The sequence below is a fragment of the Streptosporangium sp. NPDC000509 genome (assembly GCF_042898365.1).
Taxonomy (GTDB): Bacteria; Actinomycetota; Actinomycetes; order Streptosporangiales; family Streptosporangiaceae; genus Streptosporangium.
In genome coordinates, this window is sequence record NZ_JBIAYX010000028.1 from 1 (window position 1) to 57671 (window position 57671).

44 protein-coding genes and 1 riboswitch are annotated in these 57671 nt (G+C 69.5%); of the genes, 22 read left to right on the forward strand and 22 right to left on the reverse strand.

The window, feature by feature from the left end; all coding sequences use genetic code 11:
- Positions 1–371 precede the first annotated feature (371 nt).
- Entirely contained in the window at positions 372–1160 is a 789-nt protein-coding gene (locus tag ACFY3D_RS36195) for a PhzF family phenazine biosynthesis protein (protein WP_389988457.1), read from the reverse strand.
- A 202-nt stretch (positions 1161–1362) separates the two neighbouring features.
- On the opposite strand from ACFY3D_RS36195, the gene ACFY3D_RS36200 reads away from it, so the two are divergent.
- Complete coding sequence (locus ACFY3D_RS36200) at positions 1363–1755, forward strand: cell division protein SepF (RefSeq protein WP_350950261.1); 393 nt, start codon at positions 1363–1365, stop codon at positions 1753–1755.
- A gap of 32 nt (positions 1756–1787) precedes the next feature.
- On the opposite strand, the gene ACFY3D_RS36205 is transcribed toward ACFY3D_RS36200, so the two are convergent.
- The 5 genes from ACFY3D_RS36205 to ACFY3D_RS36225 all read right to left on the reverse strand — a co-directional run bounded on the left by ACFY3D_RS36205 (position 1788) and on the right by ACFY3D_RS36225 (position 9511).
- Complete coding sequence (locus tag ACFY3D_RS36205; RefSeq protein WP_389988460.1) at positions 1788–3329, reverse strand: hypothetical protein; 1542 nt, start codon at positions 3327–3329, stop codon at positions 1788–1790.
- A gap of 143 nt (positions 3330–3472) precedes the next feature.
- A complete protein-coding gene (gene argS, locus ACFY3D_RS36210) occupies positions 3473–5227 on the reverse strand; it encodes an arginine--tRNA ligase (protein WP_389988463.1) in 1755 nt (584 codons plus the stop codon).
- Complete coding sequence (locus ACFY3D_RS36215) at positions 5224–7629, reverse strand: HAD-IC family P-type ATPase (protein ID WP_389988466.1); 2406 nt, start codon at positions 7627–7629, stop codon at positions 5224–5226. The genes argS and ACFY3D_RS36215 overlap by 4 nt, the downstream gene beginning before the upstream one ends.
- Before the next feature lie 133 nt (positions 7630–7762).
- Entirely contained in the window at positions 7763–8839 is a 1077-nt protein-coding gene (gene plsX, locus ACFY3D_RS36220; protein WP_389988674.1) for a phosphate acyltransferase PlsX, read from the reverse strand.
- A 99-nt stretch (positions 8840–8938) separates the two neighbouring features.
- Entirely contained in the window at positions 8939–9511 is a 573-nt protein-coding gene (locus ACFY3D_RS36225) for a DUF1707 domain-containing protein (RefSeq protein WP_350950265.1), read from the reverse strand.
- A 176-nt stretch (positions 9512–9687) separates the two neighbouring features.
- Between ACFY3D_RS36225 and ACFY3D_RS36230 the strand changes: the two genes are divergently transcribed.
- Positions 9688–11013, forward strand: coding sequence for a KamA family radical SAM protein (locus ACFY3D_RS36230; protein ID WP_389988470.1), 1326 nt, complete (start codon positions 9688–9690; stop codon positions 11011–11013).
- Between the two features lie 184 nt (positions 11014–11197).
- Here ACFY3D_RS36230 and ACFY3D_RS36235 read toward each other — a convergent pair whose 3' ends face one another.
- The 4 genes from ACFY3D_RS36235 to ACFY3D_RS36250 all read right to left on the reverse strand — a co-directional run bounded on the left by ACFY3D_RS36235 (position 11198) and on the right by ACFY3D_RS36250 (position 14017).
- Positions 11198–11377, reverse strand: a complete 180-nt coding sequence (locus ACFY3D_RS36235; protein ID WP_329086969.1) for a hypothetical protein — start codon at positions 11375–11377, stop codon at positions 11198–11200.
- A 102-nt stretch (positions 11378–11479) separates the two neighbouring features.
- Positions 11480–12001, reverse strand: a complete 522-nt coding sequence (locus ACFY3D_RS36240; protein WP_350950267.1) for a YbhB/YbcL family Raf kinase inhibitor-like protein — start codon at positions 11999–12001, stop codon at positions 11480–11482.
- 224 nt (positions 12002–12225) lie between these two features.
- Entirely contained in the window at positions 12226–13083 is an 858-nt protein-coding gene (locus tag ACFY3D_RS36245) for an ABC transporter ATP-binding protein (protein WP_389988473.1), read from the reverse strand.
- Complete coding sequence (locus ACFY3D_RS36250; protein WP_389988476.1) at positions 13076–14017, reverse strand: ABC transporter permease; 942 nt, start codon at positions 14015–14017, stop codon at positions 13076–13078. Before ACFY3D_RS36250 ends, ACFY3D_RS36245 begins: the two co-directional genes overlap by 8 nt.
- Before the next feature lie 503 nt (positions 14018–14520).
- Here ACFY3D_RS36250 and ACFY3D_RS36255 point away from each other — a divergent pair.
- From ACFY3D_RS36255 to ACFY3D_RS36275, 5 genes are all read left to right on the forward strand, one after another.
- Positions 14521–16152: an ABC transporter substrate-binding protein gene (locus ACFY3D_RS36255; RefSeq protein WP_389988479.1), complete on the forward strand. Its 1632-nt coding sequence runs from the start codon at positions 14521–14523 to the stop codon at positions 16150–16152.
- 116 nt (positions 16153–16268) lie between these two features.
- Positions 16269–17207 carry an ABC transporter permease gene (locus ACFY3D_RS36260; RefSeq protein WP_350950271.1) on the forward strand — a complete coding sequence of 313 codons (939 nt, stop codon included), beginning with the start codon at positions 16269–16271 and terminating at the stop codon, positions 17205–17207.
- Positions 17200–18144 carry an ABC transporter permease gene (locus ACFY3D_RS36265; RefSeq protein WP_350950272.1) on the forward strand — a complete coding sequence of 315 codons (945 nt, stop codon included), beginning with the start codon at positions 17200–17202 and terminating at the stop codon, positions 18142–18144. Before ACFY3D_RS36260 ends, ACFY3D_RS36265 begins: the two co-directional genes overlap by 8 nt.
- A 9-nt stretch (positions 18145–18153) precedes the next feature.
- On the forward strand, positions 18154–19191 hold the full coding sequence (locus ACFY3D_RS36270) for an ABC transporter ATP-binding protein (protein ID WP_389988482.1): 1038 nt from the start codon (positions 18154–18156) through the stop codon (positions 19189–19191).
- Complete coding sequence (locus ACFY3D_RS36275; protein WP_389988485.1) at positions 19175–20188, forward strand: ABC transporter ATP-binding protein; 1014 nt, start codon at positions 19175–19177, stop codon at positions 20186–20188. Before ACFY3D_RS36270 ends, ACFY3D_RS36275 begins: the two co-directional genes overlap by 17 nt.
- Positions 20189–20495: 307 nt before the next feature.
- On the opposite strand, the gene ACFY3D_RS36280 is transcribed toward ACFY3D_RS36275, so the two are convergent.
- Entirely contained in the window at positions 20496–21098 is a 603-nt protein-coding gene (locus tag ACFY3D_RS36280; RefSeq protein WP_389988488.1) for a hypothetical protein, read from the reverse strand.
- 498 nt (positions 21099–21596) lie between these two features.
- Positions 21597–22403 carry an S-adenosyl-l-methionine hydroxide adenosyltransferase family protein gene (locus ACFY3D_RS36285; RefSeq protein WP_389988491.1) on the reverse strand — a complete coding sequence of 269 codons (807 nt, stop codon included), beginning with the start codon at positions 22401–22403 and terminating at the stop codon, positions 21597–21599.
- A 119-nt stretch (positions 22404–22522) separates the two neighbouring features.
- Here ACFY3D_RS36285 and ACFY3D_RS36290 point away from each other — a divergent pair, with 119 nt between their 5' ends.
- The gene (locus ACFY3D_RS36290) at positions 22523–22825 is read left to right on the forward strand and encodes a DUF3263 domain-containing protein (protein ID WP_350950277.1); all 303 of its coding nucleotides are present in this window, start codon (positions 22523–22525) and stop codon (positions 22823–22825) included.
- Positions 22826–23086: 261 nt separating this feature from the next.
- The gene (otsB, locus tag ACFY3D_RS36295; protein ID WP_389988494.1) at positions 23087–23866 is read left to right on the forward strand and encodes a trehalose-phosphatase; all 780 of its coding nucleotides are present in this window, start codon (positions 23087–23089) and stop codon (positions 23864–23866) included.
- Between the two features lie 163 nt (positions 23867–24029).
- On the opposite strand, the gene ACFY3D_RS36300 is transcribed toward otsB, so the two are convergent.
- Together ACFY3D_RS36300 and ACFY3D_RS36305 are read right to left on the reverse strand one after the other, a co-directional pair.
- Complete coding sequence (locus ACFY3D_RS36300; protein WP_389988497.1) at positions 24030–25223, reverse strand: MFS transporter; 1194 nt, start codon at positions 25221–25223, stop codon at positions 24030–24032.
- Between the two features lie 83 nt (positions 25224–25306).
- On the reverse strand, positions 25307–26731 hold the full coding sequence (locus tag ACFY3D_RS36305) for a trehalose-6-phosphate synthase (protein WP_389779682.1): 1425 nt from the start codon (positions 26729–26731) through the stop codon (positions 25307–25309).
- 264 nt (positions 26732–26995) lie between these two features.
- On the opposite strand from ACFY3D_RS36305, the gene ACFY3D_RS36310 reads away from it, so the two are divergent.
- The 7 genes from ACFY3D_RS36310 (at position 26996) to ACFY3D_RS36340 (ending at position 35593) form a co-directional block, all read left to right on the forward strand.
- A complete protein-coding gene (locus tag ACFY3D_RS36310) occupies positions 26996–27553 on the forward strand; it encodes an RNA polymerase sigma factor (RefSeq protein WP_350950281.1) in 558 nt (185 codons plus the stop codon).
- A 360-nt stretch (positions 27554–27913) separates the two neighbouring features.
- Entirely contained in the window at positions 27914–29452 is a 1539-nt protein-coding gene (locus tag ACFY3D_RS36315; protein WP_389988500.1) for a S1 family peptidase, read from the forward strand.
- 243 nt (positions 29453–29695) lie between these two features.
- A riboswitch (SAM riboswitch) is annotated at positions 29696–29836 on the forward strand.
- A gap of 14 nt (positions 29837–29850) precedes the next feature.
- Positions 29851–31140: a threonine synthase gene (gene thrC, locus ACFY3D_RS36320; RefSeq protein ID WP_389988503.1), complete on the forward strand. Its 1290-nt coding sequence runs from the start codon at positions 29851–29853 to the stop codon at positions 31138–31140.
- Between the two features lie 22 nt (positions 31141–31162).
- Positions 31163–31438, forward strand: a complete 276-nt coding sequence (locus ACFY3D_RS36325; protein WP_389988506.1) for a MoaD/ThiS family protein — start codon at positions 31163–31165, stop codon at positions 31436–31438.
- Between the two features lie 358 nt (positions 31439–31796).
- Positions 31797–31997, forward strand: a complete 201-nt coding sequence (locus ACFY3D_RS36330) for a cold-shock protein (RefSeq protein ID WP_012895270.1) — start codon at positions 31797–31799, stop codon at positions 31995–31997.
- A gap of 470 nt (positions 31998–32467) precedes the next feature.
- Positions 32468–34093: a chaperonin GroEL gene (gene groL / locus ACFY3D_RS36335; RefSeq protein ID WP_350945793.1), complete on the forward strand. Its 1626-nt coding sequence runs from the start codon at positions 32468–32470 to the stop codon at positions 34091–34093.
- 387 nt (positions 34094–34480) lie between these two features.
- Complete coding sequence (locus tag ACFY3D_RS36340; protein ID WP_389988509.1) at positions 34481–35593, forward strand: cytochrome D1 domain-containing protein; 1113 nt, start codon at positions 34481–34483, stop codon at positions 35591–35593.
- Here ACFY3D_RS36340 and ACFY3D_RS36345 read toward each other — a convergent pair.
- The 4 genes from ACFY3D_RS36345 to ACFY3D_RS36360 all read right to left on the reverse strand — a co-directional run bounded on the left by ACFY3D_RS36345 (position 35543) and on the right by ACFY3D_RS36360 (position 43131).
- Positions 35543–37567 (reverse strand): HelD family protein, encoded by a 2025-nt coding sequence (locus tag ACFY3D_RS36345; RefSeq protein ID WP_389988512.1) that lies wholly within the window; start codon positions 37565–37567, stop codon positions 35543–35545. The genes ACFY3D_RS36340 and ACFY3D_RS36345 overlap by 51 nt on opposite strands.
- 473 nt (positions 37568–38040) lie before the next feature.
- The gene (locus tag ACFY3D_RS36350; protein WP_350945790.1) at positions 38041–39687 is read right to left on the reverse strand and encodes a DNA repair helicase XPB; all 1647 of its coding nucleotides are present in this window, start codon (positions 39685–39687) and stop codon (positions 38041–38043) included.
- 97 nt (positions 39688–39784) lie between these two features.
- Positions 39785–40390: a hypothetical protein gene (locus ACFY3D_RS36355; RefSeq protein ID WP_389988516.1), complete on the reverse strand. Its 606-nt coding sequence runs from the start codon at positions 40388–40390 to the stop codon at positions 39785–39787.
- Between the two features lie 326 nt (positions 40391–40716).
- The gene (locus ACFY3D_RS36360; protein ID WP_389988519.1) at positions 40717–43131 is read right to left on the reverse strand and encodes a helicase-associated domain-containing protein; all 2415 of its coding nucleotides are present in this window, start codon (positions 43129–43131) and stop codon (positions 40717–40719) included.
- Between the two features lie 1640 nt (positions 43132–44771).
- On the opposite strand from ACFY3D_RS36360, the gene ACFY3D_RS36365 reads away from it, so the two are divergent.
- From ACFY3D_RS36365 to ACFY3D_RS36375, 3 genes are all read left to right on the forward strand, one after another.
- Entirely contained in the window at positions 44772–45284 is a 513-nt protein-coding gene (locus ACFY3D_RS36365) for a hypothetical protein (protein WP_350945787.1), read from the forward strand.
- Positions 45285–45688: 404 nt separating this feature from the next.
- Positions 45689–46303, forward strand: coding sequence for an HAD family hydrolase (locus ACFY3D_RS36370; RefSeq protein WP_389988522.1), 615 nt, complete (start codon positions 45689–45691; stop codon positions 46301–46303).
- A 90-nt stretch (positions 46304–46393) separates the two neighbouring features.
- Entirely contained in the window at positions 46394–46792 is a 399-nt protein-coding gene (locus ACFY3D_RS36375; RefSeq protein WP_350945785.1) for a cold-shock protein, read from the forward strand.
- 28 nt (positions 46793–46820) lie between these two features.
- On the opposite strand, the gene ACFY3D_RS36380 is transcribed toward ACFY3D_RS36375, so the two are convergent.
- On the reverse strand, positions 46821–48431 hold the full coding sequence (locus ACFY3D_RS36380) for an MFS transporter (RefSeq protein WP_389988525.1): 1611 nt from the start codon (positions 48429–48431) through the stop codon (positions 46821–46823).
- A 435-nt stretch (positions 48432–48866) separates the two neighbouring features.
- Between ACFY3D_RS36380 and ACFY3D_RS36385 the strand changes: the two genes are divergently transcribed.
- Together ACFY3D_RS36385 and ACFY3D_RS36390 are read left to right on the forward strand one after the other, a co-directional pair.
- Entirely contained in the window at positions 48867–49682 is an 816-nt protein-coding gene (locus ACFY3D_RS36385; RefSeq protein WP_389779661.1) for a DUF3027 domain-containing protein, read from the forward strand.
- Between the two features lie 190 nt (positions 49683–49872).
- Entirely contained in the window at positions 49873–53154 is a 3282-nt protein-coding gene (locus ACFY3D_RS36390) for a sacsin N-terminal ATP-binding-like domain-containing protein (protein ID WP_389988528.1), read from the forward strand.
- Between the two features lie 70 nt (positions 53155–53224).
- Here the strand turns inward: ACFY3D_RS36390 and ACFY3D_RS36395 are convergent, their stop codons facing one another.
- Positions 53225–53485 carry a DUF2530 domain-containing protein gene (locus ACFY3D_RS36395; protein WP_389988531.1) on the reverse strand — a complete coding sequence of 87 codons (261 nt, stop codon included), beginning with the start codon at positions 53483–53485 and terminating at the stop codon, positions 53225–53227.
- A 131-nt stretch (positions 53486–53616) separates the two neighbouring features.
- Here ACFY3D_RS36395 and ACFY3D_RS36400 point away from each other — a divergent pair, with 131 nt between their 5' ends.
- Complete coding sequence (locus ACFY3D_RS36400; protein WP_389988534.1) at positions 53617–55086, forward strand: NCS2 family permease; 1470 nt, start codon at positions 53617–53619, stop codon at positions 55084–55086.
- Between the two features lie 152 nt (positions 55087–55238).
- On the opposite strand, the gene ACFY3D_RS36405 is transcribed toward ACFY3D_RS36400, so the two are convergent.
- Both ACFY3D_RS36405 and ACFY3D_RS36410 read right to left on the reverse strand, forming a co-directional pair.
- Entirely contained in the window at positions 55239–56549 is a 1311-nt protein-coding gene (locus tag ACFY3D_RS36405) for an ATP-binding protein (protein WP_389988537.1), read from the reverse strand.
- A gap of 397 nt (positions 56550–56946) precedes the next feature.
- Positions 56947–57585, reverse strand: a complete 639-nt coding sequence (locus ACFY3D_RS36410; protein WP_389988540.1) for a hypothetical protein — start codon at positions 57583–57585, stop codon at positions 56947–56949.
- Positions 57586–57671: the final 86 nt, after the last annotated feature.

A 57671-nucleotide genomic window follows, 5' to 3' on the forward strand; every position in this document is an offset into this window, starting at 1 on the left:
ACTGCACCGGGGACGGTGTGGGAGAGTAGGTCACCGCCGGACAATCTTTCATGAGAGGGCTCCCGCCGTTTGGTGGGGGCCCTTTCGTGCTTTCCGGGGCCTTTTTCAAGCGATGCCCAGCGGGGTCCCGAGGGCGGTCCAGCGGCGCTCAAGCGGTGTTCCGAACCTCCAGACGTCGAAGGCCGGGGCTCCCGAGCCTCCACGTTCCAGGCCGGCAGAGGCAAGGGCTCCGGGGGAGCTCCCGGGCCTCCGTGAACCATGGAGAAGCCGTTTTCGCTTCACGGACGTCATGTTCCCAACGTTCCCACGGCGCTCACGGGGGGATGGTCACCGGGCCGGCCTGGGCGCGGCGAAACCTTCGATGCACGTCCCTAGACGTGGAGTTCGCCGGAAAGAACGGTCACCGCGTTTCCCGCGAGTTCGACCCGGTCTCCTCGTACGGTCGTGCGGACCACACCTCCACGCTCTGACAACTGGGCCCCCACCAGACTGTCGGAACCGAGCTTGGCCGACCAGTACGGCGCGAGGGCGCAGTGGGCGGACCCCGTCACCGGGTCCTCGGGAACCCCGGCCCTGGGAGCGAAGAACCGGGACACGTAGTCGGCGCCCGGACGCGAGGCCCGAGCCGTCACGATGACTCCACGCGCGTCGACGGCCTCCAGGGCCCGGAAGTCAGGGGCGGTGGCGAGCACGGCCTCCTCGGACTCGACCTCGACGAGGTAATCCCAAACATTTTTTCCTGTCCAAACAGGTTTAAGTCCCAGCGCATCGATCAGTCCCTCTGGAGGAGGTGTCGCTTGGAGTACCTTTGCCGGGAAATCCATGTGGATTAAACCGGATTTATCCCTGGTCACGGACAGGATTCCGCTCTTCGTTGAGAATTCGAGGGTTTCTGGGACCGTTCCCGTGGAATACAGCACATGCGCCACGGCCAGGGTCGCATGCCCACACAGGGCGACCTCGGTCACCGGCGTGAACCACCGGAGCCGGTACGGTCCGCCGTCCTCGGCTCCAAGCAGGAAGGCTGTCTCGGAGTGTCTCATCTCCGCCGCTACGGACTGCATCCAGGCGTCAGGAACCGGATCGCTGAGTATGCAGACCCCCGCGGGGTTACCCTTGAAAAATTCATCGGTAAACGAATCGACCGTGTAGATGAGCATGACGCGATGCTAGCGGCGCTGGAGATATCGGTTGAAGTTGGGCCAGGAGATCGGGCAAAGTCGGAGATCAGACCAGTGCGGTAGTCGTACAAAATGGAAATAAGCACTGGGCGTGTCGCGTGGCGAACTTCATGTCGTCGGTTACCGTCCAAGGTGTAGGGACAGGCCGGACACGGCGTGGTCCTGGCGAAAGGACGAGCCGATGGGGGCAGTGCGCAAGGTGGCGAGCTACCTTGGCCTGAGCGGGGCCGAGCACTATGACGAGTCCTACGACTACGGGGACGAGATCGAGGGCGAAGAGGAAGACTGGCAGTCTGCCTCGGAGCGCGCGGCCAAACGCTGGCGTGCGATGAACGAGCCCTCGCGGATCGTGATGCTGACACCGATGAAGTACAACGACGCACCGGTCATCGGGCAGCACTTCCGCGAAGGTCAGACCGTCATCATGGACGTGAGCGGGATGAGCACCGCCGAGGCCACCCGCATGGTCGACTTCGTCGCCGGGCTGGCATACGGCTGCGAGGGGCGCATCGAGCGGATCGCGGAGAAGGTCTTCCTGCTGGCTCCCGCCGAGGTGGAGATCACCAACGGCTGACATCGAGGCTGCCGCCCGCATATCGCGGGCGGTCAGCCCGCTCGGGGTCCCCTGCGGAGCAGGCGGATGAGTTCGGCCAGGTCCGAGGTCGCCGTCTTGATCCGGCCCTCCGACTCGTGGGCGTACTCATGCAGTGCCCACACCGCGCCCTGGGCGAGTTCTCTGAGCTCGGAGAGCCGCGTGACGACGTATTCCGCGTCGGCTCGCTCACGCTGCCGCCTACGCCACAGCCTGTAGGCGCCTCCGGCGGCCGGCAGGAGTGCGAGCGGCGCGAGAGGGAGGACGGGGAGGACGAGCGCGACCACCAGGATCACCGGGGCGAGGGCGAGCAGCGCGTAGGCGGCCCAGGGGCGGCCGCGGGTCGGAGCGCCCTCGGTGGTGATCCGCTCCTCGGCGGCACCCAGCGACTCGGGATCCGGGCCCTCGGGCCTGAGCGTCACACGGTGGCCGAGGATCGGTATGGTGACCGACTCGGGGGCCTCGGCGCGGGTGGCCTCGGCGAGGCTCTCACCCGCCGCCCGCACGATGGGCGCGGCCACGTGCAGCGCGATCGCGGCCAGATAGGGGTGGGAGCCGGGGCGCAGGTCGCCGAGCAGATGGTCGGTGAGCGATTTCATCGGCCGTTCGGGGCCGCCCGCACCGGCCAGCCGGCGGAGCACGGTCAGCGGCTCGTCCTGGCTCCACACGACGGCCGCCTCGCCCGAACGGTCCGTCTGCGCGGCGGTGATGAACACGAGATCACCCAGGTCACGGTTCGCTCCCCCCGCCCGGCCGGATGCCTCGTCGGCGGTGTCACCATCAGGCCGGGCCGCGGAGCCGCTCGTGGGACCGCTCACGGAACTCGTCTTCTCGGCGACGACGCCGCCATCGCCTCCCCTGCTTTCGCGGGCCGAGGTGATCTCGGTGCAGCGGTCGAGCAGGTGGGTGAGCCGGGCGGCGGCGTGTACGGGGTCGGCCAGCTCGGGAAGCCTGGCGAGCTCCTCGAAATCGGCCAGAGCCGGTGACACGGCCGCGGAGGGCTCGTCGGGGATGAGCGCGCGCAGCCACCGGTCGGGCTCGGAAACGGGGGAGGCGGTCATCGCGTCGAGCTTGCGGAGCACGAAGATCTTGCCCGCCGGGCCGTACGCCCCCCGGGCGGCGGCGAGCCAGAGCGCCCGCTGGCCGTGGGTCACCGGGCGCTCCAGGGAGAGTTCCCCGAAGGCGGTGCCGAGCCATGAGGCGTGGATGCGGTCGCCCTGGCCGGCTACGGCGAGCGCGAGGCAGAGGAAAAGGGCGGTCCGCTGCTCGTCGCGTTGCGCGGCGCGGGCGAGGGGTTCGAGCGACTCCTCGCCACGCGTGATCAGCACGAGCGCTTCGACGGCCGGGGTGAGCCAGTGATCGGAGGCGGCGTCGAAGTCCACCGGCATCCCGATGGGCACGATGCCGGTGGCCAGATCGGTGAGGAGCGAGTCGATGCTTGAACCCGTTCTCAACCCGGTGCCGAGGGGCGCGGTGTCCGTGCTCAGGTCCGCGGTGAGGTCGCTGCCGGGGTTCGCGGTGTCCGTGCCCAGGTTCGCGGTCAGGTCCGTGCTCAAGGCAGAGAGCTCCTCGAAGTTGTGACCGATGACCGCGCCAGCGTATTGCGCTTCGGACATCCCCGCAGGGAGGCGCGCCGAACATGACTTTGCCAGATGATCGCCTTCACTTTCTCAATAAAGACGATCATCTGGTGGACAGGTTACATGCGCTCGGGCACCGGGACGCCAAGAAGGCTCAGGCCGGTCTCCAAGACCTTCAGGGTCAGCGCGCACAGGGCGAGCCGTGAGGTGCGGACGGCGGGCTCGACGTCGTCCTTCAGCACCGGGCAGTTCTCGAAGAACGTGGTGAAGGCGCTCGCGGTGTCGAAGAGGTAGGAGGCCATCTTGTGCGGTGCCGAGTTCTCCGCCATCTCCTCGACGACCGAACCGAACCCGAGGAGTTGCAGCGCCAGGGCGCGCTCGGCAGGGTGGCCGAGCACGATGGGGCCGGTCGTCTCGGCAGGGTCCACCCCACCCTTGCGGAAGATCGAGCGGATGCGGGCCTGGGCGTACTGCAGGTAGGGGCCGGTGTTGCCGGTGAGGGCGAGCATCCGGTCGAAGTCGAAGACGTACTCGCTGTCGTGGCTGACCGACAGGTCGGCGTACTTGACCGCGCCCATGCCGACGTCGTGCGCGATCCTCGTGCGCTCGGCGTCGGTGTAGTCGCTGTCCCTGAGCACCTCGGCGGCCCTGGTCTCGGCCTCGTCGAGCAGCTCCATGAGCTTGATGGACTTGCCGCTCCTGGTCTTGAACATCTTGCCGTCGGAGCCCAGCACGCTGCCGATCTGGATGTGCTCGGCCCTGACGTGGTCGGGCAGCCAGCCCGCCATCCTGGCCGAGTCGAACACCAGCGACATGTGCAGCGACTGGGTCGCGCCGATCACGTAGAGGATGCGGTCGGCCTTGAGGTCCTGGACCCGGTAGCGGATCGTGGCCATGTCGGTGGTGCCGTAGCCGTACCCGCCGTCGCTCTTGCGGATCATCAGGGGCAGCGGCTGGCCCTCGCGGCCGGTGTAACCGGGCGGGAAGACACAGAGCGCGCCGTCGCTGAGGACGGCGACGCCGCGCTCCTGCAACTCGTCGCAGACCTGGGCGAGCACGTGCTTGTACATGCTCTCGCCGGCGATGTCGTCGTCGGTCAGCGTCACCCCGAGCTGGACGTAGACCTTGTTGAAGTAACGGAGCGTGGCGTCCATGAAGATGCGCCACAGGCGCATCGTCTCGGGCTCCTCGGCCTGCAGGGTGACGACCCGCGCGCGGGCGCGCGCGTTGAACTCGGGGTCGGTGTCGAACTTCAGGCGGGCCGCCTGGTAGTAGGCGTTGCCCTCTCCGGCCTCCAGCTGGGCGACGGCGGCCTCCTCGCCGATGTCGAGGAGGTGCTCGATGAGCATGCCGAACGGCGTGCCCCAGTCGCCGAGGTGGTTCTGCCGGATGACCTTGTTGCCCAGGTGCTCGTGGACCCGGGCGAGCGCGTCACCCACGATCGTCGTGCGCAGGTGGCCGACGTGCATCTCCTTGGCCGCGTTGGGCGCGGAGTAGTCGATCACGATGGTCTGCGGAGAGCCGGACAGACCCACGCCGACGCGAGGGTCGGCGAGGATCTCCGAGGCCCGCGCCGCGATCCATTCGTCGGAGAGGGTGAGGTTGAGGAAGCCGGGGCCGCTCACCTCGACGCTGCCGGGGAACGGGTCGTCCTGGGCGTCTCCCGCCCGGCCGGTGAGGTGCTCGGCGATCTCCTGGGCGACCTCCCGCGGGGCCCTTCGCAGTCGCTTGCTCAGGCTCATCGCCACGTTCGCCTGGTAGTCGGCGAACTGCGAGGGGCGGATCAGCGGGTCTGCTTCGGAGTATTCCGCACCGAAGGCGGCGGCCAGTGCCTGCTGGACGCGCTCGGTCAGTGCGAGCTGCGGGTCGGTCATGTCCCAAGGGTATCGGCTGGCCGGTCCTGAACAGATTGGATATCACCCTGGATCGGCGCGCTTCGACGGGATCGCGTGATCATGAAGACGCCCGTCAGCACGGCCCCGGCGGCGACGCCGAGTCCGGCTGCGGTGAGACCGGCGGCGGGGCTCGCGACGGTGAGCGCGAAGAACTCGCGGACGAACGGGATGGCGAGGGCGAGGGCGAACATTCCGGCCATGGAGGCGACGAGCGCGACCCGCCACCACACGTACGGGCGGGCGACCAGGGCCAGCACCCACCAGGCGGCCACGAACAGCGTGATCACCGCCGAGGTGCGGCTCTCCTCCAGGGTGGAGGACCCGCTCTGGGCGATCCAGTACGACAGGTAGACGGCGGTGGCGCAGACGATCCCGGCGGGGACCGCCAGGCGCAGGACACGGGGTACGAAGCCGCTTCTGGCGCGCTCGTTGCTCGGTGCGAGCGCGAGGAAGAAGGCGGGGATGCCGATCGTCAGCGCGTTGATGAGCGTGGAGTGCCGGGGAGCGAACGGGAACGCGAGCCCGATGACCCCGGTGAGCAGGGAGAGCACGATCGCGTAGAAGGTCTTGGTCAGGAAGAGCCCGGAGACCCGCTCGATGTTGGCCAGTACCCGGCGGCCCTCGCCCACCACGGAGGGGAGACCGGCGAAGCCGTCGTCCATCAGCACGATCTGGGCGACCGCCCGGGTGGCGCCGCTGCCGGAGCCCATCGCCACGCCGAGGTCGGCGTCCTTGAGCGCGAGCACGTCGTTCACGCCGTCGCCGGTCATCGCGACCGTGTGCCCGCGCGACTGGAGCGCGCCGACGAACAGCCGCTTCTGGTGCGGGCTGACCCTGCCGAAGACGGTGTGGGTCTCCATGATCTCGGCGAGCTTCTCGGGGTCGTCGTCCGGCAGGGTGCGGGCGTCCACCGCGCGCTCCCCACCGGGAATGCCCAGAGAGGTGACGATCGCCGACACCGACTCGGGGTTGTCGCCGGAGATGACCTTGAGGGTGACGCGCTGTTCGGCGAAGTAGGCGAGGGTCTCGGCCGCGTCGGGGCGGATCCGCTGCTTGAGCACGACGACGGCCGCGGCCTCGACGGCGCCGAGGTCGTCGGGGTCGCGCAGCGAGGCGACCCGGCACAGGGCGAGCACCCGCAGGCCGGTGGCGGCGAGCGCCCCCGCCTCCTCGTACGCCGGGCTGCCGGGCGGCAGGAGGACGTCGGGAGCGCCCAGGACCCAGCCGCCGTGGCCGTCGAACTCGGCTCCGCTCCACTTGCGGGCCGAGGAGAAGGGGACCTTGGTGAGAACGGTCCAGCCGGGGGAGTCGGGGTATCGGGCCTGGACGGCGAGGGCGGTGGGGTTGGGGTGAGGATCGATGTTGGCCAGCGCGGCGAGTGCCTCGTGCACGGGCAGGTCGTCGCGGAGCGGGCGGATCTCGTCGAGTTCCATCCCGCCCGAGGTGAGGGTGCCGGTCTTGTCGAGGCAGAGCGTGTCGACCCGGGCCAGGATCTCGATCGCGGGCAGTTCCTGGACCAGGCAGCGGCGCCTGCCCAGCCGGATCACGCCGACGGCGAAGGCGATACTGGTCATCAGGACCAGACCCTCGGGGATCATGGTGACGATACCCGCGACCGTGCCGGTGACGGCCTCGCCGACACTCGTCTGCCTGCTGACCTGACTCCAGGTGAGCAGGGCGCCGATCGGGATGACGAGCCAGGTGACGTACTTGATGAATCGCGTCACGCCTTCGCGCAGCTCCGAGTGGGAGAGGCTGAACGCGCTGGCCTCCTCGGCGAGTCTGGCCGCGTAGGCGTCGCGGCCGACTCTGGTCGCGACGTAGGCGCCTCTCCCGGCGACCACGAAACTGCCGGAGAGGACCTCGTCGCCGGGGGCATCGGGGTCACCGGGGTCACCGGGACGCTTGTGCACCGGGTCGGCCTCGCCGGTCAGCAGTGACTCGTCGACCTCCAGCCCGTCGGCGTCCACCACCTCGCCGTCGACGAGCACCTGGTCGCCGGGGCGGAGCAGGACGAGGTCGCCGAGTACGACCCGCTGGGGCGGGATGTCGGTGTCGACGCCGTCCCTGCGGACCTTGACCGGGGACTCGTTGACGATGGCGAGCCGGTCGAGGGTGCGTTTGGCGCGGAGCTCCTGGATGATGCCGATGCCCGCGTTGGCCACGATCACCAGTCCGAAGAGGCCGTCCTGCCACTCTCCGAAGATCATGATCAGCACCCAGAGTGCCCCGATCACCCCGTTGAAAAGGGTGAGGACATTGGATCTGAGGATCGCCGAGACGGACCTGCTCGACCGGCGCCTGACGTCGTTGACCTGCCCCGCGGCCACCCGCTCGGCGACCTCGGCCGAGGTCAGTCCCCGCTCCGCCACCTGCTCCACGCAGTCCCCCCCGCCCGATCGACTGGGACTCAGGGTACGCGGGGCCGGAAAATTCGGTGGAAGGTGTGTGCAGATGTATCGGAAATATCACCCCAGGTAGGCGGCTCGTGCGCGGGTGTCACCGGAGGTGGTGTCATGTCTGGGGGTCACCGGAGACGGTGCCGTGGGTGGGGGTCACCGGAGACGGAATCACGCGTGGGTGTCCCCACAGGCGGTGCGGGCGGGGGGCCGAGGCGAGGCGCTCACCGATGCGGTTGACCACGCCCTCCTGGGCCAGCGTGGCCGCGAGCACGCAGGCCGCGCTCACTCCCTTCGCCTGCGAGGCGCCGTGCGCGATGACCACGGTGCCGTTCAAACCGAGAAGCACGGCCCCGCCGTGGACCTCGGGGTCGAGCCGCCGGTAGAGCTCCCTGATGCGCCTCCTCTGCAACAGGCCGCCCACCCTGGCCGTCCGGCTCTCGTTGATCGTCTCGCGGAGCTCCGAGAAGGCGTAGCGGACGCTGCCCTCCATGGTCTTGAGCGCCACGTTGCCGGTGAAGCCGTCGGTGACGATGACGTTCACGGTGCCGGTGAGCAGGTCGTGCCCCTCGATGTTGCCCGCGAAGTCGAGGCCGGGGGCCGCCGACAGCAGTTCGTGGGCTCGCTTGACGAGCTTGTTGCCCTTCTCCGGCTCGCTGCCGATGGTGAGCAGGCCGACCCTGGGGCTCTCGATGCCCAGGGCGGTTTCCGCGTAGGCGGCGCCGAGGTGGGCGAACTGCACCAGCATCTCCGGCTTGACCTCGGCGTTCGCCCCGGCGTCCAGCAGGACGGTCGGGGTGGGCCTGGTCGGCAGGGCGACGGCGATGGCGGGTCTGAGCACCCCCGGCTGGCCGCGTAGCCGGAGCTTTCCCGTCGCCACGATCCCGGCGGTGGAGCCCGCGGAGACCACGGCGCAGGCGTCGCCTCGCCGTACGAGGTGGCAGGCGACGGCGATGCTGGAGCGCGGGCGGCGCAGGCTGGCGAGGGCGCCCTCGTCCATGGCGAGGGCCTCCTCGGCCCGGACGATCGGGATCTCGGTGGTCGCGTCGTGCTGGGAGAGCGCCTCGGCGAGAGGGCGGGGAGCGCCGACGAGCACGATGGAGATCCCGTGCTCTCGTACCGCCCGCACGGCTCCCGCCACGATCTCGTCAGGGGCGTTGTCGCCGCCCATCGCGTCCAGGGCGATGGGCATGACGCCGGGAGCAGGGGTCTCAGGCAAGCGGTCACCTCGTGCGGGATGGTTTGTCCGCATCGTAGGCGGGCCCAGGACCTGATCGGTCCGTCGGGTCGATCAGGGAGTGCCGGGGAGATTCCAGTCGCTTCTCTCCCGCGAGACGATGATCTTGCCGAAGGCGGCCCGGCCGACGACCCTGATGACCGGTCCGTCTCCGTCGCCCGTGCCACCGGAGACGGCGCGTTTGGCGAACAGGGCGTCGACCTCGTCGATGACGTGGGCGTTGCGGGGGACCCTGACGATCAGCTTGCCGCAGTAGGAGTTGACCTCAAGGGTGATCTCCCTGCCGGGGAGAACCGCCTCGGACAGGTCGACGATCAGCGCGCCGAAGGTGGCGCTCAGCGCGGTGTGCCGCCCGGCGATCCAGCGTCCGCCGCGCACGACCTTGCTGAAGACGGCGGCGACCTCCTGCCGCTCGACGGTGGCCACGCGGGTGGGAGCGGCGGCGTCGGGCAGGTCGCGGGTGAGGGGGGCGAGGTCGTCCATCGTGACGGCGGCGTAGGTGGCTTCCAGGCGGTCGGCGTGTTCGACGCTGGTCAGGCGGCCGGCGGCGAATGCCTCGCTCAGCACCGCGGCCGCATGGTCGCGGTCGGCGTCCGAGGCGCGCAGAACGGGGTCGTAGGACGTCATGACTGCGAGTGTACGGCTATTCAAGATATATCGCGATATCCATCGTGGACAGAAGAAATTGCCGAGATATGGAACCGACCGTAGGTCGGTTTACGTCGTGTATGTAACGTGCCCATGACGCGCGAAAGGCTGGCAGGGTTTACAGCGACAGCGACAAAAATCTCGGCAAAGGACTGGTGATCTTGAACGAAGGTGCCAAGCGTGGGTTCCGTGCCTACACCGTGAAACATCTCGACGACCTGCTGCGCAGAGGCGGTCTGGGCGACGCCGAGCGGCTCCGGATCAGAGCGGTGGCCACGGTGCTGCCCTTCCGGACCAACGCCTACGTGGTGGATCAGCTCATCGACTGGTCCGCCATCCCCGAGGATCCCATCTATCGGCTGGTCTTCCCCCAGGAGGACATGCTGCCCGAGGCGGATGTCACCACGCTGGCGGGTCTCCTGGAGGCCGGGGCGGGGAACGCGGAGATCCAGGCGGCCGCGAACAGGGTGAGGGCGGGGCTCAACCCGCACCCCGCCGGACAGCTCGACCTCAACGTCCCGCGCGTCGCCGGGGAGGCGGTGCCCGGCATGCAGCACAAATACCCTGAGACGGTGCTCTTCTTCCCCAAGCAGGGGCAGACGTGCCACGCCTACTGCACCTACTGCTTCCGGTGGGCCCAGTTCATCGGGGAGCCCGACCTGAAGTTCGCCTCCGACGACGTCGACGCCCTCCTCCGCTATCTCAAGGACCACCCCGAGGTGACCAGCGTGCTGTTCACCGGCGGGGATCCCATGATCATGGGTGAGCCGGTGCTCCGCCGCTATCTGGAGCCGTTACTCGACGTCGAGCAGCTCGAATCCATCAGGATCGGGACCAAGTCACTGGCCTACTGGCCGCAGCGGTTCGTCTCCGACCCCGACAGCGACGACACGCTCCGCCTGTTCGCCTCCGTGGTCGAGGCGGGCAAGAACCTCGCCTTCATGGCGCACTTCTCGCACCCCAGGGAGCTGGAACTCCCGATCGTCGAGGCTGCCGTCGCGAGGATCACCGCCACCGGCGCGGTCGTCAGGACGCAGGCGCCGCTGATCCGGTCGATCAACGACACTCCCGAGACCTGGGCGTCCATGTGGCGCAGGCAGCTCACCATGGGCATGGTCCCGTACTACATGTTCGTCGAGCGCGACACCGGACCGCAGGACTACTTCGCGGTGCCGCTCGCGAGGGCTTACGAGATCTTCAGGGACGCCTACGCGAGCGTTTCCGGGCTGTGCCGCACCGTACGGGGCCCGTCGATGTCCGCCACGCCGGGCAAGGTCTGCCTGGACGGCGTCGCCGAGGTCGCCGGGCAGAAGGTCTTCGTGCTCCACCTCATCCAGGCGCGCGATCCCGAGCTGGTCGGGCGCCCCTTCTTCGCGAGGTACGACCCGAACGCGGTGTGGCTCACCGACCTGCGCCCGGCCTTCGCCGACCGCTTCCCCTTCGAGCTCGCCACCGCCACCCCCCAGCGGCTCTCGGCCTGACCCGCTCTCCGCGGGCCTTCCTCTCGGCGAACCGCCGTCCACCTGCCTCCTGGTGGGCTCCGTGGTGGCTTCGCGGGGCTTGGTCGGCATCGGCGAAGGGTCATGAGTCGAAGGCCCATGAGACGAAGGCCCATGAGACGACGGGGAGCCGGATCGGTGGGCACCGACCCGGCTCCCCGTCGCCTCAGCGTCCCGGGCCTCGCACGGAGGTGCGACGGGCGATCTCGGCCTGGAGTCTGGCCATCTGCCAGTGCAGCTCGATGAGCTGCTCGGTCAGCTGGAGACGCGGAATCTCTGATGGGTCCTCGACGGACAGGTGGTCGATCGCGGTGGACAGCTCTCGCATCGCGCGCCCCCACTCCATGACGGCTTCCTTGGATCGAAACAACGTTCGAATCATACCGGAACACCGAACACGCTGTCAGTTCATTGCCCCTCGTGTCCCGCCCGGGAGCGCGCCGTATCGCTAGTTCTGGTATTCGGGCGTCACGTATCCGCGGGCCAGGGTGTGGGCGGTGATGTTGAAACCGACCACGGCGGGCGGGGCGTCGGCGCCGACACCGAGCTTCTCCACGTCGAGGGCGTGCACCGCGAAGATGTAGCGGTGCGGGTCGCCGGGCGGCGGTGCGGCGCCGCCGTAGGCGTTGTGGCTGTAGTCGTTGCGCCCGTGCACGCCCACGCCGCCGTCACCGGCACCCGCGCCGGCGGGCAGCTCGGTCACGTCGGCCGGGATGTCGAACAGCAGCCAGTGCCAGAACCCGCTGCCGGTGGGCGCGTCGGGGTCGAAGCACGTCACGGCGTAGCTGAGGGTGCCCTCGGGAGCGCCGGACCAGCGCAGGTGAGGAGAGACGTTCTGGCCGGTGGAGCCCCAGTCGTTGAACACGTGGGTCTCCGCCATGCGCTCGCCGTCGCGGACGTCGTCGCTCTCGACGGTCAGCGCGGGGACCTGGGGCAGGAAGTCATATGGAATCGGTGGCCGCGTGGACACGATTCACCTCCGATGGAAGCGTCTTGTCGGTCGCTTCTCATCCTGCCCTGCCCGCGGACCGCGTAGCGATCAACGCCCCTGTGATCGAAGACCGCCTGATCGGAGACCGCGGTCGAAGGGCGCGTGATCGCCGATCGGACCGGTGGCATCGAAGGCCGCCGGTCGAGCTCGTGGCTCGGACTCGTCCGATCAGCCGCGTGATCGGTCTCCTGTCGCGGGTGTGATCAGACCTTGTTGTAGGCGGCGAGGACCGTCTTCGGGTCGCCGTCCATCTTGATCTTGCCCTTGTGCAGCCAGAGGACCCGGTTGCAGGTCTCCTCGATCACGTCGAGGTTGTGGGCGACGAGGAAGACGGTGCCGGCCTCGTCGCGCATCTTCTTGATGCGGTCCTGGCTCTTGCGCCGGAACTCGCGGTCACCGGTGGCGAGGGCCTCGTCGATGAGCAGCACGTCGTGGGACTTCGCCGAGGCGATGGCGAAGCGGAGCCTGGCGCCCATGCCCGAGGAGTAGGTCGACATGGGGAACTGCACGAACTCCCCGATGCCGGAGAAGTCGACGATGTCGTCATACTTCTCCTTGACCTGCTTGGGGTTCATGCCCATCGCGTAGCAGCCGAGCACGATGTTGCGCTCGCCGGTGAGCTCGCGCATCAGCGCGGCGTTGACGCCGAGCAGGGAGGGCTGGCCGTCGGTGTAGACGGCGCCGGAGTGCGGGGGCAGGAGCCCGGCGATGGCGCGCAGCAACGTGGACTTGCCGGAGCCGTTACGGCCGACGATGCCGATGGCGTCGCCGTGGCGGGCCACGAAGGAGACGCCGCGCACGGCGTGCACCTCCTTCATCTGCGGCCGTCCCTGGCGCTTGACGAGGCGCATGAGGGCGTTGACGGCGTTGCCCTTCTCCACGTCGCTCGCCGCGCCGTACACCCGGTAGATGATGTGCAGGTCGTCCACGATGACCGTGGGGGCGCCCTCGGGGGCAGGGGCGGGGGCGGGTTCCGGGTTGGGATGCACCCTGACGTCCGTGCTCGGCACGGCGGGCTCCTCGGCCTTCACTCGGGACAGCTCCTCGGTCAACTCAGCCACGGCCGTACTTCTCCTCGGCTCGCCAGAAGTACCAGAAGCCGCCGAGCAGAGCGAACACCGCCCAGAATACGCAGACCGCCCAGATGTAGGGACGGGGGTCGTGGGTCTGCATGAGCAGGTCCCGCATGAGCTCGATGTACGCGGCGGCGGGGTTGAAGTACATGACGTCGGCGACCCACTGGGGGAGGCCGGCGCCGTTGGGGCCCACGACCTTGTCCTCGATGGAGAAGAAGACCCCGGAGGCGTAGAGCCAGGTGCGCATGATGAAGGGGAGCAGCTGGTTCAGGTCGCGGGCGGTGGAGCCGACCCTGGCGAGCACCAGGCTCGCGCCGACGTTGAACATGGTCTGCAGGGCCAGGGCGACCGGGATGAGCAGCCACAGCAGGGTGATCTCCTCGCCGGTGATCAGCACCAGCCCGAACAGCACGCCCATGGAGATGAGCAGCTGCTGGAACTCCTGGATCGTGTAGGCGAGCGGGAGCGAGGCGCGCGGGAAGTGCAGGGCCCGGATCAGCGACAGGTTGCCGGAGATCGCCTTGGCGCCGCTGCTCACCGAGCGCTGGGTGTAGGTGAAGACGAACATCCCGGTGATGAGGAAGGCCGGGTAGTTCTCGATGCCCTTGCTCGCGCCGAGGATCAGGCCGAACATCAGGAAGTAGATGGCGGCGTTCAGCAACGGGGTGAGGACCTGCCACAGCTGACCCAGGGCCGAGTTGCTGTACTTCGAGACGTTGCGCGACGTGGCGTACGTCGTGATGAAGTGGCGTCGTTCCCACAGTTGGCGCAGGTATACGGGCAGACTCGGGCGTGCGATGGCACGCCGAAGACCGTGGCGCGCGGCGAGCTTGGCCAGCGGCTCCTGCCCCTGGGCGGAGGTGCCGTTACTCGGGCCGCCCGCCTGGGCGTCCGCGATCGCGGATTCCGGCTGGCTCATGGCAAGGACTCTATTGGATGCGAGTGGATGAAGTGCCTGCGGCGGGGGTTCGCCGCACACATTGGACGGGATCTCCGGGCAACAGGTTCCAGGGCAATTGTGCGGTTCTTCCGCGGGACACCAGGCCCTTCGCGGTCGGGTCAGCGCAGGCCCAGGTCAGGGTCATGGGAGGGCAACGGATGCGATCAGTGTCGGCGCGAGGGTATTTTGGCGTGACCGTTCACGTCCTACGTGTGCCTGGATGTCGTTTTCATGGACATCCGAGGTCTCGGTCTCGTTGAGTTGACAGACATATGACAGTGAGTCAGTCAATGCGTAACCGAACTGCAACATCACAGATATAAGTCGGTGTGGAGCGGTAGAGGATAGTCGCGAGCGATCGGTGTGGCGTCAGCACCCGGACAGCGGCAGCGGGAAGCAGGGACCACAAGATCCTCCTTCGCGGTGCTCGGGGTCACGGAATTCAGTGTCGACGCAAGCCTGCAAAGGGAGGATTTACCGCAATGCGTGTTACCAAGAGTGCCCGGTTCACCGCCGGCGCCGCGTTGCTCGCCCTCGCGCTGACCGCGTGTGGTGGTTCGACGTCCCCGGACGGTGGGGCGGCAGGGGCCGACCAGCCCGTGCGGATGGAGCTCGGTGAGCCGCAGAAGCTCTTCTATCCCGGTGACACCACCGAGTCCGAAGGTTCCGAGGTCCTCGCCGCCATCTTCGCCCCGCTGGTCGGCTACGACGAGAACAAGCAGGTCGTGGACGAGGTCGCCGAGTCGATCGAGTCGCCGGACAACACGGTGTGGACGATCAAGCTCAAGCCGGGCTACACCTGGCACAACGGCGAGAAGCTGATCGCGCAGAACTACGTCGACGCGTGGAACTACGCCGCCAACCAGGACAACGTCCAGGGCGCCAACGGCTTCTTCAGCCGGGTCGACGGCTGGGCCGACCTGAACCCCGGCGAGGGCCAGACCGTCTCCACCAAGGAGATGAAGGGCCTCAAGGTCGTCGACGAGAACACCTTCACCGTCACTCTCGGCAAGCCGTTCTCGCAGTTCAAGACGATGCTGGGCTACACGGCGTTCTACCCGCTGCCCAAGGCGGCCTTCGGCCCCGACGGTAAGATCACCGAGGAGTACGCCAGGAAGCCGATCGGCCAGGGCTACTTCCAGATCGACAAGCCCTACAACAAGGGCACCGACCAGACGATCGACCTCACCCGGTACGACGCCTTCGCCGGGACGAAGCCGAAGTTCGCCAAGCTCCAGTTCAAGCTCTACACGAGCCCGGAGACCGCGTTCAACGACCTGGCCGCGGGCAACCTCGACATCCACGACTCGCTGCCCCCGTCGGCGATCGCGAGGGCGAAGTCCGAGCTCGGCGAGCGCTACATGGACGAGGCGGACGCCGGCGTCGGCTACATCGGCTTCCCGATGCAGTACAACAAGACGTACGCGAACGTGAAGGTCCGCGAGGCCATCTCCATGGCCATCGACCGCAAGACCATCGCGGAGAAGGTCTTCTCCGGCACGCGCGCCCCGGCCGACGACTTCATCAACCCCCTCCTCGACGGCTATCGCGCCGGCGCCTGCGCGGCCTGCGGCTACGACCCCGACAAGGCCAAGGCGCAGTACGCGGAGAACAACGGTCCCAAGACGCTGGAGCTGGGCTACAACACCGACGGCCCGCACAAGGAGTGGATCGAGGCCGTCGCGAACAGCCTCCGCGCCAACCTGGGCATCGAGGTGACGGTGAAGCCCTTCGAGAAGTTCGCCTCGATCCTCGACGAGCTCGACAAGAAGACCTACGGCGGCATGTTCCGGATGGGCTGGGCGATCGACTACCCGTCGGCGGAGAACTACCTGACCCCGATCTTCTCCACCGTCGCGATCAAGACTGGCTCCAACTACGCCGGCTGGTCGAACAAGGAGTTCGACGAGCTTCTGTCCAAGGGTGACACCGCCTCGACGCAGGAGGAGGGCCTGAAGTTCTACCAGCAGGCCGACGACATCCTGATCAAGGAACTTCCCTACATTCCGGTGTACTTCTACCGGACCAACGCCGCGTTCTCCCAGCATGTCAAGGGCGTCAAGATCAACCTTCTCAACCAGATCGAGTGGGCCGAGGTCGAGAAGACCGGCTGACGAACGGCTGAGGGGCCGGGCGGGAGCCCGGCCCCACCGGCCGCCCGGAACGATCTCGCGGCACCGCGCGACCCGCCGGTCAGCGAGATCGTCCCGGGCACCTACGGGAGACACGAATGGGCCGTTACATCCTCAGGCGCCTGATCCAGTCGATACCGGTGCTGCTGGGCGCCACCCTGCTCATCTACGCCATCGTCTTCGCGCTGCCCGGCGACCCCATCGCGGCGCTGGCCGGCGAGAAGCGCATAGACCCCAACATCGTCGCCATCCTGCGCGAGCAGTATCACCTGAACGATCCGTTCCTGGTGCAGTACTGGTACTACATCACCGGCCTGTTCGGCGGTGACTTCGGCACCACCTTCGCCGGTGTCGGAGTCGGCGAGATCATGGCCGGCAAGTTCCAGGTGACCATCAACCTGGCGGCGACCGCCCTGGTGATGGAGGCCGTCATCGGCGTGGGGCTCGGCCTGTACGCGGCGCTGCGCCAGGGCAGGGCCGGCGACTCGATGATCCTCGCCTCCACCCTGGTGCTGATCTCCATCCCCACCCTCGTCACCGGCTTCGTGCTCCAGCTGCTGCTGGGGGTGAAGCTCAAGCAGGCGGGGATCGACCTCTTCCCCGTCGCGGGCGTGACGGAGGGCTGGCGCAGCTACCTGCTGCCCGGCTTCGTGCTCGCGGGGACGTCGATCGCCTACCTCACCCGGCTCGCGAGGAACAGCCTGGTGGAGATCCTGCGCGCCGACTACATCCGCACCGCGGTCGCGAAGGGCCTGCCCCGGAAGCGGATCGTCGGGCGGCACGCGCTGCGCAACGCGCTGATCCCGCTCGTCACCTACCTGGGCGCCGATCTCGGCGTGCTGATGGGCGGCGCGGTGATCACCGAGACGATCTTCAACCTGCCGGGGATCGGCCAGCAGCTGTTCAGCTCCGTATATCTGCGCGAGCAGCCCGTGGTCGTCGGCATCGTGACGGTCCTGGTGCTGATCTACATCCTGGCCAACCTGGTCGTCGACCTGCTCTACGCCGTGCTCGACCCGAGGATCCGCTATGAGTGACACCCTTGTCCCGGCCGGAGGGAAGACCGGGGGCCCCAAGCACGGCAAACCGCGCAGGGGCGCCAGAGGCGCGAAGGCGCCCAAGGCCGCGAGCCTGTGGGGCGACGCCTGGTACGACCTGCGCCGCCGCCCGCTCTTCATCGGAGCGTCCATCCTCATCGCCGTCCTGGTCGTGATGGCGGCGTTCCCCTCGCTGTTCACCTCGGTGAACCCGTTCGACGCCAGGAGTTGCCAACTTGGCGACGCCCGGCTGGGCATGAGCGAGGCCCACTGGTTCGGCACGGACAACCTGGGCTGCGACATCTACGCCCGCACCGTCTACGGCGCCCGCAACTCGATCGTGGTCGGCCTGGCCACCACGATCGTCACCGCGCTGGTGGGCGGCCTGCTCGGCCTGTTCGCCGGGTTCACCGGCGGCGCGCTGGACACCCTGCTCTCACGGATCACCGAGATCTTCTTCGCGATCCCGTCGATCCTGGGCGCCCTGCTCATCCTGGCGGTGTTCCGCACGGGCAACGTGTGGACCGTCATGCTCGCGCTCGCCGTGCTGACCTGGCCGATGACGTACCGGATCATGAGGGCGGCGGTGATCACCGCCAAGAGCCAGGACTACGTGCTCGCGGCGAGGGCGCTCGGCGCCTCCGCGTCGCGGATCATGTTCCGGCACATCCTGCCGAACGCGATCGCCTCGGTGATCGTGGTCGCCACGATCAACCTGGGCTACTTCATCGCCGCCGAAGCAGGTCTGTCCTTCCTCGGCGTGGGCCTGCGCTCGCCGGACATCTCGTGGGGACTCATGATCTCCGACGCGAGGGAGCGCTTCCTGGAGGCTCCGTGGGCGCTGCTCTTCCCGGCGCTGTTCCTGAGCCTGACGGTGCTCGCCTTCATCATGCTGGGCGACGCGGTCCGCGACGCCCTCGACCCGAAGCTGCGGTAAGGGGGAGCCGTGAAGAAGACCTCGACACAGGTGGTGCCCTCCAGAGAGACGCCGGGCGGCGAGCCGCTGCTCGTCGTCGACGACCTGCACGTGGAGTTCGTGACCAGGCAGGGCGTGGTCAAGGCGGTCAACGGGGTCGGCTACTCGCTGAACCCCGGGGAGACGCTCGCCGTGCTCGGCGAGTCCGGCTCGGGCAAGTCGGTGACCGCGCAGGCCATCATGGGCATCCTCGACTCCCCACCGGCCCGCGTCACCCGGGGCGAGATCCGCTTCCGGGGCACGAACCTGCTCGGCCTGTCGGAGGAGGCCCGTGCCCAGGTGCGCGGCCGCCGGATCGCGATGATCTTCCAGGACGCGCTCTCCGCGCTGAACCCGGTGTTCACCGTCGGCGACCAGATCGGGGAGATGTTCCGGGTGCACCGGGGCGCCTCCAGGCGCGACGCCACCAAGAAGGCGATCGAGCTGATGGACCGGGTCCGCATCCCCGCCGCCAGGCAGCGGGTGCACGACTACCCGCACCAGTTCTCCGGGGGAATGCGCCAGCGCATCATGATCGCGATGTCGATCGCGCTCGACCCCGAGGTGCTGATCGCCGACGAGCCGACCACCGCCCTCGACGTGACGGTGCAGGCCCAGATCATGGAACTCCTCGGCGAGCTGCGGCGCGAGAGCGACATGGGCCTGATTCTGATCACCCACGACCTCGGCGTGGTGGCCGACGTCGCCGACAAGATCGCGGTCATGTACGGCGGGCGGATCGTGGAGAACGCCCTCGTGCACGACATCTACCGCAGGCCCGCCCACCCGTACGCCAAGGGCCTGCTCGACTCGATCCCCCGGGTCGACCAGAAGGGTCAGGAGCTGTACGCCATCAAGGGCATGCCGCCGAACCTGCTCGACATGCCCACGGGCTGCGCCTTCCACCCCCGGTGCCCGTACCGTCAGGACGACTGCGTCGTCGACGCGCCCCCGCTGTACGAGATCGGCCCGACGCGCGCCAGCGCGTGTCACTACTGGAGGGAGGTCCTCGATGGCAGTCACGGGTGAGCCGATCCTTGAGGTTCGCGACCTGGTCAAGCACTTCCCGCTCACCCAGGGCATCGTCCTGCGCAGGCAGGTCGGCGCGATCAGGGCCGTCGACGGGGTCTCCTTCGACCTGCGCAGGGGGGAGACGCTCGGCATCGTGGGCGAGTCGGGGTGCGGCAAGTCCACGCTGGCCAAGCTCCTGATGGCGCTGGAGCGGCCGACCTCGGGCTCGGTGAGGATCAACGGCCGGGAGATCGCCGACGCGAGGGGCGGCGAGCTCAAGCGGGCCCGCCGCAACATCCAGATGGTGATGCAGGACCCGTACACCTCGCTGAACCCCCGGATGACCGTGGGCGACATCATCGGCGAGCCGTTCGAGATCCACGGTGAGGTCGCACCCAAGGGCGACCGGCGCCGCAGGGTCCAGGAGCTCCTTGAGGTGGTGGGTCTCAACCCCGACCACATCAACCGATACCCGCACCAGTTCTCCGGCGGTCAGCGTCAGCGCATCGGGATCGCCCGCGGGCTCGCGCTCCAGCCGGAGATCATCGTCTGCGACGAGCCGGTCTCCGCGCTCGACGTGTCGATCCAGGCGCAGGTCGTGAACCTGCTGGAGCGGCTGCAGGACGAGTTCGGCCTCGCGTACGTCTTCATCGCCCACGACCTGTCGGTGGTCCGGCACATCTCCGACCGGGTGGGGGTGATGTACCTGGGCAAGATGGTGGAGATCGGGAAGGACACCGAGATCTACGACCGGCCCGCGCACCCCTACACCCAGGCGCTGCTGTCGGCCGTTCCCGTGCCCGACCCCGAGGGACGCGAGCGCCGTGAGCGGATCATCCTCCAGGGCGACCCGCCGTCTCCCGCCAGTCCGCCGTCGGGGTGCCGGTTCCGTACGCGCTGCTGGAAGGCCCAGGAGATCTGTGCCGTCGAGGAGCCGCCGCTGCGGGTCAGGCCGGGCACCGCACACGCGAGTGCGTGCCACTTCGCCGAGACCCACGACGTGATCCACGCCTAGGAGGGCGTCGCGGAGACCGGGGGCCCCGGGAGGACGGCGAAGGACCGGCGGAGCGGTCTCGCGGGCGGGGTGGGGAACGGTGCGATCCCCGCGTGGAGTCGCGAGGGCGGTAGGGCGGGGTTTCGCGAGCGGGCCGGGAACGGCGAGGGGCCGAAGCGGGGATTTCGCGAGCGGACCCCGGGAACGACGACAGGGCGCGACCCCCACATGGAATTGTGGAGGCCACGCCCTGCCCGCTTTACCGTAGAACGTCTTTACCGCGAGACGCCTTTACCGCAGGACATCCGCTGCAGGGACGTCCGTCCTGCTAGAGGATGTCGACGCCGACGCCGCCGATGCCGACAAGGCCGCCGATGCCGACGCCGTGGCCGACACCGCTGCCGCTGCTGATGATGTTGCCGCCGCCGCCGATGGTGTTGCCGCCACGGCCGATGAGGCCACCGCCGATGAGGCCGCCGCCGATGCCGCCGCCGTACACGCCGCCCCCGTAGACGCCACCACCGTAGATGCCGCCGCCGTACACGCCGCCGCCGTAGACGCCGCCGCCGTAGCATCCGGCGCCGTACACACCGGCGCCATAGACGCCGCCGCCGTACACACCGGCGCCGTAGACGCCGCTGGAGAGGACACCGCCGCAGCCGGTGGTCACGGCGGTGGGGATGACGGTGGTGCCGTACGTGACGGTGCTCGTCGGGATGAAGGCGGGAGCCGCGCTGACGACGCCGACGCCGGCGCCGCAGCAGTCGGCGGCCTTCTTGGCGGCCTTGGCCTTGGCGGCGGCCTTGACGACCGAGGCGGCGGTGACCTTGGTCGCGGAGCTGGTGGAGGACGTGGACGCGGAGGCGGCCACGGCCGGCGCGAGGACGGCGACGCCGACGCACGCGGAGGTGATGAGAAGACGACGAATCATTGTGGTTCCCCCTGGAAGGAAATCGTCGCGGCAGTGTATGAGGCCTTTTGAAAGGACCGTCTGCACGCGGCTACTCAAAGTAACGGGAGTGAGACTATCCAGCGACATGCTTTCTGGAGGGTCAAGAATGGTCAGCTTGTGGTAATGATCGCGGATCCGTGGCTGAACGAATAATTGCCGATCGCTGTTTCGATCCGGGCGCGCCCGCTCTGCCGTACCCCTGTGGATTCCTTAACTGCCAGGTCAGCTCGTATATCCGGTGGGGGCGGGGTGCTCGCGGGCGGCGGGGGCGGTGAGCCTCGACACCGCCGAGGTCGGAGGCCGGGCCGGGGGGAGCGGAAGAACGAAAGGGTGCCATTGTCCGGGGGAATGTGGACACGTCATCAGAATTCCGGCATGTGCATTTACAGCTGAAACGATCCTTCGGCTACAACGATAATTAGGTAAACGGCATAACGCGTCGGGATACTTCTCCCTAAGTCGCTTTTTCTGTGCCTTTCATGGGCAGGGAGAGAGGCGTACGTGGGCTCCGGGCGGCAGGCCGAGCCGCTGGGAGGCATCGCCCGAGTTGACCGCGAGCGCGATCAGCCCGGCCGAGTCGGTGAAGGCCACGATCTCCCCGGGTGGCACGGAGGCGAAGCTTTCCTTGAACGGCACCGAGAGCCGCCGCCTGCCCAGCCAGACCACCAGCGTCTCTCCCAGCGCGACGCCCAGCGTCGCCAGGTCGCCGGAGCCGATCGAGAGCTGGGCGTTGCCGTGCCGGTCGATCGAGAGCACCTCCCCCTCGACACAGTCCTCCTGCAGCACGGAGGTGGGCGCGGGCAGCGAGACCAGCCGCTCCAGCGGGATCTCCTGTCCCAGCTCGGACGGGTGGCGCCCGATCGCCAGGTGCGCCGCGACGGGGGCGAAGAGGTCGCGCCCGTGGAAGGTCGGCGAGACCGGTTTCAGGAAGAGGTCCGTGTTGGACAACTCGTAGGCGGCACGCGCGCCCCCGCTGGCGTGGATCGCCCACGACAGGAGCCCGTTGTCCGGGCCCAGGAACACATGCTCGCCGGCCTCGACCGCCACGGCTCTGCGTGAGCCGCCGCCGCCGGGATCCACCACGGCGACGTGCACGCCGGAGGGAAGATAGGCGATCGTCTGGGCCAGGATCGCCGCACCGCGGCGTACGTCCCCCGAGGGGACCAGATGGCACACATCGATGATCCGCGACTCGGGAGAGATTCCGGCGATCACGCCGTGACATGCGGCGATGTAGCCGTCTTCCAGTCCGTAGTCGCTGAGAAGGCTGATGACAGAGGTCACATCAGGTGACTGTACGTCGCCACATCCGTCATGAACAGCGCGAAATTCCGGACTATCCTGACTTCGGGCCGCGCGTGCGCGGTGTGACCGCCGCGTGCCCCCCGACGGAGGAGGAAGCAATGGACACCGCGCCGAGTTCCGGTGACGGCGCCGCTCCGGAGCCCGCGCAGAGGGCTCTCACCGACAGGGAGCGCGAGTTGCTCGCCTTCGAGCGCCAGTGGTGGCGTTACGCGGGCGCCAAGGAGCAGGCGGTCCGCGAGGTCTTCGACATCTCCGTGACGCGCTACTACCAGTTGCTCAGCGAGCTCATCGACCTCCCGGCGGCGCTCGCCCACGATCCGATGCTGGTCAAGCGCCTGCGCCGGCTCCGCGAGACCCGCCGTCGCGACCGTTCCGCCCGAAAAATGGGCTTGCGACCCTGATCTCCGGGTACGACCGGTCGCGGCGGGCGATCGCGAGAGCCGGGCCGACAGGACGGGCGAGACCTCGAAGGCGGTGAGGGCCGGGCGAGCATGACGCCCGAACACGCTTGAGGGGATTCGAAGAGGACCGGGCGAGGTTCGGCCGGGCCATGTCGGACGGGGGTTCGGCGAGAGTTCGGCGAGAGTTCGACGGGGGCTCGATGGGACTCGTCGGGCTGGGACGAGGATGACGGTGACCACACTCGACAGGGCGAGGCGGATATGACGACGAACACGTCCGAAGGGCTGAAGGCGATCGTCGCCGACCCGGCGGGGGCGGTGATCGGGCTCGACTTCGACGGCACGCTGTCCCCGATCGTCCCCGATCCCGCGGCGGCGAGGATCCACCCCGGCGGGGCCGAGGTGCTGGGCAGGCTCGGCCGCCTGGTCGGCGCCGTGGTGATCGTGACCGGCCGCCCCGCCGCCACGGCCGTCGAGTACGGCTCCCTGGCCGGGGTCCCCGGGCTGGTCGTGCTCGGGCACTACGGCCTCGAACGCTGGGAGGCGGGCGCGCTCGCCGCCCCGCCCGTGCACCCGGGTCTCGACCTGGCCAAAGGCGGGCTCGTCTCGCTCGTCGCGGGGGTCGAAGGGGTGAGGATCGAGGACAAGGAGCGGTCGGTGGCCGTGCACACCCGGCAGGCGGCCGATCCGTGGGCGACGCTCGACGCGCTGCGCGAGCCGGTCGCCGCGCTGGCGGCGGAGGCGGGGCTCACGGTGGAGCCGGGCAAGTTCGTGCTGGAGCTGCGCCCGCCGGGGACGGACAAGGGGGTGGCGCTGAGCGCCTTCCTGAGCGAGCGGGCCGCTCGGTCGGTGCTGTTCGCGGGGGACGACCTGGGAGATCTCGCGGCGTTCGCGGCCGTGCGGGCCTCGGGTCTGCCGGGCGTGACGGTGTTCAGCGGATCGCCGGAGATTGAGGTCGAGGCCGACATCGTGGTGGACGGCCCCCCGGGGGTCCTGGAGCTTCTCACCTCGATCGCCGACGCCGTCGAGCGCGAGGCGTAGGGCGGACACGGCCCCCGGGGGTCCTCGAACACGTGGCCGATCCCTGCGGGACCGCTCGGCGGCGCTCTCTCCGACACGCTCGCAGCCACTCCCGCGAACGCCCGACGGCACCCGTTCGGACATACCCCGCAGGGAAACGACCGGGGACGTTCGGAACGCCCGTTCAGGCCGGTTCGCCCACGCTCCTCAGGGAACGTTCGCCCGCGGTGACGAGCAGTCCCGCGACGGCGAGCCCGATCAGGGCGGGGACCATGAGGAACGCCAGCTGGGTGCCGAACCCGTCGGCCAGCGCGCCCAGCAGGAACGGCCCGGTTCCCACCGCGAGCCCGGAGAAGATCGCGGCCATCGCCGACGCGCGGTCCCGCCGCCCGCCGGAGGTGGCGAGCAGCCGCGACAGTGCCATCGGGAAGTGCAGCGCCACCCCCAGCCCGGAGACGGCGAGACCCGCGTAGGAGAAGACCGGGTCCGTGCTCAGCCAGAAGATCGCCCACCCGACGGCCGCGACCAGGAGGGCGCCGAGGAACAGCGCGGTCGGCGGGATGCGCAGGGCGAGCCACGCCCCGGCGATCCGCCCGGCCGCCATCCCGGCGGTGAACGCCGCGACCGCGGTCGCGGCCACCGCCGCGGGCAGTCCCGTCTGGTCGGAGAACAGCTTGGCCGCCCACAGGTTGAAACAGAACTCCATCGCGACGCAGCAGAACAGCACGGTCGCGGCGAGATAGAACCGCCAGCCGAAGCGGGCACCGCCGTCCGTGGCGGCACCGCCGACGGTCTTCTCCGGTTCGGGGATCCGTACGCGACCCATGGCCAGCGCGAGCAGCGCGGCCAGCACGGAGGTCACCAGCAGCGCGGCCCGCCAGCCGAGGGCGCTCTGCGCGGCGGCGCTGACCACGAAGGGGACCCCGATGCCGACGATCACGCAGACGGCGTTGGCCTCGCTGATCGCCGCCGGACCCGCGGGACCGTGCCGATCGTCGAGCGCGGCCATGCCCGGGAACAGGACGAGCGCGGACAGCGCGCCGGCGACGCCGTACCCGAGAAGGGTGACCGGCAGCACGGTGGGGGCCGCCGCGACCATGAGCGTGCCGGAGCTTATCCCGGCCATCCCCGTCCAGATGGCGGCCTGCCGCCCGATCCTTCCCACCACCCAGGGCAGGACGAGACCGGTGACGATGCCGCCGGCGGCCATCGCGGTCCCGTGCAGCCCGGCGACCGCCTGGGAGACGCCCTGGTCGAGGCGGAGCAGCGGGAGCGCGGAGCTGAGGCCGTACAGGTAGGTGGCGAAGACGCCGAACTGGAGGTAGATCAGCCAGGTCGCGCGGTCGCGGATCAGCCGGACGTGCGCGGTCGCGGTCAACTTGGTCTCCCGTGCACCAAAAAAGTGAAATAGCCGCCAAAATTATCTCATGTGGGGTTAAAACCGCCCAACGATTTTGATCGTCACCCGAGGGCGTCGAGCTGCTCGGCGAACCACCGGTGCGGGGGGAGCGCGGTCGCCGCGGCGGCGAGCAGGACACCTCTCCTGGAACGCTCGGCCGAAGGCATCGTCAGGCCCTCGTGCAGCGCGGCGGCCGTGGCCGAGACGTCGTAGGGATTGACCGTGAGCGCGTGCTCGCCCAGCTCGGCGGCGGCACCCGCCTCCCGCGACAGCACCAGCGCGCTGTGCGGAGACAGGACCGGCCCCTCCTTCGCCACCAGGTTCATGCCGTCGCGGATCGGGTTCACCAGCAGCACGTCCGCCAGCCGGTAGGCGGCGAGCGAGCGCGGGTAGTCGTCGTTGACGTTGAGGATGAGCGGATCCCAGTCCTCGGTGCCGTACTCGTCCTCGATCTCCTTGGCGCAGCGCTGCACCGCCGCGGTGTACTCGCGGTATTCGGGCAGGTCGTGCCGGGAGGGGTAGGCGAAGGCGAGGTGGGTGACCCGGCCGTGCCACTCCGGGTAGGTGGCGAGGAACTGCTTGTAGGCGAGCAGGCCCCGCACGATGTTCTTCGACAGCTCCGTCCTGTCGATCCGCACGATCAGCCTGCGGTCGCCCACCTGGTCGCGGAGCGCGGCCATGTGCGACTCCACGTCGGGCTCGGAGGCGCGGGTCCACAACGCCTTGCCGTCCACGCCCAGGCTGTGGGTGCCGATCCTGGTGGTCCTGCCCGCGTGCGTGACCGTACGCTCCCCGCGGTCGACCCGCGCCCCGAGCACCGCCTCGCAGCAGTCCATGAACGCCCCGCCCCAGCGGTCGGTGAGGAAGCCCGCGTGGTCGGCGCCGAGGATGCCTTCGAGGAGCTCGGTCGCCACGTCGTCGGGGAGCAGGCTGAAGTATTCCGGCGGGGCCCACGGCGTGTGCGAGAAGTGCGCCACCCGCAGGTCGGGGCGCTCCCCCCTGAGCATCGCCGGGGCGAGACTCAGGTGGTAGTCCTGCACCATCACCCGCGCCCCGTGCGGGGCCTCCTCGGCCAGCGCCATCGCGAACGCCTCGTTGTAGGCCTGGTACGACTCCCACTCCCTGCGGAACCTGGCGTCGAAGTGCGGCCGGTTGGGGGTGTCGTAGAGGAGGTGGTGGACGAACCACAGGGTGGAGTTGGCGACCGCGTTGTAGGCGCGGTGGAAGGTCGCCGGGGGGATGTCGAGCATCCGCACCGTCCCGGTGTCGTAGCCCGCCTGGTCGAGCCGGCCACCGGGCGCGAGCCGCACGGCGCTTCGGTCGCCGTCGGACAGCGCCGCGCAGACCCACAGGGCGTTGACGTCCCTCGCGACCTCCGACAGGCCGGAGACCAGGCCGCCACCCCCTCTGCGCATGGACAGTGAGCCGTCCTCGGAGAGGGTGAAGGAGACGGGGCCGCGATTGGAGGCCACCAGGATCGCGCTCATGAGATCCCTTCACTGGCTGGGGACACGCCTGTTTTCGAAGGTTAACCGGCACCGCAGCGGGGTGTCCTCGCCCTTCGGGTCATCGAAAGAACGGTGTTCAACGAATTGTGTCAGCTCTTGTCGGCAGGTGAAGTGATGAGGCTCGACGTATCACCTTTTTGGCGGCAAGAAGGGGAGGGCTTTGGCAGGGAGGAGGGGAGGGGCGCCGTCCGAGGGCCGGACCATAGGATGTCCAGCGACCGTGACCGCTGATGGGGGCCCGTGATGGCGCTGGACGAGACGACCGAGGACCTGGCCCGATCGGCCGCCCAGGGCGACCACCGCGCGCTCGGTGAGCTGCTGAGGCGGATCGAGCCCGCCGTGCTCAGGCACTGCGGCCGGATCCTTCCCTTCAGGCAGGACGCCGAGGAGGCCTGCCAGGACACCCTGCTCGCGGTGGCGCGCAACATCGGCCGTTTCGAGGGGCGTGCCCGGTTCAGCACCTGGCTGCACATCGTGACCGCCAACTGCGCGAGGACCACCTATCGCTCGCTGAAGCGCCGCGCCGCCGAGCAGAGTTCGGACGAGCTGCCGCTGCAGAAGCCGGACGTCGCCCGGGTGAGCGTGATCGCCGGGTCCCGGCTGGACCTGCTCGACGCGATGGAGGCGCTGGAGGCCGAGAAGCCGGAGCTCGCCCAGGCGCTGGTGCTGCGTGACATCTGCCAGCTCGACTACAACGAGGTGGCCGAGCAGCTCCGGATCCCGCTGGGCACCGCGAAGTCGCGCATCCACCAGGCGCGCAAATACGTCCAGGGAGCCCTGGGCGACGCCTACGGCTTCTGATCCCGGTCTCGACCCCCGGGCTGCTTCGTCCCGACTGCCCTGACCTCTTTGCCCGATTACGGCCAGTCGACGTCCGGCATCGTTATCCGGTGCCGGACACGCGGGTCGTGAGGATCGACACCGAACCGGGCAATGGAGTCCGTCCGGCCCGGGTCTGATCTCGGACGCCCGGTTTGGGAGGGGAGTCCGGTTCTGGAAGGGCCGGGGCCGGTGGGAACCGTTCGCGAACACCTTCCGCGTGGTACGCGGCTTCGGCGGCCTTGTCTGATCTAAAGTGGCGTTGCCCGCGTCACGTGATCAATGGGTGACATGCGGTGATCTCCCCTCGCGCTTCACAGGCAAAGGTCGAGGAGAACCCACATGTCCCGCAGACACGTCCTCATCGCATCATGCGCCCTGACCGCGACCGCGCTCGCCCTGGCCGCCGTACCGGCCGGAGCCGAGCGTCAGGTGGCGGGTGCCCCGGCCACGCGCGCCATCCCGTCCGCCGACGCGGCCGTACCGATCGTTTCGGCCGCGCTGAAACCGCCGCCCGGCATGCTGAAGGCGCTTGAGCGCGACCTCCGGCTGACCCCGGCCGAGGCTCGCGAACGCCTGCTCAACGAGGCCCGCCTCACCCCGATCGCGTTGCGGATGGCCGAAAGACTCGGTCCCCGTTTCGGCGGCGTCTGGCTTCGGGGAACCACCGCGGACACTCTGATAACGGCCACCACCAGTGGCACCGATGTCCCCTCGATCCTCGCGGCGGGCTCCGAGGCCCAGGTCGTCCCCAGGTCGCTGGCGGAGCTCAACGAGATCAAGACGAAGCTCGACCTCTCCCCGGATTTCTCGCGGCACGTGGCGAGTGTGCGTTATGTCGACGTGAAAAGGAACAAAGTACTCGTCCTCTCCCTGAACCCCGAGGCGGCCGAGGGCGTCGTCCTGGACAGTGACGTGGACGAGGACGCGGTGCAGGTGGTGCCCACCGCCGAGGCTCCTCTGCCCCTGTACGACCTGGTGGGCGGCAACGCCTACTACATCGGTTCCACCAGCCGCTGCTCGATCGGCTTCCCCGTGCTCAAGGGCACCCAACCGGGCTTCGTCAGCGCGGGCCACTGTGGAAAGGCCGGCGACACCACCACCGGCTTCAACCGAGCCCCCCAGGGTGTCTTCCAGGCGTCGACCTTTCCCGGCAACGACTACTCCTGGGTCATGGTCAACGCCGACTGGACCCCCACCCCGTCGGTGGACAACGGCCAGGGCGGCGTCGTGTCCGTCGCCGGAGCCACGCCCGCCATCGAGGGGGCCTCGGTCTGCCGGTCCGGCTCCACCACCGGCTGGCACTGCGGCCTCATCCAGCAGCGCGGCGCCAGCGTCACCTATCCCCAGGGCACCGTCTCCGGGGTGACCCGCACCAGCGTCTGCGCCGAGCCAGGGGACTCGGGCGGCTCCTTCATCTCCATCGACCAGGCCCAGGGTGTCACTTCCGGCGGCTCCGGCGACTGCGACCAGGGGGGCACCACCTACTTCCAGCCGGTCGGCCCGATCCTCACCGCCTACGGCCTGACCTTGAGGACCGTCGCGGGCAATCAGCCACCGCCGGTCTTGGGCACCTGCACCGGCTTCCCGAACACCTACACCGGCACCCTCGCCAACGGCGCGACCGCCTACCAGCCCAAGGGCCGTTACTACAGGTCAACCACGGGGGGCGTCCACTCCGCCTGTCTGACCGCTGAAGGCAGCGACTTCGACCTGTATCTGCAGAAGTGGGACGGCAGGAGCTGGGCGGCCGTCGCCACCTCTGACGGCCCAGGCGCCAACGAGAAAATCTCCTACACCGGCACGGCAGGCTACTACCGATATCGGGTGGTCGCCGCAGCCGGCTCCGGCTCCTACACCCTCGGATTCAGGGTGCCGTGACTCGTTCCCAGGCACCTTCGGCGGGCCGTGTCCGGCGCTGACCCGAAGGGGTGAGGCCCCCGCCTGGCGGGGGCCTCACCCGCTTGTGCGTGGTGCCCGCCGCGTGTCTCGCGGTCGGCGGCCCGGTTCCGGTTGTCCGCTGGATAACACGCCGTATCTCGCACAGTGAGACACGAAGTCAGGAGGACGGTGGGGCGAGGTAGAGTGCTCAAGACCTGCGCGTCAGGTTTCCAACTGAATATCTGCTCATCCAGAGGGGTGGAGGGACCGGCCCTGCGAAGCCCCGGCAACCATCCCGGTTCACGACCCGTGATCTGAACGAGGTCGACCGGGACAGGTGCCAATTCCGGTCTGTGACCAGGGTGGTCCAGACGAAGATGAGGGAAAGGCCTCGCTTCATGGCGCTCGCAACCACTGAGAACACCACCTCCTCCGCTCGTGCCGACGGCGCGCGCGACCGGCGCTTCGGCCCCGCCGTGGCGCTGTCCTGCCGGGAGTGCGGTGCCCGCTACGACCTCGGCCCCAGCTTCGCGTGTAGCGAGTGTTTCGGGCCCCTTGAGATCGCGTACGACTTCGGGCGTGTGACCCGGGAGCGGATCGCCGAGGGGCCGACCAACATCTGGCGCTACCGCTCGCTGCTGCCCGTCCCCGAGGACGTGGCCGCCAAGCCCAACATGGCGCCCGGCTGGACCAAGCTCGTCAACGCCGGCAACCTCGCCCGCGAGCTGGGCATCCGCTCGCTGCACGTGAAGGACGACTCCGGCAACCCCACCCACTCCTTCAAGGACCGCGTGGTGGCCATCGCCGTCGAGGCGGCACGCAACTTCGGTTTCCACACCCTCTCCTGCTCCTCCACGGGCAACCTCGCCGGCGCCGTGACCGCCGCCGCCGCGCGGGCCGGGCTGGACGCCTGCGTGTTCATCCCCTCCGACCTGGAGCAGGCCAAGATTGTCATGGCCTCCGTGTACGGCGGCAGGCTCATCGGCATCGAGGGCACCTACGACGACGTGAACCGCTTCTGCTCCGAGCTCATCGGCGACGAGCTGGGCGACCAGTGGGGCTTCGTCAACGTCAACCTCCGGCCGTACTACGCGGAGGGGTCCAAGACGCTCGCCTACGAGATCGCCGAGCAGCTCGGCTGGCGTCTTCCCGACCAGATCGTCATCCCGGTCGCCTCCGGCTCGCAGCTCACGAAGATCGACAAGGGCTTCAAGGAGCTGATCGCGCTCGGCCTGGTCGAGGACAGGCCGTACAAGATCTTCGCCGCCCAGGCCGAGGGGTGCTCCCCGGTCTCGGCCGCCTACAAGGCGGGTCATGACGTGATCCGGCCGGTCAAGCCGGACACGATCGCCAAGTCGCTCGCGATCGGCAACCCGGCCGACGGGCCGTACGTCCTGGACATCGCCCGCCGCACCGGCGGCGCGGTCGAGGACGTCACCGACGCCGAGATCGTCGACTCGATCCGGCTGCTGGCGAGGACCGAGGGCATCTTCGCCGAGACGGCGGGAGGCGTCGTCGTCGGGGTGCTGCGCAAGCTGGTCGCCTCGGGCACGCTCGACCCCGACGCCGAGACCGTGGTCCTCAACACCGGCGACGGTCTCAAGACCCTGGACGCGGTGGCCGCGGAGGCGCGCCCGACCGCAGTGATTCGACCCTCTCTTGACGCATTCCGTGCGGCTATCGCCTAGAAATCGTGAAAGGTACTGAATTATGAGCGTTTCTGTGCGGATTCCGACGATTCTCCGGACTTGCACCGATGGTGCCGCCGAGGTGAACGGAGAAGGCGAGACCCTGCGCGATGTTCTTCAGAAGCTCGACGCGGACTTCCCGGGGATCGGTGCCCGGATTCTCGATGAATCGGGAAAGATCCGACGTTTTGTCAATGTCTACGTGGGGGATGAGGATGTCCGTTTCGCCGACAACCTCGACACGGCGACGCCCTCCGGTGTTCAGATCTCCATCATCCCGGCGGTGGCCGGAGGCTGACTCCTCCGTCCTGACGCGGCCCTGACCGCCTCGCGTCGCACCGCGTCATCCCCAGGGGAACCCGCGAATCCACGGCACCCGCCCGGCTCCGGCCGGGCGGGTGCCGTGTTTTATGACAGAAGCTCATATTTGTCGCGTGCACGAATAATGTAACCCCTGACTAACTAGTAGTGATGATGAAACTTTCTCCTCGTGATAAAAGCTCTCGTAAAGAGGTAGTTTGGTGCTTGACTCTGTTGCCCGACCGCTTCCCACAGGTATGGTCGGAACGATCGACGTGGCGAAGTCCGCCCCGGAGATTGGGGACTTCGCGAGAGGAATGGGCGTCGTCCTTTAAGACCAGTAAGAGGAGTCGCAAGTGGCGCAGGGCACCGTCAAATGGTTCAACGCGGACAAGGGCTACGGCTTCATCGCGGTAGACGGTGGTAAGGATGTGTTCGTCCATTACTCCGCGATCATGATGGATGGCTACCGCGCCCTGGAGCAGGGGCAGCGGGTCGAGTTCGAGATCACCCAGGGGCAGAAGGGTCCCCAGGCGGAATCCGTCCGGGCGGTCTGACGCGGCCGTTTCATGAATTCGCAGGGAGGATCCGGCGGGTCCCGAGGTGTCGCGGTCCGCTGAACCCCCACCGCCCAGGCCCGGCTCGCCCTCATCCGGCGAGCCGGGCGTTCGTGTCGTTCGGGCATGCGCCAACAACGGCAATGACGCCAGTGCCCGCCAGTGCCCGACAGTGCCCCCAAAGGCCCCAATGACGCCGATGATGACGTATCGCGTACGCCGACGTGACGCGGGATCTTCGCGGACGTGACGTGAAGCTGAAGATCGTCCCACGCGCGGCCCAGGTCAACGGGGCGCGGCTTGCACTCGTCGGGGTAGAGTGCTAAACAGATTCTTGGCACTCACGCATAGAGAGTGCCAATCCTGGATCGAGGCGATGGGGCCCGCCGAACGGAGTCGTGGGCCCACATGCCGTCGCGGGCGTCGGCTCGGTCCGGTGTAAGCCACCCTTTCTCTGGGAGGTTAGCCGTATGGCAGCCAAGATGATCGCGTTTAACGAGGACGCCCGGCGCGGTCTCGAGCGTGGCATGAACCAGCTCGCGGACGCCGTCAAGGTGACCCTCGGCCCCAAGGGCCGTAACGTCGTGCTGGAGAAGAAGTGGGGCGCCCCCACCATCACCAACGATGGTGTCTCCATCGCCAAGGAGATCGAGCTCGAAGACCCGTGGGAGAAGATCGGGGCCGAGCTCGTCAAGGAGGTCGCGAAGAAGACCGACGACGTCGCGGGTGACGGCACCACCACCGCCACCGTGCTCGCCCAGGCTCTCGTACGCGAGGGTCTTCGCAACGTCGCCGCCGGCGCGAACCCGATGTCCCTGAAGAAGGGCATCGAGGCCGCCGTCGAGCGCGTGTCGGAGGAGCTGTCCAAGCTCGCCAAGGACGTGGAGACGAAGGCGCAGATCGCCTCCACGGCGTCCATCTCCGCGGGCGACCCGCAGATCGGCGAGATGATCGCCGAGGCGATGGACAAGGTCGGCAAGGAAGGCGTCATCACCGTCGAGGAGAGCAACACCTTCGGTCTCGAGCTTGAGCTCACCGAGGGCATGCGCTTCGACAAGGGCCTCACCTCGATGTACTTCGTCACCGACCCGGAGCGTATGGAGGCCGTCCTCGACGACCCGTACATCCTCGTCGTCAACTCCAAGGTGTCCGCCAACAAGGACCTGCTCCCGGTTCTCGACAAGGTCGTGCAGGCCGGCAAGCCGCTGCTGATCATCGCCGAGGACGTCGAGGGCGAGGCCCTGGCCACCCTGGTCGTGAACAAGATCCGTGGCCTGTTCCGCTCGGTCGCGGTCAAGGCACCCGGTTTCGGTGACCGTCGCAAGGCGATGCTGGGCGACATCGGCATCCTGACCGGTGCCCAGGTCATCAGCGAGGACCTCGGCCTGAAGCTGGAGTCCACCACCCTGGACCAGCTCGGCCGCGCCCGCCAGGTCATCGTCACCAAGGACGAGACCACCATCGTCGACGGTGCCGGTGACGCCGAGCAGATCGCCGGCCGGGTCAACCAGATCCGCGCCGAGATCGACAACACCGACTCCGACTACGACCGCGAGAAGCTCCAGGAGCGTCTGGCCAAGCTGGCCGGCGGCGTGGCCGTCATCAAGGCCGGTGCCGCGACCGAGGTCGAGCTCAAGGAGCGCAAGCACCGCATCGAGGACGCCGTTCGCAACGCGAAGGCGGCCGTCGAGGAGGGCATCGTCCCCGGCGGTGGCGTGGCGCTGCTGCAGGCCGGCGCGAAGGCGTTCGACAAGCTGGAGCTCTCCGGCGACGAGGCCACCGGTGCCGCGATCGTGAAGAAGGCTCTGGAGGAGCCGCTGAAGCAGATCGCGGTGAACGCCGGCCTTGAGGGCGGAGTCGTCGTGGAGAAGGTGCGCAACCTTCCCGCGGGCGAGGGCCTCAACGCCGCCACCGGCGAGTACGTCAACCTGTTCGAGACGGGCATCATCGACCCGGCCAAGGTGACGCGTTCCGCGCTGCAGAACGCGGCGTCCATCGCGGCGCTGTTCCTCACCACCGAGGCCGTCATCGCCGAGAAGCCCGAGAAGGCCGCGGCCGCTCCCGCCATGCCCGGCGGCGGCGACATGGACTTCTGAGTCCAACCGCTTTCAGTCAAAGAGGCGACCCCGAAACTTCGGGGTCGCCTCTTTGGCGTATTTTCCCGAGGTGATGCCGGCCATCGGTCGCCGTACCTCCTTGAGAGAGCCGCCCTGGGGGGCGCCACCGGAAGGGAGCCTGATCCGGCGGCCGGTGTGCGGAGACGCGGGTGAGGAGGGGGCTCGCAAGGCCGGGTGGGGCCGAAAGGGCCCGATCACCTCCATGCCGTCCGGCCGGCTTCGGTGCCGCCAGGCAATGAGTGGACAAAGGTGGGTGAAACGATAGTGCGAGCCGGTGCGTCGTTTCCTGAACGCGATGCCGTGTGGTCATAGAACGAAGTGTTTGTTGCGACAACGGGTTTCTTGACGGCGCGGCGGAGGATGACGATGTATCACCACCACTGGAAAACCCCCGAGGGCGGGTGGCGGTCGCGTCTTCTTCCCGTCGTGGCGGCGCTGGCCATCGCGGCCGGTCCAGTGGCGCCGACGGCCGCGGACGCGGCGGACACGCCGCCGAACAACGTCGTCTACGTGGCCAACTCGCAGTCGAACACCGTGTCGGTGATCGACGCGACGACCAACAAGGTCACCGCGAGCATCCCCGTCGGCGACAACCCCGTCGGGGTGGCGGTCGCTCCCGACAACGCGCATGTCTACGTGGCCAACTCGCAGTCGAACACCGTGTCGGTGATCGACGCGACGACCAGGGAGGTCACCGCGACCATCCCCGTCAGCGGCAGCCCCATCGGGATCGACGTCTCCTACGGCGGCACCCGTGTCTACGTGACCGATGTGCTAAAGAACACCGTGTCGGTGATCAGCACGGTGACCAACAGGGTCATCGCCACCGTCCGGGTCGGCGAGAACCCGTTCAGGATCACCGCCATTCCCTACCGCCGTGTCTACGTGGCCAACCAGGGTTCCGACACCGTGTCGGTGATCAGCACGGTGACCAACAGGGTCATCGCCACCGTCCCGGTCGGCGAGAACCCGTTCGGAATCAGGTTCGCCCCCAATGGCCTCTACGTCTACGTGGCCAACCAGGGCTCCGACACCGTGTCGGTGATCAGCACCAGGACCAACAAGGTCGTCGCCACGATCCCCGTCGGTGGCCCTCCTTCCAGGATCGTGGTCTCCGCCGACAGCGCCCTTGTCTACGTGACCCTGCTGATCCCGGAGAGCGTGGCGGTGATCGACGCCAAGACCAACAGGGTCGTCGACACGATCCCGGTCGAGGGGGCTCATTTCGGGATCACGATCTCCCCGGACGGCACCTGGCTCTATGTGACCGACCTGGAGGCGGACAGCGTGTCGGTGATCAGCACCAGGACCAGAAAGGTCGTCGGTGTCATCCCGGTCGGCAAGAGTCCTTTCGGGATCAGAGCGGCGAACCGGGTGCCCCGGCCGAGGAGCGGTTCGTACCGCCTGGCGCCGACCGGTCAGACAACGTCACCCGGCGAGCTGGGAGGGAAGCTCCCCGGTGTGCAGGACGGTGAGTGAGGTGACGGCCCGGGTCAGGACGACGTACAGCCGAGCCAGCCCTCGAGGTTCCGCCTCGACGATCTCGGCGGGCTCGGCCACGATCACGTGGTCGTACTCCAGGCCCTTGGCCAGGGACGCCGGGACGACCAGGAGACGGTGATCCTCGACCGTGTCGGGGCTCAGCATCCGATGATCCAGGTGAGAGAGGGCCTCGGACGCGGCGCCCACCAGGGCGTCGGGGACGATGACGCCGATCGAGCCCTCGCGGGCGAGCGCCTCCTCGGCGGCACGGGCCAGCGCCGCGGCGAGGTCGGAGGCCGGCCGCACCGACAGGGAGCCCGCGCCGGGACGCAGTGACCGGGGGGCGGCCAGGTCCGGGGCGACGGAGGGCAGCAGCCTGGCCGCGTAGTCGAGGACCTCGCGCGGCACACGAAAGCCGAGGGTGAGCTCCGTGACCGCCCCGTCCTCGAAGCCGAGATGGGTGAGGACCTCGGTCCAGGAGCGGGCGGACCAGGGCGTGGTGCCCTGCGCGAGGTCGCCCAGCACGGTGGCCGAGCCGGTGCGGCAGCGCCTGCCGAGGGCGCGCAACTGCATCGCCGACAGGTCCTGGGCCTCGTCCACCACCAGGTGGCCCAGCGGGACGGTCCGCTCGATCATGTCGGCCAGTTCGTCCATCAGCGCGCCGTCGGCCGCCGACCACTTCGCCGAGCGGAAGGACTTGGAGGGCTTCGCCCAGAGCAGCAGCGACTGCTCGGAGGCCGTGAGGTCGTCCTTGGCGGCGGCGGCGAGGAAGGCGGGGTCGCTGAACAGCCGGTGGAGCACCTGCTGCGGGGTCAGCTTGGGCCAGACCGCGTCCACGAGCGCCCTGACCGGCTTGGACCTGGCCACCGCGTCCTGCACCCGGTCGTCGGGAGACTCACCGCGCTGCTCCATCCGGACGAGCACCAGGTGGGCGAGGCGCTGGGCGAGCGTGGCGCGCCCCGGGCCGTAGCGGACGGTGCCGCGCAGTGAGGCGACGATCTCGCGGACCTCGTGGTCGGCCACCCGGTAGCGGTTGATCCCCTTGGTGAACAGCACGCCCTCGGTGGGCTTGACGACGTGCGCCCACAGGGCGCGTCGGAGCACGGGGACGATCCTCGCGTCGCCCTTGACGGTGCCGACGGCGGGGTCCTCGGGGGCGGAGTGGTCGCCGAGGATCCCGGAGACCGTGGTCTGGTCGACCTTGACCTCGCCCAGGGCGGGCAGGACGGAGGAGATGTAGGAGAGGAACGCCCGGTTCGGGCCGACGATCATCACGCCCGACCTGGCGAGCCGCTCACGGTGGGTGAAGAGCAGGTAGGCGGCCCGGTGCAGGCCCACCGCGGTCTTCCCCGTGCCGGGGGCGCCCTGCACGCACACCGTCCGCCCCAGGTCCGAGCGGACGATCTCGTCCTGGTCGGGCTGGATCGTCGCGACGATGTCGCGCATCGGCCCCGAGCGGGGGCGCTCGATCTCCTCGGTGAGGATCCTGCTCTGGGCGAGGGCGGCGCCGCCCTGGTCGAGGTGCTCGTCCTCGTACGCGGTCAGGTCGCCGCCCCGGTAGCCGAACCTGCGGCGCAGGGCGACGCGCATCGGGTCGGACGGGCTCGCCTGGTAGAAGGCTCGCGAGACCGGTGCCCGCCAGTCGATGACCAGGGGACGGCTGCTGTCGTCGTGGACGTGCCTGCGCCCGACGTAGACCGTGCTGGGAAGGTCGTCTCCGGCCTCGCGGTCGAGGCGGCCGAAGAACAGGGGCGTGCCGGAGTGGTCGGCGAGCGCCTCGACGCGCTGGTCGAGCAGCGCCTGCAGGATCTGCTGGGAGACCCAGTCTCCGGCGGCGTCGGAGGAGAGGGACCGGGCGTGCTCGCGCATCGCGCGCAGCGCCGCTCTGGAGACGGCCAGATGCTCGCGTTCGGCGGCGAGGATCCGGGCGGAGTCGTCGGTTATGTCGGGGGCCAATTGATGTGCGGGCACGCTGAAGCGCCTCCCATTCGATAAACGGAGGTGGTGGTCATCGGGCAGCGAATCGACCAGCTTAGCGACGGCCCCGCGGAGTCTCAAAAGGATTAACGGTGAACGAGGATACGGCGGATGCCGCGCGGGCGCCGGGGACACGCGGTGACAAAACACGGCGGGCGCTGCTCCGGCGCCGGTGGCGCGCGGAGACAAAAATCGTTTTACCGTTCCAACGGTCGCTGAGGTGGGCGTCCGATGATCGAAGAGAGCGTTCTCTTCGTCGGCGATCCGATCGTTCCGTAATCGCCCTGACACTCTCTGTAATTCTCCGTGGAAATGGCGAAAAAGCGAGGCGAACCTGGTGACTCCCGCAGATCATGGGGGTATGTCGCCAGTGGCCTTGAGGCCTAGCGAGGGGGTGGTTTGTTTGTCGAAAGCCCGCGGGATTTCGTGGACCTGACACAAATTGACGACGTGTTCGCCATGTGGGGTCAATCTCCGGCGAGCACGTCGTCCGCGTCGATGATCTGATACGCGTACCCCTGCTCGGCGAGGAACCGCTGCCGATGGGCGGCGAAATCCTGGTCCACGGTGTCCCGGCTCACCACCGAGTAGAAGCGCGCCCCGCCCCCGCCCGCCTTCGGCCGCAACACCCGGCCCAGCCGCTGAGCCTCCTCCTGCCGGGACCCGAAGGTGCCCGACACCTGGATGGCCACCGCCGCCTCCGGCAGGTCGATGGAGAAGTTGGCGACCTTGGAGACGACGAGGACCTGGATCTCCCTGTCGCGGAACGCCTGGAAGAGGCGCTCCCGCTCCTTGACCTTCGTCTCTCCCTTGATCACCGGTGCGTTCAGGTGCTCGCCGAGCTCGTCGAGCTGGTCGATGTACTGCCCGATGACCAGGACCTGGTCGTCCGGGTGCCGCCGGACCAGCGCCTCGGTCACCCGCGTCTTGGACGGCGTGGTCGCGCAGAACCGGTAGCGCTCCTCGGACTCGGCCATCGCGTAGGCCAGCCGCTCCTCGTCGGTGAGCGTCACCCGCACCTCGACACAGTCGGCCGGGGCGATCCAGCCCTGGTTCTCCATCTCCTTCCACGGCGCGTCGTACCGTTTGGGGCCGATCAGGGAGAACACGTCGCCCTCCCTGCCGTCCTCGCGCACGAGCGTCGCGGTCAGGCCCACCCGCCGCCTCGCCTGCAGGTCGGCGGTCATCCGGAAGATCGGCGCGGGCAGCAGGTGCACCTCGTCGTAGACGACCAGACCCCAGTCACGGGCGTCGAAGAGCTCCAGGTGCCGGTAGACGCCCTGCCTGCGGGTCGTCATCACCTGGTACGTGGCGATGGTGACGGGCCTGATCTCCTTCTTCGTGCCGGTGTACTCGCCGATCTCGTCCTCGGTCAGCGAGGTCCGCCTGAGCAGCTCCTGCTTCCACTGGTGCGCGGAGACCGTGTTGGTCACCAGGATCAGCGTCGTCGCCTTCGCCTGGGCCATCGCCGCCGCGCCCACGATCGTCTTGCCCGCCCCGCAGGGAAGCACGACCACGCCGGAGCCGCCGTGCCAGAACGCCTCGGCGGCCTCCCGCTGGTAGGTGCGCAGCTCCCAGCCCTCCTCGGTGAGCACGATCGGGTGGTGCTCGCCGTCGACGTATCCGGCCAGGTCCTCGGCGGGCCAGCCCAGCTTGAGCAGGTGCTGCTTGATGTTGCCGCGCTCGCTCGGGTGCACCACCACGCCGTCGTCGCCCAGGCGCTCGCCCAGCAGCGGCTGGATCTTCTTGGCGCGCAGGACCTCCTCCAGCACGGCCTTGTCGGTGCTGGTCAGGGTGAGGCCGTGGACGGGGTGTTTTTCCAGGCGGAGCCTGCCGTAGCGCGACATCGTCTCGGCGACGTCGACCAGCAGCGCGTGCGGCACGGGGTAGCGGCTGTGCGCGATCAGCGCGTCGATCACCTGCTCGGCGTCGTGCCCGGCGGCCCGCGCGTTCCACAGCGCCAGGGGGGTGATCCGGTAGGTGTGCACGTGCTCGGGGGCGCGCTCCAGCTCCGCGAACGGCGCGATCGCCTTGCGGCACTCCCCGGCCCGCTCGTGATCGACTTCAAGGAGCAGGGTCTTGTCCGATTGGACGATCAATGGTCCGTCAGTCACAGCGGCCCTCTCCCTCGGTTACCACAGGCTACGGCGGGTCGGCTCATGGTCGCACCGGTGAACGCCCACCGGCTCGTCGCGTACGGCCCCGGCCCGCTCAGGAGTCGAAGGCGCCGTTGACGCCGGCGACGATGAAGAAGGTCATGCCCAGGGCGAGCAGCGCGATGTTGACGCCGACGCTGATCCAGGTCCACTTGAGCAGGTTTCTCGCGCCCTGCGGATCGGCGTCGACCTTGCCCAGCGCGATGCCCGACAGGATGGTGCCGACGATGCCGCCGGGGCTCACGAAGCAGCTCAGCGCGAGGGTGATGCTGATGACCAGGGCGACGATCCCGTGCGTCCTGACACCTTCGACGTTGCGAGGCGGCGGGGATCCGTAACCTCCGTACCCCTGTCCGTAGCTCTGCCCGTAAGGCTGCTCGCCGTAGCCCTGTCCGTAGCCCTGTCCGTATCCGGGGTCGGTGTAACCGGAGGGCTCGCCGTAGGCCGGGACCTGGTTGTAGCCGGGCTGACCGTAGTCAGGCTGGGCGTAATCCGGCTGGGCGTAATCGGGCTGGGCGTAGCCGGGCTGGTGATCCTGCCGGGTCTGCTCGTAGCCGTACGGCTGCCGCTCGTGGCCCGGAGTCTGGCCGGGGCCTGTGGTGTAGGGGCTCTTCCAGTCGTCCGGGTTGGTGCTGGGGCCTTCTGAGTGACCGCTGCTCAATGGGGATCTCTCGCTTCTGTGGAGCTCAGAACGTCAACTGACACGATATGGGGCGTAGGTCGTGGGCCATGGGCGGATGGACTCGGTCGCGTCCCGGTGATCGGAGCCCGGAGGGGGCCGGAAAAGGGACCCGGAAAGGGACCCTCGCACCCCGGTGAGCGGCGCGGCGAACGACGCGCCGTCGCCGGATCATCGGACCGCCGAACGCCGACCGCCGGCCGAGTTCGCGGCGGGCCCGTCCCGCACCCGAGACTACCTCCTGGCCTCTTACGGCACGCCGGGCCGGCGCGGCCTTTCCGCCCCTCGTGCTGTCGGCGGGAGGCATCTCAGACGATGTCGGCTATGCCGGTGATGCGGTGCAGGGCGAAGCGGTGCACCGCCGCTCGCGTCTCGTCGTAGGCGGTGAGATAACCGCCCTCCATCCGGGCGGGTTCGAGGATCCGGCTGGTGGCGTTGCCCTGGGAGTCGAGGTAGCCGATCCAGACCTGCGACCCCTGCCGGATGGCCTCGCGCAGGGCGGTGATCGTGGCGGTGGCGGGGGAGCGCGGCACCTCGCCGCCGGGGACGGCGACCGGGGCACGACGGGCCTGGAGCGCGGCGTCACCCGCGCGCACCGCGCGCACCGCGGCGGCCACCACGTCGGCCTCGTGGCCGTTGAACGTGACCGGGGAACGACCCGCCGACGTGCCCTCGGTCCTGCGGACGTCGATCTGGGCGATGATCACGTCACCGTCGAGCGACTCCGCCGCCGGTGCGTACCCCATCGCGCGCAGCGCGTCGACGAGCGTCGGACGGGAGGACTTGGAGGCGATCACCGTGGGGGCGAGCCGCCGCAGCCGCAGCGGGATCGCCCGCTTGTCGGCCATCACCTCGTCGAGCAGGGAGGAGTCGTCGCACCGCACGTACGCGCTCGCCGATCCGACGCGCATCCGGCCGTGGCGCCTGGCCACGTCGGTGACCAGGTAACTGAGCGGCTGCGGCACGGGCGTGGTCGAGTGGCGCTCCAGCATGGCCAGCAGCTCGTCGGCGCCCTGACCCGCGTCCAGTGCCCGCCGGATCGAGCGCTCGTCGAAGCGGTAGACCGTCGCGCCGCCGGTCGACTCCACCTCGGCCGTCAGCGCGAGCCACCGCCTCAGGTCGCCGGTGAGCGGCCCCGGGGCGACGGCGGTCAGGTCCGCCTGGAGGAGGACGTGGTCGAGCGGCTCGGGCAGCAGCGGGAGCAGCAGGTGGGCGGCGGGCATCGCGCGGCCGCCGGCGGAGCCGGCCGGGGTGCAGGAGCCGCCGGAGGAGTCGGGGAGCAGGGCACGACCGTGGCCCGCGAGCGCCCCGAGCCCGGTGACGCCGATCTGCTCGGCCTCGCGCAGCGTGAACTCCACCAGCTGGTCGCGGTAGCCACCGCGACGGCGGGGCTGCTCCCAGGCCAGGCGCTCGCGTACCGCGTCGAGGGTGGGCGCCACCCCCGGCGTCGAGGCGAGCACGCCCAGGGTCGTGGCGCGGACCTCCGCGGCGGCCGGACGGCGCAGGTCGGGATGAAGGGCGTTGAGCAGCCGGTCGCGCTCGTCGCGCTCGCCGATGATCCCCGGCACCCGGTCCATGGTGAGCCAGGCCGAGGCCAGCACCACCCAGCGGTCCTCGGTGGCCTTCACCCTCCAGCCGTCGTAGCCCGGGGTGGGCATCCAGTCGCCGTCGACCGTGCCGCTCGCCGCGATCAGCCCCGCCGCGTACGACACCTCGACGATCAGCCCCGTCACCCACTCGGGCAGGTCGAGCAGGCCCGCCGTCCGCTTGAGGTCGCGCACGGCCAGGCCACCGCTGCGGAGCACGCCGGGCGGGTCGACACTCCAGCGCTCGCACAACTCCTCCACCGCGCGGGTGAAGGTGAACGCCTGCCCGGCCGCCGTGCGGTCGGCGAGCCCGCGGTCGCGCTCGGTGCCCTCCGCGGCGGGAGGGAGAGGGGACAGGTCCCGGTGGACGCGACCCCCGCGCAGGAACAGGGCGACCTCGCGGGGCAGCACCACGGTCTCCTCGCCGGTGGCGGCGAGCAGTGCCCGGGACAGGAGCTGGTCGATCGGCGACCGGGCGGTGGCGGCTCGCACCTCACGGCGGGCGTTGGGCACCCGGCCGCTGGCCGGACCCCAGACCAGCTCGTTGAGCGCGGACCGCGCCTGCGGCGAGACCTCCTCGATCAGCCGTCCGACGATTTCCGTGTCGCCGAGCAGCGCGGCGAGCGTCTCCTTGGTCGCGCTCCCCGTCTCGCCGCCCTCGCCCGCGACGTCCTGGACCAGCTCGGCCAGCCGCTCGGCGGGATGATGCCTGAACGCCTCCACGGCGGGCGGACCGAGCCCCGCGGGAGCGTCGAGCACCTCCCGCACCCCGGGCGCCGGAGCCAGGGCGCGGTCGGGACCGTAGACGAGGGCCATGGTGCGCAGCCGCTCGACCGTCTCCTTGAGGGCGCTCTGGAACTGCGGATCGGCCGTCCCCGCAAGGGAACGGGCCATCTGGGCGCGCAGCGACCTGTAGGCGATCGGGCCGGGAAGCACGGCCAGCGTCTCCACGACCGCGAGCGTGAACCGGTCGAGCCTGTCGAGCGCCCTGCCCACCGCCGACGGGCTGCTCGCCCGTCCGGCGAGCCCTTCCAGATGGGCGGGCACGGGGGTGATGAGCTCGGGACGTACGGAGACGAGAGCCCGCAGCCGGTCATCGCTCCGGCCGCGCAACCACTCGGTGAACTCCGTGCTCATTCCGCCAATGGTAGGAGGCTTGACCGACATCGCGCGGCCTGGGGGAATTCCGTGATCGATCGAAGAGGGAAAACGATCATGCGAAGGGCGGCGAACAGATCACGTGAAGGGCAGCGAATAAGGGAAGAAGCTCACGAGCGAGGCGATGCCGAGAGAGGATGGTCAGTGTGATCGAGCGTGCGGACCAGCTCGTCCTGGACTACGTCAGCAAGGCGGCCGACGCGGCGCACGGTGTGATGAGGCCCAGACAGCGGATCGACTTCATGGCGGTGTTGCGCAGGCGGATCGACGCCGAGCGCGCGGGGACGGACGACCCGGCCGCCGTGGAGAGGATCCTGGCCCGGTTCGGCGACCCCGCCGCACTGGTCCAGCGCGAGCTGCGCCGTCTGAGTGGGGAGGTACCGTCCCCATCCCCGGAGACTTCACCGGGGCGTCCCGAGCCACGGGTCTCCGAGGAGGGCTTTCCGAGTTTGCGGGGCTTGCGGGATCTGTGGAGATCCCGGCGTGAGGACTCCGGTGCGGTCCCCAGGCCGCGGGGGGAGGGGGCCGCCGGGCTCCCCGACGCCGCCCGTTCTGATCATGTCGATCGTCCCGACACCGCACGTACTGACCGTGCTGATCATGTCGATCGCTTCGACACCGCACATCCTGACCGTGCCGATCGCTTCGACCGTCCTGACGGTGCTGACCGTCCAGGCCGTGCTGACCGCATTGATCGCCCCGACCGCGCTGATCCCGCCACGGGCGTCGGTGGTGTCACCCCCATCCCTTCCGTGGCACTCGTGCCTCTCGCCGCCCCCACCCCCGATGACCCGGCCCCCACCCCGGAGGGTGCGGCGCCCAAGGATCCCTCGAAAAGGGCCGTTCCCGAAGGGCCTTCGGAGGGGGACGTTCCCCAGAGCTCCGTTCCCACCTCCCCTGAGGGATCCGCTCCCACATCGAAGGAGCCCGTTTCCGGGGATCCCCCGGCCTCCCCGTCTCCCCGCCGACCCGTGCGAGGGCATCCGTACGCCGTGATGGGGGCTCATCCCGATGCCGGTGAACCTCAGTCGGATCGCCCCGTTTCGGAGCGCCGTGAGCCGGATCGCCTCGTGTCGGACCATCCCTCGTCGGATCACCCCGAGCCGGACCGTCTCGCCTCGGACCGTCTCGCTTCGGATTACTCCCAGGCGGACCGTCCTGAATCGGCCGCTCCTGTGTCGGATTACCCGGAGCCGGATCGCCCCGAGTCGGACCGGCCCGAGTCGGACCGGCCCACGCGGGGGCGGCCCGAGCCGGATCGGGTCGACGAGTGGGAGGACGCGGTGGAGAACGACCCGCCGACCGAGGAGATCCCAGCCGTGCGGGATCCTTTCCCGCCGCTGGCGGCACGGCGGTCGACACCGGACGCGCCACAGGAGTCGGGGGAAGAGCAGGAAGACGGGGAAGTCCGGGGAGAGCAGCGGGAGGGAGAGCGCTCGGAGGCGTCGCGAGGGGAACCGGTACCCCAAGGAGCCCAGGGGCCCCAGGAAGACACGAAGGCTCAGGAAGACACGGAATCTCAGAACGACACGGGACCTCAGGAAGACACCCGAAAAGAGACGCGTGTCCGGGGAGACGCGGAGGGCCGTCCGGAGCTTCCGCCCGGGGTGGCCAGGGGCATGCGGGAGGCCGAGGAGCGGCTGGCCAGGAGGCGGGCGCGCAACCGTCCCGACTGGCTGCGCCGACGGCGTCCGGTCCGTTCCAGGGAGGACGTCGTCCCGGGCACCCAGGACACCCGGACGATCCTGCTGAGCCATCGGCGCGAGACGGCCGGCATGGTCCTGCTCGCCCTGGCCGGTCTGCTGATCCCCTTTCCGTTCGCCCCGATCGCGATCTTCACGATCCCGGTGCTGGTCTGGGCCGTCGCGGCTCTCGTCGTGGTCGCCTGCGAGAACTGGCACACCTCCGACAAGGCGCTGGGACTGGCCGCTCCGCTCGTGAGCTACACCTTCGGCGGTGCCCTGGTCGCCCTCGTACGGGCCAGGAACGACCTCGGCACGGTGGTGGACGAGTTCTTCACCATCAGCGGGCTCATGTTCATGCTGGGTACGGCGTGGGCCGTCTTCTGGCTCGCCTACCGCCTGCTCAATCCTCCGATGCCGGTGGGAAGGGGAGCCCGCCGACCCGGGTGACGCCATCGGAGTCCTCACGGCTTCCGGCCTCGCACGGGGTGGTCACGGCCGCCGTTCTCGCGGGGTGACCGTCCGGTGGCGCGTCGGCCGCCGGGTCTGTCGGCGGATGGTCCTGACCATCCGCCGGGGCGGCGGGCCGAGGGCGAGGCACATCAGAGAGGTGGAGAAGCGGTCGCGCTCCACGCGGTCCCGAGGGCTCGCCCACGGTCTCCGCGAACACCGGAGAACCGATGGGGAGGCGTCGGCGCGTCTTCCGGACAGGCGAATCTTTTCGTGAAGGCTTCCGCGGCGGGATGCGTCACGGACAACGCTCTGGATTAGCAATGTTTGGGGGGATTTGGCATTCTTTGAGGGATTCTCCGTGAATCTCTTTGCGGAGCGGACAAGGAGCGGTGAGTGACCTGGTGAACTCTGTGGGATTCGACCTCGATCTGACGCTCGCCGACACGCGTGCGGGCATCGCCGCCGTTTACGAGGAGGTGGCGCTGCGTACCGGCATCTTCATCGACACCGTCACCGTGCTGGGCAGACTGGGGCCGCCGCTGGAGTGGGAACTGGCCAACTGGATGCCCGTCGAGGAGGTCCCCGCCGCCGCCGACGTCTACCGGGAGCTGTATCCGTCGATCGCCGTCCCGGTCACCACCCTCATGCCCGGCGCGCGCGAGGCCGTCGAGGCCGTACGGCGGGCGGGAGGCAGGGTCGCCGTGGTCACGGGCAAGAACGCCCGCGACGCGGCGAGGACGGTCGAGTTCCTCGGGCTGGAGGTGGACGAGGTCGCCGGATCGGTTTTCGGGGCGGCCAAGGGTCCGGCCCTCGCGGCTTTCGGCGCCGCCGCATATGTTGGGGATCATGTCGCGGACATCGACGCGGCACGAGCGGGGGGAGTCGTCAGCGTGGCGGTGGCGACAGGTGTCTATCCGGCGGGAGAACTGCGTGATCACGGAGCCGATGTGATCTTGGGCGACCTGACCGAGTTCGTCGAATGGTTCGACGACTGGCGAACTCCCGTCCTCGTGTAATTCGGGTCTCAATACGCGGTCGCTCCCGGCGCCTGCGGGGCATAACCTACATCCATTCCTTTTCACGACAGTCTGAACGAGGTCACCCCTGTGCCGAGTGGCAAGGTCAAGTGGTACGACGCCGACAAGGGATTCGGCTTCCTCACCCGCGACGACGGCGGTGAGGTCTTCGTGCATTCTTCCGCGCTGCCGTCCGGCGTGGATTCCCTCAAGCCCGGACAGAAGGTCGAATTCGGTGTGGCCGAGGGGCGCCGCGGCCAGCAGGCGCTCTCGGTCCGAGTGATCGATCAGCCCCCCACACTCGCCAAGACCGCCAAGCCCAAGGGCAAGCGCAAGAAGCCCGACGAGATGGTCGTCATCGTGGAGGATCTGATCAAGCTCCTGGACACGGTCTCCATGTCGTACCAGAGGGGCAAGCAGCCGGAGGCCGCGCACGCGAAGAAGATCGCCGCCGTGCTCCGAGCCGTCGCCGACGACCTCGACGACTGATTCGAACCCGCCGGAAGACCCTCGCGGCTCAGCCGTGCGGGTTGGTGAGCGGTCTGGTCCGCTTCTCCGTCGGTGGATCCCCGTGGTGTACGACCGCGGTGGTCGTCCCGGCGGGCCGCGACCCGACCCGCTCCTCCGGCGTGCCGTCCGATGAGGGCCGCTCTCCGTTCGCCGTGGGGTGCGGCCCTGACGGGGAGTGGCGCGGACCTCTCGCGGCCTCGACCCTGGCGTCCACCTCCTTGACCCGTCCTCGGCGGCGTACCAGCAGCCAGCCGAGCGAACCCGCCAGCACCACGGACATCACGGCCAGTCCCGCCGTCCCGCTCGCGAACAGCGAGAGCCAGAGCCCGACCAGGCCGCCCAGCACCCACGCGATCTGGAGGAAGGCCTCCACCACCCCGAACGTGGACGAGCGCACCTCCTCGCCGATCTCCCGTTGCACGATCGCGTCCAGCGCGAGCTTGCCCAGGCCCTGGGCGAACGCGGCCGCGAGCGCGACCGCCACCGCGCTCCACAACTGGAAGACGACGGCCGCCAGTATCGTGATCGCGGTCGTCAGGGCGAGCGTTCCGAGCACGATGACCTGCGGGGAGTGGTTGCGCACCCACGAGGCCACGGCCGTGCCCGCCAGCCCGCCGATCCCGGCGGCCGCTCCCAGCACGCCGATGGCGACCACCGGCGGCAGGCCGGGCAGGTTCTTGTCCTGGACGAGGAACAGCAGGTAGAAGAGCAGAAACCCGGAGTAGAGGCGGATGGCGACGTTGGCGTGCATCGCCTCGGTCACCACGGGACCCACGTTCAGCATCGTGCGCCAGCGGGGTGGCCGCTCCTCGCCCTCGTCGTCCAGTTCGTCCAGATCGGGGGAGTCGATGTGGCGCGGGAGCCGTACGGCGAGCACGCCCTGGAACAGGAAGAGCATTGTCGCCCCGCGCAGCACCCACTCGGCGCCCAGCCAGGCGCTGGCGCCCGCGCCGATCGGCACCGCGACGCCCGCCGCGACCAGTGCGAACAGGGCGACCCTCGCGTTCGCCGTGACGAGTGCGATGTCGGCGGGCAGCACGCTCGGCATGATCGCCGCGCGGGAGACGTTGTACGCCTTCGACAGCACCAGCACGGCGAGCGCCGCGGGGAAGATCGTGAACACGTCGCCGGGGACGATCGCCGCCGCCATCGCGAAGCAGAGCAGCCCGCGGCCGAAGAGGGTCCCGGCCATCACGAAACGCCGCCCGGAGCGGAACCGGTCGAGGACCGGGCCGACGAACGGCGCGACCACCACGAACGGGATCATCGTGATCAGCAGGTAGAGGGCGACCTGGCCGCGTGCCTCGTTCACCGGGAGCTTGAAGAGCGTCCCGGCCAGGGCCGCGGTGACCAGGGCGTCGCCCACGCTGTGCGCGGCGGTCAACTCGATCAACTGGCCCAGCCCGGTACGGCCCGCGCCCTGCGCGTGGGTCAGCCGCCGCGCGGCCCTGCCCGCCCGCTGGGTGCCGCTGACCGCCCCCCTGCCCGCCTTCGCCGTCACCCGGCCGGTGCCGCGGCCCGCGCGCGCGGCGGTCCTGCCCGCGGCGGAGGCGGCCTCGCCGACCCACCGGGAGGCATCGCCCACCGTCTTCCGCGCCCGTTCCCACCCAGCTGCCACGTATCCAGTCATACCCGAAGGGCGGGTGAGTTGTCCGGTGCGCCTGGTCACTCCCCGGGCGATTAAAGCCACCGCCTCGACCGGGGCGCTCTCAGGGGGGCGGGTCACTCCGGGGGATCGGGCTCCACCGGCCTGGCCGGGTTCTCTTCCGGGGTGCGTCAGGTCACTCCTGGGATGATCGGAGAGGATCCGCAGGTCTGTCTGCTCGTGGGGATCCAGGGGCGTCAGATCACTCCCGGGGCGATCGGAGTCCGCCACCTCACCCGGGCTCGCCATGACGGCGGGTCTCCGGGGCGCCGGATCACTTCCCGGGTGATTAGATGTCCACGGTGCCGTTCGCTCCAGGCATGGGCGAGAATGAACTGTGAGCGCAGTGAGCGAGCCAGCCGGTAGGGACGGCAGCCGTCGTGCTGCGAGGCTGACGGGAGGCGACTCATGAGTCGGACTCGATCCCGCGCCGTGGTCCTTGACCAGGCGTGCGTCGCGGCCGTCGACCTGGCCAGAGCCGCGGTCGAGGAGAATGTCAGGCCCGGAGAGGTGGGCGAGCACCTCGGGGTCGAGGGTGAGGGCGACCGCGTCGTCACCCATTACTTCGCCTGTCTCGACCGCGCCTACCGGGGCTGGCGCTGGGCCGTCACGGTCGCCCGCGCCTCGCGGGCGCGCAACGTGACGGTGAGCGAGGTCGTGCTCCTGCCCGGCTCGGGGGCCCTGATGCCGCCGCAGTGGGTGCCGTGGAGCGAGAGGCTGCGTCCCGGCGATCTCGGCGTGGGCGACCTGCTGCCCACCTCCGACGACGACGACAGGCTCGCGCCCGGTTTCACCGAGACCGACGACGACTCCGACCGTCAGATGATCTTCGAGTACGGTCTCGGCCGGGCCAGGGTGCTCTCCCCGATCGGCCGCGACCGCGCCGTGCGGCGCTGGCACTCCGGCGAGTCGGGGCCGCACACCCCGCTCGCGCACGCCGCGCCCGCCCAGTGCTCCACCTGCGGCTTCTACTGGCCGCTCGCGGGTGCGCTGCGCACCGGCTTCGGGGTCTGCGCGAACGAGTACGCCCCCGACGACGGGCGGGTCGTCGCCGCCGACCATGGTTGCGGCGCCCACTCCGAGGCCGCCGTGCTGCCGCACCAGGTCGAGCCGACCTCGCCGATCCTCGACGACCTCTCCTACGACACCGCCGAGCACGTCTCGGAACCAGACCTGGCCGGATCGGTGGACGACACCGCCTCCGAGCCGCTCGGTCACTCCTGACCCGGCGTCGCCGGGCCGCTCCCAACCCGGGGCACCACCGGGTCCATCCCGCCCCGCCGCCCGCCCCCGCGGCACACCCGGCCGTCGCGGCCGGGAGCCGCTTCCGTGGCGTCCTGGCCGTACTGGTCGTCCTGGCCGTCGCGGCCGGGGCACCTGGTCGCGCGGGGCTTCGACCTTTGGAAGCATCGTCTTGACTGACATTTTCGGCACCGAACGACTGCGCTCCGCCGTCCTGGCCGCCTGGACGGCCTCGCCCGCCCGTTTCCGTGAGGACGCCAACGCGGAGGAGGACTTCGCACTCGGCGGCTACCGCGACCGGCTGATCGTCGAGCTCGCCCAGAACGCCGCGGACGCCGCGCTCCGCGCCGGGGTGCCCGGACGGCTCCGCCTCTCGCTGCGCGAGGGCGTGCTGTCGGCCGCCAACGTCGGCGCCCCCGTCGACAGGTCCGGGATCGAGGGTCTGTCCACGCTGCGTGTCTCCGCCAAGCGCGACGACGCCCACGCCGCCGGCCGGTTCGGCGTCGGGTTCGCGGCCGTGGTGTCGGTCTGCGACGAGCCGGTGATCGGCTCGCTCGGCTCCGGGGTCGTCCGCTGGTCCCGTGACCAGACCGCCGCCCTGGTGGCCGCGGAGCCCGAGCTGGCCAAGGAGCTCGCCGAGCGCGGCGGGCACGTACCGCTGCTGCGTCTCCCCTTCCCCGCGGGCCCGGTGGAGATCCCCGCGGGGTTCGACACGCTCGTGCGGCTGCCGCTTCGTGACGAGGCGGCCGAGGAGGCCGTACGGGCGATGCTGCGGGAGACCAGCCCCGCTCTGCTGCTCGGCCTGCCCGCCCTGGAGTCGATCGAGATCGACGTGGACGGCGAGACGCGGACCGTCACCTCCGAGGGCTGGAAGGTCGTCTCGGACTCCGGGCGGTTCACTCCCGAGCAGGTGGCCGAGCTCTTCGCCGACCGCCCGACGGAGGAGCGCTCCCGGCCGCACTGGCTGGTCCGCTGGGCGGTGCCCGTCACCGCTCCCGTGCCCGCCGCCGGGTCCGAGGCCGCCGGGACCGGTTCTGTCGAGGGCGGCTCTGTCAGGCCCGGGTCCTCCGGGCTCGTCGGGGCGGGCGGGGAGCCCCGGCCGCTGCCCGCGCTGGTACCGCCCGTGGTGCACGCGCCCACGCCGAGCGACGAGCCGCTGGATCTGCCCGCGTTGCTGATCGCCTCGTTCCCGATGGCCACCGACCGGCGGCATGTCGCGCCGGGTCCGCTCACCGACTTCCTGGTCGAGCGTGCCGCCGACACCTACCTGGAACTGCTCGCCGGGCTGCCTCGCACTCCCCGGCTCCTCGACCTCGTCCCGGGCATGATGGGCAAGGGTGAGCTGGACGCCCGCATCCGCCGGGCGATCCTGCGCAGGCTCCCCGACGCCCCGCTGCTTCCCGCGCTCTCACCGCCCGCCGACCCGGCCTCGTCGGGCAGGCCGGGCGGTTCCGGCGCCTCGCTCCTGCTCCCCGACCCCGCCGACGGTCCCGCCGACGCCGGTCCCCTCGACGCCGGAGCCGGTCCCGGCGCGGCGGGCGACGCCTCCCCGGACGCGCTCTCCGCCGGTGCCTCCGCCGGTGCGGAGCCGGTCGTCTCCGGGCGGCAGGCGTCCGTCGTCGCGGCCCCGGCCGAGCTGCTGGAGAGGGTCGCCCCCATGATCCCCGGACTGCTGCCCGCGGGATGGCCGTCCCGGCATCCGGCGATCACCGCACTCGGCGTGAACCGGGTGCAGCTCTCCGACATCGTGGACATGCTCTCCGGCGACGCCGTCAAGGACAGGGACCCGGCCTGGTGGCGGTCGCTGTACGAGGTGCTGCCCGCCGACGACCCCGAGGCCCTCGGCGCGCTGCCGGTGCCGCTGGCCGACGGCCGCCTGGTCAGGGGGCCGCGCGGCACGCTGCTGCTCACCGACGGTTCCAGGCTGGACCCGGCGGTCCTCGCACCGCTCGGGTTGCGCGTCGTGCACCCGGACGCGGCCCATCCCCTCCTGCTCAGGCTCGGCGCGGGCGAGGCCACGCCCCGTACCGTCCTGGAGGACCCGCTGACCCGCTCCGCCGTCTCGGAGTCGCTGGACAGCCCCGACTCCGAACCGGTGGCCAAGGCGGTGCTCGCGCTGGTCGACGCCGCCGGGCTGACCGCGGGCGACGCCCCCTGGCTGTCCGAGCTGGCGCTGCGCGGCGCCGACGGCGAGCTGTACCCGGCGGGCGAGCTGCTCCTCGCCGACGGGGCGCTCGCCGGGCTGCTCGACCGCGAGACGCACTTCGGCACGGCCGCACCGGAGCTGGTGGAGCGGTACGGCCCCCGGGTGCTCGCGGCGGCGGGGGTGCTCGACGGCTTCGCCGTGGTCAACGACTCCGACGTCATGATCGATCCCGACGAGTGCGACCACGACCTGGACCGCGAGGACGAGTGGCTGGAGGTCGTCCTCGACCTGTTGCCCGACACGGCCGTACCGCCGGTCGCGAGGGAGTTCTCCGCCGTACGCGACCTGGAGTACGTCGCCGACTGGCCCGCCGCCCTCGCCCTGCTGTCGCGCCCGCCGCTCCGTTCGGTCCTGCACCCGCTGCGGGTCCTGGTGGCGGGGGAGGTCGTGGAGGTGCCCTCCTACACCGCCTGGTGGCTCTCCACGCACCCGGTACTCGCCGGCAGGCGCCCCACGGAGCTGCGGCTCCCCGCGGGCGACCCGCTGCTGTTCGGCCTGTACGGGGACGCCCCCGCCGTCGTCGACGAGGCCGCGCTGGCGATGATCGGGGTCCGGAGCACGCTGGCCGACCTGCTCGCCTCCCACGGTGGTCCCGACGAGCTGCTCGACCTGCTGGGCGACCCCTCCGTGGAGGTCGACCGCGCCCAGCTCCGTTCCCTGTGGGTGGCGCTCGCCGGCGTCGACCCCGCCCGTGTCGGGCCCCCGCGCGCCGTACGCGCCGTCCTCGGTGACGCGATCGTCGCCGTCGACGCCGAGGACGGCCGCGTGCTGTCCGTCGGCGCCGACTCCGGGGGCGACGCAGAGGCGGCGGGTGAGCCGGTCGTGGTCGAGGCGCCGGACCTGCTGCCGCTCGTCGCGGGCCGGCCGCTGATCCTGGCCCCGTTCGACCTGGCCGAGGCGCTGTCGGAGCTGCTCGACCTGCCGCTCGCCGGTGAGGAGGCCGCGGGTGAGGTGACGTCCTCCGGCGAGAAGCGCGACGTCCCGCCCGCCGTACGGTCGCTGCTGCCGACCGCGCCCAGCGGCTACGTGGAGCACGAGAGGCTGCTGGTGGACGGTGTCCCGGCGGCCTGGAGGTTCTTCGAGGGCACGGTGCACGCCTCGGGTGTGGAGGGGCTGGCGCGCGGGCTCGCCTGGGCGTCCGGCCAGTGGGGCGACCGGCTCGCGGTGGCGGCGCTGCTGCGCGACCCGGCGGCGGTGCCGCTGCTGCTCGCCGAGGCCGACCTGGACAGCTGGACCGCCTCGACCTAGACGATCACCTGGGCGCTCGGGGGCACGTCAACGGGATCGTGGACGTGATGCCCCCGGGCGCGGCCCAGGATCACGTGATCGTGGTGGTCGGCTCGATCGGCCCTTCGGCCTCGGGCAGTGGGCGGCGGTTGCGGCGGCGTACGTACCAGAGGCCGAAAAGGCCGCCGCAGATGCCCGAGACACAGGTCCAGATCCACCAGCGGTGCTCGGGGCCCGGCTGCGCGACGAGAAGGACGACCAAGGCGACGGCCCACAGGCCGGTACCCGTGAGGATCGTGAGCGTGTCGTTGGTCTTCAACGGCTGCAGATCCGGAGGTCGTGGCTGGTTCACGCGCTCCAGACTAGGTGACGACCTCTCACTATTCGCAAAACGGGTCACGTGAAGGCGCGAATCCATCTCGAAACCATCACCATCGACGGCCGGGCCTTCCGAGAAGGAAAGCTCGCTGTCACTCTGCGCGAGTGAGCGATGTTAAAAATCCTGAATTAAGTAAAATTGACCGCTTCTTCTTCATCTCCGACCGTGGCTCGTCCGTGGGCAGGGAGGTGCGCGGTGGGTTCGCCACGTTCTTCACGATGGCCTACATCGTCGTGCTCAACCCCTTGATCATCGCCACCGTCCCGGACGTCGAAGGCCAGTTCATCGGAGACGGGAGCGCGCCCAACGTCCCGCTCGTCGCGGCGGGCACCGCCCTGGTGGCCGGACTGCTCAGCATCCTGATGGGGATCGTCGGCAGGGTCCCCTTCGCGATGGCCGCGGGCCTCGGCCTGAACGCCTTCGTCACCTACGGCATCGCCTCGCAGATGTCCTGGGAGTCGGCGATGGGCCTGGTGTTCCTGGAGGGCGTGATCATCGGGCTCCTGGTGCTGACCGGGTTCCGTACCGCGGTGTTCAACGCCATCCCGCCCCAGCTGAAGACGGCGATCAGCGTCGGCATCGGCCTGTTCATCGCGCTGATCGGTTTCGTGGACGCCGGCTTCGTCCGCCGCGTGGCCGCCGGGCCGCCGCTGGAACTCGGCATCGGGGGCTCGCTGACCAGCTGGCCGATCCTGGTCTTCGTGGTCGGCCTGCTGCTGATCGTGCTGCTGGTGGCGCGTCAGACCAAGGGCGCCATCCTGATCGGCATCATCGCCACCACCGTCCTCGCGGTGATCGTCGAGGCCGTCACCAACGTCGGGGCCTCGGTGACGCCCGGCCAGCAGCCGAACCCGGCGGGCTGGCAGCTCGTCGTCCCCCAGCTGCCCGAGCAGATCTTCGGCTTCAACAACCCGCTGGTGCTCTTCAGGGAGTTCGACCCGCTCGGCGCCTTCGGCTCGGTCTCGGTCGTCCTCGCCCTGCTGCTCATCTTCACCCTCCTCATCACCGACTTCTTCGACACCATGGGCACGATCGTGGGCGTCGGCGGGCAGGCCGGGCTGATCAAGGAGGACGGCACCCTGCCCAGGACCCGCGAGATCCTCCTCGTCGACTCGATCGGCGCGGCGGCCGGAGGCGCGGCCTCCGTCTCCTCCAACACCACCTACATCGAGTCGGCCGCGGGTGTCGGCGAGGGCGCACGCACCGGCCTCGCCAGCGTCGTCACCGGCGTGTTGTTCCTGCTGGCCATCTTCGTCTCGCCGCTCGTCGCCGTCGTCCCCTACGAGGCCGCGGCTCCCGCCCTGGTCGTGGTCGGCTTCCTGATGATGACCGCCATCCGCGAGATCGACTTCACCGACTACGAGATCTCGATCCCGGCGTTCCTCACCATCGTCCTGATGCCGTTCACGTACTCGATCGCGAACGGCATCGGCGCGGGCTTCGTCACCTTCGTGCTGATCAAGGCCATCAAGGGCAAGACCCGTGAGGTCCACCCGCTGATGTGGACGGTCGCGGGCCTGTTCGTCGTCTACTTCGCACTCGGCCCGATCAAGACCATGCTCGGCCTCGGCTGAGCGACGCGCGGAAGGCCGTCACGGTGATCCAAGAAGGTGGTCACCCTGACGGCCTTCCGCGTTCCCGTACACCGGCGGCGGACTGCGCGCGGCCACCGGCATGCCCGGAGCGCCTTTCGCGGTCCGAGACCTGTGCTTTCCCGGCCCTCAGATCACGACGGCAGGACAGTGGGTTCCGTTTTTCCGAAGAGGGAGGGCAGATCCACGAGGAGGACGTCGCCACGGCGGCGTGCGATCGTCACGAGGTCGGGGTGAAAGCCTTCCAGCGAGAAGATTGCCAGCCGGGTGGAGGTGACGTCATGCCCCTGGCCTCGGAGGACCTCTTTCAGCAGGTCGAGCCGTTCCAGATCTGCGGGGCCTCGCCTGACGAGGGTGGCCTTCGCTTCCCCGATAAGTCCTATCGTGGCGCGACCGGATCTACGGTCCAGGGCGATGACGTCGATCTCGTGTTTGGCGCGCCCGCCCTGATCGTTGACCACTGTCGAGGCGACCGTGCTCGTTCCCGCGCGGAGGGAGGGATTCGCGTGGCGGCGGAGCCACTCGCGTGAGCATTCCTCGAAATGAGGGCCCAGGACGCGGGAGATGAAGGTGGGCTGAGATTCGCGCCATGCCTGGGCGGAGCCGCCCGTCTCGACCAGGTCCCGTTTCGGAATGGTGATCAGGTTGTGGAAGCGAATGATGGGATCCACCACGGTGATCACCGGGCGGCGATCCCAGAGTGGATCGGTCGAGTAGTCGAGATAGCCCGAACTCGTCAGCATTTCAAGCGGGCGGCTCAGGGATGCGCGATCGCGCTCCACCAGTCCGCCGATCTTCGTCGGACTGGTGGCACCGGTGGCGACCGCGTTGATGATCGAGTAATGGAGCGAGCTCCCGGTGAACCGTGGGTCCTCCCGCAGCAGGTATTCCGCCTCGCTGCGGGAGAAGAGCGCCTGACCGGGATTGAGGACGGTCGCCGGGATCCAGCTGTCGAACTCCTGCGGGGTCTGAGGCGAAGGCGACGAGGTCAGGTTGCGGTAGCCGGGGGATCCGCCGAGCGTGGCGTGCAGTCGCAGGGCGGTCGCCGGATCGTCGATGCCCCAGTGTCGTGCGGTGGTACTGAGATCGAACGCCTGGAGACGCATGTCGACGGCCGCCCGACCGCGCAGTGCCTTCGTACCGGACAGGAGATCGTTCATCACGGACATGGCCGATCCGCAGACGATCACTCGCCCGCCCTCGTGGCCGTGTCCGGTTTGTGAACGGTCGTAGAGCAGTTGGAGCAGGCCGGGAATCTCGGGAGAGTGTGTCATCCAGTAGGGCAACTCATCGATGACCAGTAATCCTGGTGCGCCGCGTCGTCGCGTGGTCAGAGAGATCGCCGAATCGAGGAGAGACTCCCAATCGGCATCTTCGCGGAAGAGGTCGGAGCTCACTCCCGCGTATCGCGCGAGATCATCGGCGAATCGCCGCCGCGCGGTCATCCTGCCCTCTTCGGCGACAGCGGAGACATAGAGACCGTCCATCGCGTTGGCCAGCGCGCGAAGGAGGTAGCTCTTACCGACTCGTCGCCGTCCTGACAGGACCCCCAGCCGCAGGTGGGGATCGGGGTGCGTGACGAACTCGGTGAGCATGGACCACTCGGAGTCGCGAGCAAGCAGGCGAGACGGTTTCAGCATCGCTGCCTCCTAAATTGTGTGCTTCCAAGCATACAATTTAGGTGGTAACCACATATGGATTCACTGACTCGGCCCTCGCTCGTGAGGGCGTTCACGTGTTCTCGTACGCCGCGCCGAACTCCTGGGAACGAGGTACGGCCGTCACGGTGGGCCTTGGAAGGCGATCACCGTGACGGCCGTACGTGCTCCCGTGCGGTTGTGCTCAGCGTCCCCGGGGGCCGGCGGGGATCAGGCCAGCGCGGTACGCCTTGAGGACGGCGTCGGATTCGGCCTGGGTGAGCGTGCCGGCGGTGACGGCCTCCTTCAGCCGTTCGGCGAAGGCCGTCTCGGCTTCGGCGCGGTGTTGCTGGTCGAGCGTTTCCAGCGCTGCGACGACCTTGTCCGCGCTGATCCCGAGCTTGCCGGCCAGGGCCTCGGCCAGTCGTTCCCGAGGGGCGGCCTTCTTCGGCTCATCCTGCGGGGCGTTCGGCTCGTCCTGCGGGGCGACCTTCTCCGCCTCGCCCTGCTCGGGGGCCTTGGGAGGCCGACCGGGACCGCCTTCCTTTCTGATCTCCTCCAGGGCCGTGGTGACCTTGTCCTTGTCGACCCCGAGGATCTCGGCGAGCTTGGCGGCCATCTCCTCGTGGTGGCCGGGGCCATGGAGACCACCGTGACCACCGTGACCACCGTGACCGCCGCGCGGGCCGCGCGGGCCGTCGGTGGCGGTGCCGGGGCTCTCCGAGGAGGAGGACGACGGCGCGGGGGTGGGGCTGGTCGCCCAGGCCGCCACGGGGACGGTCAGCCCGGCGGCGAGAGCGGTGCCGGCACCGGCGATTATGATCATGCGCTTGGTGCGGTTCATGTGACTCCTTGTCCGATGAAGGGCATGGCACTTACCGGACCGATGGTCGGCCGACCGTCTGAGACCTCCCTCATCCCGAACTGAGA

What these genes read in the sequence shown, in the direction of transcription:
- ACFY3D_RS36280 (WP_389988488.1), bottom strand. Translation starts at nt 21,098, where the DNA reads ATGATTCGTCGTCTTCTCATCACCTCCGCGTGCGTCGGCGTCGCCGTC.
- ACFY3D_RS36315 (WP_389988500.1), top strand. Translation starts at nt 27,914, where the DNA reads ATGTCCCGCAGACACGTCCTCATCGCATCATGCGCCCTGACCGCGACC.
- ACFY3D_RS36235 (WP_329086969.1), bottom strand. Translation starts at nt 11,377, where the DNA reads ATGGAGTGGGGGCGCGCGATGCGAGAGCTGTCCACCGCGATCGACCAC.
- ACFY3D_RS36275 (WP_389988485.1), top strand. Translation starts at nt 19,175, where the DNA reads ATGGCAGTCACGGGTGAGCCGATCCTTGAGGTTCGCGACCTGGTCAAG.
- thrC (WP_389988503.1), top strand. Translation starts at nt 29,851, where the DNA reads ATGGCGCTCGCAACCACTGAGAACACCACCTCCTCCGCTCGTGCCGAC.
- ACFY3D_RS36405 (WP_389988537.1), bottom strand. Translation starts at nt 56,549, where the DNA reads ATGACCGCGCGGCGGCGATTCGCCGATGATCTCGCGCGATACGCGGGA.
- ACFY3D_RS36325 (WP_389988506.1), top strand. Translation starts at nt 31,163, where the DNA reads ATGAGCGTTTCTGTGCGGATTCCGACGATTCTCCGGACTTGCACCGAT.
- ACFY3D_RS36305 (WP_389779682.1), bottom strand. Translation starts at nt 26,731, where the DNA reads ATGAGCGCGATCCTGGTGGCCTCCAATCGCGGCCCCGTCTCCTTCACC.
- ACFY3D_RS36385 (WP_389779661.1), top strand. Translation starts at nt 48,867, where the DNA reads ATGAGTCGGACTCGATCCCGCGCCGTGGTCCTTGACCAGGCGTGCGTC.
- ACFY3D_RS36290 (WP_350950277.1), top strand. Translation starts at nt 22,523, where the DNA reads ATGGACACCGCGCCGAGTTCCGGTGACGGCGCCGCTCCGGAGCCCGCG.
- ACFY3D_RS36200 (WP_350950261.1), top strand. Translation starts at nt 1,363, where the DNA reads ATGGGGGCAGTGCGCAAGGTGGCGAGCTACCTTGGCCTGAGCGGGGCC.
- ACFY3D_RS36255 (WP_389988479.1), top strand. Translation starts at nt 14,521, where the DNA reads ATGCGTGTTACCAAGAGTGCCCGGTTCACCGCCGGCGCCGCGTTGCTC.
- ACFY3D_RS36360 (WP_389988519.1), bottom strand. Translation starts at nt 43,131, where the DNA reads ATGAGCACGGAGTTCACCGAGTGGTTGCGCGGCCGGAGCGATGACCGG.
- ACFY3D_RS36340 (WP_389988509.1), top strand. Translation starts at nt 34,481, where the DNA reads ATGTATCACCACCACTGGAAAACCCCCGAGGGCGGGTGGCGGTCGCGT.
- ACFY3D_RS36260 (WP_350950271.1), top strand. Translation starts at nt 16,269, where the DNA reads ATGGGCCGTTACATCCTCAGGCGCCTGATCCAGTCGATACCGGTGCTG.
- otsB (WP_389988494.1), top strand. Translation starts at nt 23,087, where the DNA reads ATGACGACGAACACGTCCGAAGGGCTGAAGGCGATCGTCGCCGACCCG.
- ACFY3D_RS36410 (WP_389988540.1), bottom strand. Translation starts at nt 57,585, where the DNA reads ATGAACCGCACCAAGCGCATGATCATAATCGCCGGTGCCGGCACCGCT.
- ACFY3D_RS36250 (WP_389988476.1), bottom strand. Translation starts at nt 14,017, where the DNA reads ATGAGCCAGCCGGAATCCGCGATCGCGGACGCCCAGGCGGGCGGCCCG.
- ACFY3D_RS36195 (WP_389988457.1), bottom strand. Translation starts at nt 1,160, where the DNA reads ATGCTCATCTACACGGTCGATTCGTTTACCGATGAATTTTTCAAGGGT.
- ACFY3D_RS36365 (WP_350945787.1), top strand. Translation starts at nt 44,772, where the DNA reads ATGCGGGAGGCCGAGGAGCGGCTGGCCAGGAGGCGGGCGCGCAACCGT.
- ACFY3D_RS36310 (WP_350950281.1), top strand. Translation starts at nt 26,996, where the DNA reads ATGGCGCTGGACGAGACGACCGAGGACCTGGCCCGATCGGCCGCCCAG.
- groL (WP_350945793.1), top strand. Translation starts at nt 32,468, where the DNA reads ATGGCAGCCAAGATGATCGCGTTTAACGAGGACGCCCGGCGCGGTCTC.
- plsX (WP_389988674.1), bottom strand. Translation starts at nt 8,839, where the DNA reads ATGCCCATCGCCCTGGACGCGATGGGCGGCGACAACGCCCCTGACGAG.
- ACFY3D_RS36265 (WP_350950272.1), top strand. Translation starts at nt 17,200, where the DNA reads ATGAGTGACACCCTTGTCCCGGCCGGAGGGAAGACCGGGGGCCCCAAG.
- ACFY3D_RS36225 (WP_350950265.1), bottom strand. Translation starts at nt 9,511, where the DNA reads ATGACGTCCTACGACCCCGTTCTGCGCGCCTCGGACGCCGACCGCGAC.
- argS (WP_389988463.1), bottom strand. Translation starts at nt 5,227, where the DNA reads ATGACCGACCCGCAGCTCGCACTGACCGAGCGCGTCCAGCAGGCACTG.